Here is a 57,671-nt window from a genome sequence, read left to right on the forward strand (position 1 = left end):
TCCTTGCGCAATTTAGCCTGTTATCTTGTTATTTCCGCCAGAATAAAAGCACGGGCGGCATGTTACGGCGTTGAGGAATCGAAGCAGAGTGATAGAATGTTGCCCACTTTTGTTCTTGAGCTTATGTCGGTCTGTGCCGACAGCCGTTGCGTAATAAGGCTGTAATCCCAAATGAAAATCAAAACCCGTTTCGCCCCGAGTCCTACTGGCTATCTTCACGTCGGCGGCGCTCGTACCGCGCTGTACTCCTGGTTGTTTGCCCGTCATCAGGACGGCGAGTTCGTGCTGCGTATTGAAGATACCGATCTGGAGCGTTCAACTCAGGACGCAATTGATGCCATTATGGATGGCATGAACTGGCTGAGCCTGAACTGGGATGAAGGCCCGTACTACCAGACTAAACGTTTTGACCGTTATAACGCCGTTATCGATCAGATGCTGGAAAACGGTACGGCATATAAATGCTACTGCTCTAAAGAGCGTCTGGAAGCGCTGCGTGAACAGCAGATGGAAAACGGCGAAAAGCCCCGTTATGACGGCCATTGCCGAGGTTCTCACGAGCATCATGCTCATGATGAGCCGCACGTTGTGCGTTTCCTTAACCCGCAGGAAGGCTCGGTTATCTTTAATGACCGCATTCGCGGGCCGATCGAATTCAGCAATCAGGAACTCGACGATCTGATTATCCGCCGCACCGACGGTTCACCAACCTACAATTTCTGTGTCGTAATTGATGACTGGGATATGGAAATCACGCACGTTATTCGTGGTGAAGACCATATCAACAACACGCCGCGTCAGATCAACATTCTGAAAGCGCTGGGCGCACCGGTGCCGGAATATGCGCATGTGTCGATGATTCTGGGCGATGACGGTAAGAAATTGTCCAAACGTCACGGCGCTGTCGGTGTGATGCAATACCGTGATGATGGCTATCTGCCGGAAGCGCTGCTGAACTATCTTGTGCGTTTAGGCTGGTCATCTGGCGATCAGGAAATCTTCTCTATTGATGAGATGAAGTCTTTGTTCTCGCTGGATGCCGTCAGCAAGTCCGCGAGCGCTTTCAATACTGAGAAGCTGCAATGGTTGAACCATCACTATATTAACCATTTACCCGCAGAATACGTGGCAACGCATTTGTCATGGCATATTGAGCAGGCTGGAATTGATACCCGCACCGGACCGCAGTTGAGTGAACTGGTTGGTCTGTTGGGTGAACGTTGCAAGACGCTGAAAGAAATGGCGGACTCGTGCCGTTATTTCTATGAAGATTTTGCTGAGTTTGACGCCGATGCGGCGAAGAAACATCTGCGTCCGGTTGCACGTCAGCCGCTTGAACTGGTGCGTGAGAAGCTGGCGGCGATTACCGATTGGACGGCGGAGAACATCCATCACGCCATTCAGGGCACGGCAGATGAACTGGGTCAAGGCATGGGTAAAGTCGGTATGCCGCTGCGCGTTGCGGTAACGGGCGCAGGCCAGTCTCCGGGCGTTGACGTGACTGTGCATGCGATTGGCCAACAGCGTTCGCTGGCGCGTATTGATAAAGCGCTGGCGTTCATTACCGAGCGTGAAGCGCAGCAGTAATCGCTATCACGTAAATAGCATTGCACAAAATAAGCCCCGGCCTGAAAGCCGGGGTTTTTTATTGTTTTATCTGAGAACGGTGTTGCCTGATAACTATTGACCGGCGATAGCGACCGCTTTGCCGATAGCATCTGGGATCACGTCGCCGTGCCCTTTATCGGGGAAAAGAATAAAGTCAGTTTTTGTGCCTTGCTCATTAAGCTGTGTGGCCAGTGTTTTTGCCCTTTCCACCATTTTTCTTTGGCTGAGTCGTTCCGCCCGTTTTTCATCGACGGGTTTACCCGCCTGCATTTTGACAGGTTCATCCTCATTTGCCCCTGCTGTGACAGTAATTGACAGCGGTGATATGGAAAGCAGTGGCGTTCTGGCGGGAATCACAACGCCATTTCCCCACCAGATAGACGGACTGGCGGCAACATAGCGCTGGAAAGATTTGGTGTGATTAAAAAGCGTATAGAGCGTAAACAAACCACCGAAAGAGTGCCCGGCAAGTGTTTGTTTTTGCTTATTGACGGCGTAGTTCGCTTCAACCCAGGGCTTTACCGTGGATTGCAGGAATTGGTAAAACGCCTCAGCTTCACCGCCTGCGGCAAAATCTGGGTCGGTAATCGTTGTTGGCGGCGTGTAGTCACGCGTGCGGGCGGGAACATCGTAAGGTTTATCGATCGGATAACCGATCGCGACGATCAGCGGTGCCGATCCGTTTTTCGCGTTGTAGCTGTTTACGGCAACAGGAAACTGGGCATTGCCATCCAGCATATACAGCACTGGATAGCCACCTTCAGGTGCGGGCTGGCGTGGAAGTGCGATGAAAAGTCGATAAGCATGTTGCGCATCGCTTTTCATCTCGACTTGCCTGATCTCAAATTGAGTTTTTGCTTGTTCGGTAATATCAGGAATGGTTGGCTGTGCCCGAACAGGCAAAATACCGGACGCAGATACCATCAGAGAAAATACAATCATAGGAAAATAGCGCATGTGATGGGGCTTATATAGGAGGCCGCGAAGCGTAACGTAGAGTGATGATAATAAATCGCGTTATCGTTAGCAGCTTTTTATTGTGCTGGTGATGAGACAAGATCGAAATTGTCGTCTGTTTTTTCTCACCTTTGGCGGCTTTTTCAGCGGTTAATCGGATTACCGGATTTAGCCGTTGACACTGTTAATCGGGTTTCATATTATGCGACGCGTTCGCACAGTACTTGCCTTAATGGTGATGCTGTAAGATACGGGGCTATAGCTCAGCTGGGAGAGCGCTTGCATGGCATGCAAGAGGTCAGCGGTTCGATCCCGCTTAGCTCCACCAAACACTCTCTCTGTTTGGTTTTGATTATCACGAACATTCCACACGTTGTGGGGCTATAGCTCAGCTGGGAGAGCGCTTGCATGGCATGCAAGAGGTCAGCGGTTCGATCCCGCTTAGCTCCACCAAATTCTCTTATCTTTCCTTACTACTCTTTTCTTTCAATTCATTACGTATTTAATCCACGTTGTTAATTTGCTCAATACGTTTATCAGCGATGACTTGTGAGCAATGTTTTGTAATCGTCCTTTATAAAGGGTAGTTGGCCGCCCTCGTGCTTGAAGGGCAACCAAACCGTTATCGCTTAAGCTTCTTCCGGGAGCCTTGGCGTCCAGTCTATTGGCGACAGACCTTGCTGTCCGAGAAGCTGGTTAGCCTGCGAAAAATGTTTGCAGCCCAGAAAACCGCGGTGTGCAGATAGCGGGGAAGGGTGCGGCGATTTCAGAATATGGTGGCGTCGTTGGTCAATGATGTTGCCTTTTTTCTGTGCATGCGAACCCCACAGGAGAAAGACCAGACCTTCCCGCTGTTCGTTCAATGCCGCAATGACGCGATCGGTAAACGTTTCCCAGCCCAGATTAGCATGTGAATGCGCCTGTCCAGCTTCAACGGTTAATACCGTATTGAGCAGTAAAACCCCTTGTTCTGCCCAGCTTTGTAGAAAACCGTGTCGTGGAATTTCAAATCCAGGGATATCGCTCGCCAATTCTTTATAAATATTGGCCAGAGAAGGCGGTGCGGGTACACCAGGGCGGACAGAAAATGACAGGCCGTGAGCTTGATTCGGGCCGTGGTAGGGGTCTTGCCCTAAAATGACAACCTTGACCTGATGCAGTTCGGTAAAGCGGAATGCGTTAAAAACATCTTTCTGCGGGGGGTAGATAGTCTTACCCGCTGCACGCTCTTTCCCTACGAATTCAAGGGTATTGATAAAATAAGGCTGCTGCTTTTCTTGTGCCAGCACGTCATGCCAGGTGAGAGAGGTCGCCATCATGCACTCTTCTTTTACAGGTTTAATGGTGTTGTAGGTAGCTTACCGATCTATCGTGCTGAGGTAAAACCGTAACCGCTATTGTCGGGATGAAAGAGGTTTTTTTGAAAAAAAATTGAAAATTTACAAAAATATTTGCAATTCAGTGCTCTGGTAAAATTGATATAAAACAATAAATTGCCTTCGCGTAGTGGAGTTGCAGGGTTTTAAAATTGATTTAAGTCAAGGATGTCTGGCTATCAGGCTGGTATATAAGAGGCAGAGACAAACGGTTTTATACGATCGTTACGAAATTTGGCATTTTTCTGCCGATAGCGATTTTAACTCAGTTAGTTTTTAACTAAGACAATAACACGCCGTTTTACGGAGGCAATTATGGTTACTGGTATTCAAATCACCAAGGCTAACGACAGCGCGCTGATCAATTCTTTCTGGTTGCTGGACGAAGAAAAATCACAGGCACGTTGCGTATGTGCGAAATCAGTTTATAGCGAAGATCAAATCGTTCCAGTGAGCGATCTGGGTCAGATCGAGTATCGTGAAATTCCGCTGGAAATCAAACCTGAAGTGCGCGTGGAAGGCGGTCAGCACCTGAACGTGAACGTGCTGCGCCGTGAGACGCTGGAAGATGCCGTTAAGCATCCAGAGAAATATCCACAGTTGACCATCCGCGTATCTGGTTACGCTGTGCGTTTCAACTCACTGACGCCAGAGCAGCAACGCGATGTTATCGCCCGTACTTTTACAGAAAGTCTGTAAGCTGCTGTCCAAGCATTAACAGAAAGGGAGCTGAAGCTCCCTTTTTTATGTCTTTGTTTTATAGAATTGTTATTCGCCAGACGGTTCGTCGGTTTTCTGCGTGGGTTGACGACGCTTACCGATATTTTTGCTATCGCGATGACGAACTTTTACCTTAACTTTTTCTTTTTCCTTCTCTTTTTTCTCTTTCCGCATCGCCAGCACTTTTTTCGACGGTTTCCCGGTGGTCTTGGCGCTTGGGGCTTTGGTCGTTGGGCGGAGTTCATCAATGACGCGCGGTTTTAGCGGTTCATTCAGATAGCGGCTGATTTTGCCCAGCAGCAGGTGATCGTGCGCTTCGACGAAAGAGATGGCACAGCCTTTACGACCCGCGCGGCCAGTGCGGCCGATGCGATGAAGGTAAGTGTCCGATGTGCGCGGCAAATCGAAGTTAAATACGTGGCTGACATCGTTAATATCAATACCGCGCGCTGCGATATCTGTTGCTACCAGCACGTTGACGCGCCCGTCGCTCAGGCGTTTGATCGCCTCATTGCGCTTGGCCTGCACCATTTCACCTTCGAGATAGCATGAGTTAATGCCCGCTTCACGCAGCCAGGCAACCAGCTCATGCACGCGCTCACGCTTGCGCACAAAGATGATAGAACGCGTGACGTCCGGCTGCTTTAACTGATGGCAGAGCAAGGCGGTTTTGTGTTTGACGTCGTCGGCGCGGTAATACCACTGCAGAATTTTTTTACGTTCCCGACGTGATGGATCGGATTCGATTTCAACAGGATCGTTGAGCAAACGCTCTGCGAAATCTTTGATCGCGTCCCCTTCCAGCGTCGCAGAAAACAGCAGCGTTTGCTTACGCCAGCGAGTTTCCCCGGCGATGTGTTCAATATCCTGAGCGAAGCCCATATCCAGCATTCTGTCCGCTTCATCCAGAATCAGCGTTTCTACCGCGCGGCAATCGAAGTTTTCTTCTTTGATATATTGCAGCAAACGGCCGGTCGTCGCGACGACGACATCCTGGTTTTCACTGAACACTTCAGCGTGGTTCATGTAGGCCACGCCGCCGGTGATCGTGGCGACATCAAGGTGCGTATGTGCCGCAAACGCGCGTGCCTGATCGGCCACCTGCATGGCGAGCTCACGAGTTGGTGTGAGGATCAGAATACGAGGTGGACCGGATTTTTTACGAGGGAAATCGATGAGATGCTGCAAAACCGGCAGCAGATAAGCCGCAGTTTTACCTGTCCCTGTCGGCGCGGAACCCAGTACATCGCGGCCTTCCATTGCTGGAGGGATCGCCTCAGCCTGAATCGCGGTCGGGCGTTCGTAGCCCATGTCACGCAGGGCGTCTAACAGGCTTTCATCAAGATCGAGCTCGGAAAAATTGGTTACAGTCATGGTCTACCTCTGTTTGGGGCGCCGATTATAGACGTATTGGCCGGGTTCTTCACCTGTTTAAGCAGACAACGGCACTTTTCCTGTACTGGCGTTTCACCTATGCTACTGCGGTTTGCGTTTGGAATCTTATTTTCATGAGTCATCAGGCTGATAATAAACTGACATTGCGTCGGGATGGATTTACCTTCAAGCAATTCTTTGTGGCGCACGATCGCTGTGCCATGAAGGTGGGAACCGATGGTATTTTGCTGGGGGCTTGGGCACCGCTGTCCTCAGTGATGCGGATTCTGGACATCGGCAGTGGTTCCGGCCTTCTTGCGCTGATGCTGGCGCAACGTTCTGACACGCATGTTCGGATCGATGCCGTCGAGCTCGATAGTGCAGCGAGTCAGCAGGCGAAGGAAAATATTTCCGCCTCGCCATGGGCTGACAGAATCGCGGTCTACGCTGAAGATATTATCGATTTTGCTGATACGCGAAGCGCCGACTATTCGTTGATTATCAGTAATCCGCCTTATTTCCCTCCGGGGATCGCGTGCGGCTCGGCTGAGCGTGAGCAGGCGCGTTATACCACCTTGTTAACTCATGAGGCGTTGTTGCGCTGTGCGCATCAACTGCTGATGCCCGATGGGCTTTTTTGCGTGGTGCTGCCCATTCAGGTTGCGGAGAACTTTATTCCGTTGGCACAGCAGCATAACTGGTATGTTCATCAGCAGCTTCGCGTATCAGAACAGGAAGATAAACCCGCGCACCGTGTTTTGCTGGCGCTGTCTCGTCAGGAAAAAGAATGTGTGAATGCTTCGCTGGCAATTCGTGATGAAGAAAGGCGCTATTCGACGGCTTTCCAACAGCTGACAAAAGATTTTTATCTTTTTATGTAGATGGCAGACGCCTCATCGCCGCGTCTGCCTTTTCTGAGCGAATTATTTTTATGAACTACGGCACCAGAATGGTTGGCGTCGGCGCTTCGAACTGTTCTGGATAGTCCAGAGTATAATGCAGCCCGCGGCTTTCTTTTCTTTCCAGCGCGCAGCGGACAATGAGTTCGGCGACCTGCACCAGATTACGTAGTTCCAGCAAATTGTTGGAAATACGGAAGTGGGCGTAGTACTCATTGATTTCCTGCTGAAGCAGATGAATGCGGCGCTGTGCTCGCTCCAACCGCTTCGTCGTCCGCACGATCCCAACGTAATCCCACATAAACAGACGCAGTTCATGCCAGTTATGCTGGATCACTACCTGTTCGTCGGAGTTGTCGACCTGGCTTTCATCCCAATCCGGTAATTTTTTCACCGCTTTGATTTGCGGTAAGCGCTGCAAGATATCCTCGGCGGCTGACCAGCCGTAAACCAGACATTCCAGTAATGAGTTGGATGCCATGCGGTTTGCACCGTGCAACCCGGTGTAGCTGACTTCGCCAATCGCATACAGGCCGTCAAGGTCGGTACGCCCGTGCTGGTCGACCATCACGCCGCCGCAGGTATAGTGCGCTGCGGGTACGATCGGTATTGCTTCACGCGTTAGATCGATACCGAGAGATTGCAGCTTTTCATCAATGGTAGGGAAGTGCTGTTTGATGAACGCTTCGGGCTTGTGGCTGATATCCAGATACATGCAGTCTGCGCCAAGCCGTTTCATCTCATGGTCAATTGCGCGGGCAACCACATCGCGGGGGGCGAGCTCGCCTCTGGCGTCGAAATCGGGCATAAAGCGCGTGCCGTCAGGGCGTTTAAGGTACGCCCCTTCACCGCGCAGCGCTTCCGTCAGCAGGAAGTTTCGCGCCTGCGGATGGAACAGACAGGTTGGATGGAACTGATTGAATTCCAGATTCGCCACGCGGCAGCCTGCGCGCCAGGCCATGGCGATGCCATCGCCAGAGGAAATATCGGGATTGGTGGTGTATTGATAAACTTTGGACGCTCCACCCGTCGCCAGAACCACCGTTTTTGCCCGGCAGGATTCGACGCGTTCCTGTTCACGGTTCCATATATAAGCACCGACAATACGGCGTGTTCCGGGCAGACCCAGTTTATTCGAGGTAATCAAATCGACGGCGTTGCAGCGTTCCATAATCCGAATATTCGGATGGGATAACGCTTTCTGCACCAGCGTGTTCTCTACTTCTTTTCCGGTCGCATCCGCTGCGTGCAGAATTCGACGATGGCTGTGTCCGCCTTCGCGCGTGAGGTGGTAGCGTTCTTCACCGCTGGTGCTGGTTTCGGTATCGAATAGCACGCCTTGTTCGATAAGCCATTGCACGCAGTGTTTGGCATTGCTGGCGATAAACTCAACGGCTTCCCGCTCACACAGGCCATCGCCAGCGATCAGCGTATCATCGATATGGGAATCAATCGTGTCAGTTTCATCGAAAACGGCTGCGATGCCGCCCTGAGCATAAAACGTCGCGCCTTCGTTGAGTGGGCCTTTGCTTAATACCGTCACGTTGGCCTGAGAAGCCAGACGCAGCGCCAGTGAAAGCCCGGCAGCACCGCTGCCAATGATTAAAACATCACAGACGTATTCAGTGGTCGTTTGCATGGTCGTGTCGTGGATGCAAAAAGAAGAGGAAACCCGATGTTAGCACCCAATGGTTGATTGCTGTATTGGTTTTTAGCTCCCTCTCTACGCTATAAATAAGCGAATGGTGGAGCATGGTGAATCGTGCGAATACCCTGGATTTATCGTATCATCCTCGGAAGAGCGTAGATCCTCAGATGAAGAGAATGCGTCATGATACGCATCGCAAAGACGAGTAACGGCGCTAAGCAAAAGAAAAATGATGACCCGGAACTTTATTGGATGTCTTGGTTCTAATTAGGAGCTTGCTCTAAATATGACTTATATAACTGGCAGTACTATTTTACGCGTGGAGAACGGTTTGAGTAGAGATTACCTCGGATGAGCGAGCAACTGGCAGATCAGGTTCTGGTCGAGCGAGTCCAAAAAGGCGATCAAAAATCGTTTAACTTGTTGGTCGTTCGTTATCAGCATAAGGTAGCGAGCCTGGTATCGCGGTATGTTCCTCAGGGTGACGTGCCGGACGTGGTACAGGAATCGTTTATTAAAGCCTATCGCGCGCTAGAGTCATTTCGCGGCGATAGTGCGTTCTATACATGGCTGTATCGTATCGCAGTGAATACGGCCAAGAATTATTTGGTAGCTCAGGGACGCCGTCCGCCTTCCAGCGACATTGATGCGAATGACGCGGAAAACTATGAAAATGCGGGCGCGCTGAAAGAAATATCGAACCCTGAGAATTTAATGTTGTCAGAGGAATTACGAAGCATAGTTTTTCGCACTATCGAGTCTTTGCCGGAAGATTTACGTTTAGCGATTACGCTGCGCGAATTGGACGGTTTAAGCTACGAAGAGATTGCCGTGATTATGGATTGTCCCGTCGGCACTGTTCGTTCTCGTATTTTCCGGGCGCGGGAAGCTATTGATAATAAAGTACAACCGCTTATTCAGCGCTAGCGAGTTTTTTCAGCTATCCGCGTGACTAATGATGGATTTGACAAGGTAAGGGTGTCGGTATGCAGAAAGAGAAACTTTCCGCTTTAATGGATGGCGAAGCAGTTGATTCCGAACTGCTAAACGCATTGTCTCGTGATGATGCGTTGCAGCAAAGTTGGCAAAGTTATCATCTAATCCGCGATGCGATGCGTGGTGATGTCAGTGAAAATGTGATTCACCTGGACATCGCTTCTCGTGTTGCCGCCGCAATCGAAAAAGAACCCGTTCGTCTGGTTCCACAAGCGCAGCCTGAATCTCAGCCACAACCTGTTGAGTGGACGAAGATGCCGTTCTGGCACAAAATCCGCCCGTGGGGCAGTCAGCTGACACAAGTCGGCGTCGCCGCCTGCGTATCTTTAGCAGTGATCGTTGGTGTACAGAATTACCAGCAGGGTGATGCCTCTGAACACGTTGTCGAATCCGGTGTGTTTAGTACTTTACCTGCGATGGGTACTGCCTCTCCTGTCAGTCTGGGCGTGCCGTCAGAAAATGTTGCTCCTCACAGCGGTCAGCAGAAATCTGATATGCAGCGTAACCGCCTTAACGCCATTTTACAGGACTATGAATTACAGCGCCGACTGCATGCTGAACACGCTCTGCCACAGGACGATCAGCAAGCGGCCATTCAGGTTCCCGGCACTCAATCATTAGGAACGCAGCCCCGGTAATGAAGCGTGCTTGGTCCGCCGCCTGTTTTCTGATTGGCAGCCTGTTTTATTCTACTTTCGCCCCGGCTCAGAATGTTGAGCCGGGCGCGTTGCTGCAACAGATGAACAGCGCAGTTCGTTCTCTGAATTACGAAATTTCCTTTATCAACATTACCCTGCAAGGATTTGAGTCCGTACGGTATCGTCATGCCGTGGTCAATAACCGTTCCTTAGCGCAACTGCTATTTATGGACGGGCCGCGACGCGAGATCGTGCTGCGTGGTAATGAGGTTAGCTACTTCGATCCTGGTTTTGAGCCATTTACGCTTACCAGCGATCATATCGTTGACTCTCTCCCTTCTCTGGTCTTTGCCGATTTCCAGAAACTATCGCCTTATTATGACTTTATTCCCGCTGACGGACGGGTGCGCATTGCCGATCGTCTGGCATCCGGAATTCGGGTCATTTCACGCGATGGCACACGTTACAGCTATATGGTGTGGATTGATGCGGAATCGAAACTTCCATTGCGTATCGATTTACAAGATCGCAACGGTGATAAGCGGTTGGAACAATTCTTAACGACATCGCTGATTGTTGATGATGATGTCGTTAGTGTGATGCGTCCGCTGGAAGGGATCAAACTTCCTCCCGTGTTACCTACGCCTGCTGCGGACAAAAGTGATTTTACCTGGGAGCCTGAATGGCTACCTGCTGGGATGAAAGCTCTTTCACACAGCAAAAAAGTATTGCCAGGCTCGTCCATTCCGATCGAAACTCGTCTCTATAGCGATGGTTTATTCAGTTTCTCCATTAACATCAGCCCGTCTTCTGATGTGAGTGAAGAACAGTCGCTGCTTACGGGGCGACGCTCCATTCATACTGTCATGAAAGGCAATCGCGAGATTACCGTCGTCGGTGATATTCCACCTTCTACGGCTAAACGGGTGGCTGACAGCATTATTTTGAAGGGGCAACCGTGATCAAAGAATGGGCGACAGTCGTTTCATGGCAGAATGGCATTGCGGAGCTGCGGTGTGAGCCGAGCTCGGGGTGCGGTAGCTGTAAATCCCGCTCGTCGTGTGGGACCGGCTTATTAAGCCAGCTTGGGCTTTCTGCCGAAAATACGCTGTATGTGCCTTACGAGCGGCCTTTAGAAGTCGGACAAAAAGTTGAATTGGGGATTTCTGAGGGGCGTCTGCTGTTTTCTGCCGCTCTGGTTTATTTCGTTCCGCTGGTCGGGTTGCTGATCGGTGCGGCGATCTGTCAGACGTTATTCGGTACCGATCTGGCTGCCGTCATTGGCGCGTTGTTGGGCGGTGGGCTGGCGTTTATCGGCGTGAAGCGCTGGGCGAAACAGTTGGGTAAGAATAAACGTTATGAGCCCGTTATCCTGCAAATTGCATTGCCTGGCACGCTGTTACAAAATTGACCTGCTTAACTGAGCGTAAACGGCGCGCGGTGCGGAAACATTGTTCACACGTTTGTGATTTTTCGACACGATATTTACCACGTAATGACACTTTACTTCCTGCTTTCCTCTCGTTGTTCTGCTATTCCAAATAAAACCGTCATAATCAAAGGGAATGCACCGGACATGACTAGGTTTTCACGCCTCTCGCATGTAGAATGCTGCGATTCAGGTGGAATAACATCGCTGCTGTTTTCACCTATGCGCATGCCCATCGGCAAGAATTTCAGGAATATCAAGGTAGAAAAATTTTTATAATGAAGCATATACGAAATTTCTCCATTATTGCCCATATCGACCACGGTAAATCAACGTTATCTGACCGTATTATCCAGATTTGCGGCGGTTTGACCGAGCGTGAAATGGCTGCGCAGGTTCTGGATTCTATGGATCTGGAACGTGAACGTGGAATAACGATTAAAGCGCAAAGCGTAACGCTGGATTATAAAGCGCAGGACGGCCAAACCTACCAGTTAAACTTCATCGATACGCCGGGGCACGTTGACTTCTCTTATGAAGTTTCCCGCTCGCTTGCTGCCTGTGAAGGTGCACTGCTCGTTGTTGATGCTGGACAGGGTGTTGAAGCGCAAACGCTGGCTAACTGCTATACCGCGCTGGATATGAATCTGGAAGTGGTGCCGGTTCTGAACAAAATCGACCTGCCTGCCGCTGACCCAGATCGTGTTGCTCAGGAAATTGAAGATATTGTCGGCATTGATGCCACCGACGCCGTGCGCTGTTCCGCTAAAACGGGGATTGGCGTGCCGGATGTTCTGGATCGTCTGGTGCGTGATATTCCACCGCCAGAAGGCAGCCCTGATGAGCCGCTGCAGGCGCTGATTATCGACTCCTGGTTCGATAACTACCTTGGCGTTGTATCGCTGGTACGTATCAAAAACGGCACAATGCGCAAAGGCGACAAAATTAAGGTGATGAGTACGGGCCAGGTTTATAACGCTGACCGTCTCGGTATTTTTACACCGAAGCAGATCGACCGCGATGTACTGAACTGCGGTGAAGTAGGCTGGTTGGTTTGTGCTATCAAAGATATTTTGGGTGCGCCGGTCGGGGATACCCTGACGCTGGCTCGTCAACCGGCTGAAAAAGCGCTGCCGGGCTTCAAGAAAGTCAAACCGCAGGTCTATGCCGGTCTGTTCCCGATTAGCTCCGATGACTATGAGTCATTCCGTGATGCGCTGGGCAAACTGAGTCTTAATGATGCCTCTCTGTTCTATGAGCCAGAAAGTTCTACCGCGCTGGGCTTCGGCTTCCGCTGCGGCTTCCTGGGTCTGCTGCACATGGAGATCATTCAGGAACGTCTGGAACGTGAATACGATCTGGATCTGATCACTACGGCACCGACGGTGGTGTATGAAGTTGAGACGACGGCTAAAGAAACCGTTTATGTCGATAGCCCTTCTAAACTTCCGCCGCTGAATAATATTCAGGAATTGCGTGAGCCGATTGCTGAGTGCCACATGCTGCTGCCCCAGGAGTATCTGGGCAACGTGATTACGCTTTGTATCGAGAAGCGTGGCGTCCAGACCAACATGGTGTACCACGGTAATCAGGTTGCGCTAACCTATGAGATTCCGATGGCCGAGGTGGTGCTCGATTTCTTTGACCGTCTGAAATCAACGTCTCGTGGTTATGCATCGTTGGATTACAGCTTCAAACGCTTCCAGACATCAGACATGGTGCGTGTTGATGTGTTGATCAACAACGAACGTGTGGATGCATTGGCGCTGATCACGCACCGTGATAATTCACAATATCGTGGCCGTGAGCTGGTCGAAAAAATGAAAGATCTGATTCCGCGTCAGCAGTTTGATATTGCGATTCAGGCTGCGATTGGTAACCACATTATTGCGCGCTCTACGGTTAAGCAATTGCGTAAAAACGTACTGGCCAAGTGTTATGGTGGCGACGTCAGCCGTAAGAAGAAACTGTTGCAGAAACAGAAAGACGGTAAGAAACGTATGAAGCAGGTTGGTAACGTCGAGCTGCCGCAAGAAGCGTTTCTGGCAATTTTGCACGTCGGCAAAGACAGTAAATAAATTCTGAGGAGTTGGCATGGCCAATATGTTTGCCGTAATTCTGGCATTGGTGACGCTGGTCACGGGGATTGTCTGGTGTTTAGAGCGCTTTGTCTGGGCGCCTGCTCGCCGGAAAAAGTTTGCTGCCATGAGCGGTGCCGATCTGGCTGATGGCGCGGTTTCATCGAAAGCCATTCCACAACCTGGCTGGATTGAAACTATCGCATCCGTATTCCCGGTTGTGGCTTTGGTATTGGTTGTGCGCTCCTTCATTTATGAGCCGTTTCAAATTCCATCAGGTTCGATGATGCCGACGCTGTTGATCGGTGATTTTATTCTGGTGGAAAAATTTGCCTATGGCATTAAAGAACCCTTCACGCAGAAAACGCTGATCGAAACGGGGCACCCGAAACGTGGCGACGTGGTGGTGTTTAAATACCCGTCCGATCCTAAAGTGGACTTCATCAAACGCGTAGTGGGCGTGCCGGGCGATCGTGTCAGCTATAACCCGATGACCAAGCAGGTAACGATCCGTCCATCCTGTCAGGGGCAGCAGGCGTGTGATACGGCACTGGCAGTTACATATAGCAATGTGCAGCCTAGCGATTTTGTTCAGACCTTCAATCAGCCGGGTATGGAATCGCGTGGCGGTTTCTATCAGGTGCCTGTCAATGACAACAGCGTGGAGGGAGTCCGCATGGGCGCGCGCAAAGAGTCATTGGGCAATGTAACGCATAATATTCTCTTGGTGCCGGGTCAGCAGGATCAGCTCGGTGGTTATTACCAGCAGTCGCAGCAGCAGCTCGCAACATGGGTTGTCCCAGCAGGGCACTACTTCATGATGGGTGATAACCGTGACAACAGTCTGGATAGCCGCTATTGGGGCTTTGTTCCGGAGAGAAATCTGGTCGGTAAAGCCACCGCTATCTGGATGAGCTTTGAGAAGCAGGAAGGTGAATGGCCTACGGGTGTACGTTTGAGTCGCATCGGTGGTATTCATTAAGCGAAGTAAGCATTAACCAAAAATAAGATACAGGCAGCATTCTGATGCTGTCCGTTGTAGAATATTTTTTGAAACGCTCTTTTTGAAAGAACATGCCCTAAATAATGCGAGTTGCAGAACAAAACGTGTTCGTTTGCACAAGGCTAACGCACAGGCAACACGAGGTATGACGGGCAGAAAGGCAGGCTCCCTTGCGGGGGCCAATGCAAACGAAACAGTTTTGACCGAATTGGTAAGCAGGGCTGTTCCGTATGCTGCTGTTTTTGACGCATCGTTGATCTATTGGTAACACATGAATCCCATCCTGATAAATCGTTTACAAAGAAAGCTGGGCTATACTTTTCAGCAGTACGAGCTTTTGTTACAGGCGTTGACGCATCGTAGCGCCAGCAGCAAACACAATGAAAGACTCGAATTCCTGGGTGACTCCATCCTGAGTTTTGTGATCGCCAATGCGCTGTATCATCGTTTTCCCAAGGTTGATGAAGGGGATATGAGTCGGATGCGGGCGACGCTGGTGCGGGGAAATACGCTGGCGGAAATCGCACGTGAATTCGAACTGGGAGAGTGCCTGCGCCTCGGCCCTGGCGAATTAAAGAGCGGCGGTTTCCGTCGCGAATCGATTCTGGCTGATACGGTTGAAGCGCTGATCGGCGGCATTTTCCTCGATAGCGACATTCAGACTATCGAACGTTTGATCCTGAACTGGTATCAAACGCGGCTGGATGAAATCAGTCCCGGCGATAAGCAAAAAGATCCGAAAACGCGGTTGCAGGAGTTTCTGCAAGGGCGTCACCTACCTCTACCAACCTATCTGGTGGTGCAGGTTCGTGGGGAAGCACACGATCAGGAGTTTACTATCCACTGTCAGGTGAGCGGCTTTAGTGAGTCGGTCATTGGTACAGGATCGAGCCGTCGTAAAGCTGAACAGGCTGCGGCTGAACAAGCGTTGAAAAAACTGGAGCTTGAATGAGCGAAGTACAGACACACTGCGGTTTTATCGCGATTGTTGGTCGACCAAACGTCGGTAAATCGACGTTATTGAATCAATTACTGGGGCAGAAGATCTCCATTACGTCACGTAAGCCTCAGACGACGCGGCACCGCATCATGGGCATTCACACTGAAGGGCCTTATCAGGCTATTTATGTGGATACGCCGGGATTGCACATTGAAGAAAAACGGGCGATTAACCGCCTGATGAACCGTGCTGCCAGCAGTTCAATTGGTGATGTTGAACTGATCATTTTCGTTGTTGAAGGTACACACTGGAACGACGATGATGAAATGGTATTGAACAAGCTGCGCGATCAAAAACTCCCCGTGCTGTTAGCGATCAATAAAGTCGATAACGTCACGGATAAAACCAAGCTGCTGCCGCATATCCAGTTCCTCAGCCAGCAGATGGACTTCCTTGACGTTGTTCCGATCTCTGCCGAGAAGGGCACGAATGTCGATACGATTGCCAGCATTGTGCGTAAGCACTTACCGCAGGCAACGCACCATTTCCCGGAAGATTACATTACCGATCGTTCACAGCGCTTTATGGCATCGGAAATTATCCGTGAAAAACTGATGCGCTTCCTGGGTGAAGAATTGCCTTATTCCGTCACGGTCGAAATCGAGCGTTTCGTGACTAACGAGCGCGGCGGTTATGACATCAACGGCCTGATTCTGGTTGAGCGTGAAGGCCAGAAGAAGATGGTCATTGGTAACAAAGGCGCCAAAATTAAAACCATTGGTATCGAGTCTCGTCAGGATATGGAAGAGATGTTTGAGGCCAAAGTTCACCTTGAGCTGTGGGTTAAAGTGAAATCCGGCTGGGCAGATGACGAACGTGCCCTGCGCAGCCTGGGTTATAGCGAAGATCTGTAAGGTTCACGCCGATGGAAGGCTGGCAGCGCGCATTTGTCTTACATGGGCGACCTTATAGTGAAACCAGCTTATTGCTGGATCTGTTTAGCGAAAGCGATGGTCGCGTGCGCGTGCTTGCCAAGGGTGCGCGAGCCCGTCGCTCTAGCCTGAAAGGGTGTTTGCAGCCTTTCACTCCGCTGCTGGTGCGCTGGAGCGGCCGGGGAGAAGTGAAAACATTACGCAGCGCCGAGCCCGTTTCGCTCGCGCTGCCGTTAACGGGATCGATGCTTTATAGCGGTTTATATGTTAACGAGCTGCTGTCTCGCGTGCTGGAACATGAAACCAATTATTCCGCTCTCTTTTTCGATTATCTCCATTGTTTACAACATCTTGCTGCTCAGGATGCGTCTCCTGAACCTGCATTAAGGCGCTTTGAATTAGCGTTGCTGGGTTATCTGGGATACGGCGTTGATTTCCTGCATTGTGCCGGTAGCGGTGAACCTGTGGCCGATACCATGACCTATCAATATCGAGAGGAAAGGGGATTTATTGCCAGTCTGGTGGTCGATAATAAAAGCTTTACCGGGCATGAGTTACGTTCGCTGGCATCGCGTGAATTTCCTGATAACGGTACACTGAAGGCGGCAAAGCGTTTCACTCGCATCGCATTAAAGCCGTATCTGGGGGGGAAACCGTTGAAAAGTCGCGAACTGTTCCGTCAGTTTGTTCCTGCTGCTAATTTGTCCAAACCCACGTCTTCTGATAAATAATCCCGTCTCCTCTGTACCCTGCTGCTGTGACATCGGTGTAAACTGCCACGTAACGTGCATGACTTTACCGAGGATTTATCATGGCTGAACTGCTGCTTGGCGTTAACATCGATCACATTGCAACGCTGCGTAATGCGCGTGGGACGGCGTATCCCGATCCTGTTCAGGCGGCGTTTGTCGCTGAGCAAGCGGGAGCGGACGGCATCACGGTGCACTTACGTGAAGATCGCCGCCATATTACGGATCGTGATGTGCGGATCCTGAGAGATACGCTCCAAACTCGCATGAACCTTGAAATGGCTGTCACCGAAGAAATGCTGAATATTGCCTGTGAGGTGAAGCCGCATTTTTGCTGTCTGGTGCCGGAAAAACGCCAGGAAGTGACAACTGAAGGCGGGCTGGATGTCGCGGGACAGCAGGAAAAAATCAATAACGCGGTTGCCAGACTCAGCCAGGCTAACATATTGGTTTCGCTATTTGTTGATGCGGATAAACGACAAATTGATGCCGCCGTTGCCAGCGGTGCGCCTTATATCGAAATTCATACCGGTGCCTATGCCGATGCGCCAGATGATGAAGCGCGTCAGTATGAATTCGAGCGCATTCGTGATGCGGCAACTTATGCTGCGGCGAAAGGGCTGAAAGTCAATGCTGGCCACGGTTTGACGTACCATAACGTGCAGCCGATTGCTGCGCTGCCGGAAATGCACGAATTAAATATCGGGCATGCGATTATCGGACGTGCGGTGATGAGCGGATTGAAGGATGCCGTTGCTGAAATGAAGAATCTGATGCGGGAAGCACGTCGCTGATGGCGATTCTCGGGCTCGGAACGGATATTGTCGAAATTGCTCGAATTGAAGCGGTGATTGAACGTTCAGGCGAGCGATTAGCTCGCCGCGTTCTGACTGATGCTGAATGGGCGCATTATCAGCAGCATCAGCAGCCTGTCCGTTTCCTCGCCAAGCGCTTTGCTGTGAAAGAGGCGGCAGCGAAAGCTTTCGGTACCGGCATTCGCAACGGGCTCGCGTTCAACCAGTTTGAGGTTTTTAATGACGAACTGGGTAAACCCTGTCTGCGGTTTTTTGCTAAAGCGGCAGAGCTGGCTGAACAGATGGGCGTCAGACACGTCCATGTCACGCTGGCTGACGAAAGACGCTATGCCTGTGCGACGGTGATTGTTGAAAGTTGATCGTCTGTAAACCGATGCTTAAATCCTGTCGGCATGGTGCATGAGCACATATTTTTCCCACAGCTGCTCATTACCTTCCATATGATTTGGATCTTTAACGATCGTGTTGTCGATCGGGCAGACCTTCTGACACGTCGGTGTGTCATAGTGGCCAACGCACTCCGTACAGCGAGTGGTATCAATTTCATAAATGTCCATGCCCATGGAGATGGCCTGATTAGGACACTCGGGCTCACACATGTCACAGTTGATGCATTTATGGGTGATGAGTAACGCCATGATGTTCTTCTACCTTACAAACAGGGCGCAGATTATACCCGTTGGGGCTCGTTTAAACACGCGTAACCGTCATTGATGGGAAATATACTGGTGAATTGATTCCTATTGCCTTTGGTGCGCCCTTTTTCTGGGCGGTTTGCTGAGGGCTCTGCGTGTTTTCGGATGCCCTCAACATGTCGCTTATTGGCTGCATAAATAGTGAGGTTACAGGGTAAAATTACCATCTGTTCGTTAAATTGGTTTCATACGCATGCTTTAGACTGTATGAATCAGCCAGTGCGACTGTGTTTCTTGGGTTTTAATTTATTGATTTACAATTTAAATAAATTAGTTGTGATATTGAACCACTTATTTTTGTAATATCATGGACATTGATTTAATCGGTATTGCCGATGAAGTTTGCATCTGGAGAGTCGATGACGGTGCATGTCCGTATGATATAATTTTATAACTAATAGTGTCAGTTTAATGGCGGAACTCATAGTGCAGCAGGAAGGTCATCTTAATCAGGTTGGGACAGGGTTTTTCCAACAGGGAAGCGAGGAGTCATTAAGCGCTGATTACTGGCATCAATGTCAACGGCGGTATACTTTCCAGCCCATTTACCGAACATCAGGTAAATTAATGGCTATTGAGTTACTGACTTCCGTTTTTTCTCCTACCCTGCCGCAAAAATTTATCTCCCCTGAAAAATACTTCGCGAATATTGATGTTGAAACCCGTCTGTTAATTATTGTAGAACAACTGCAACTTTTATCTCAGTGGAGTTTTCGATTTACTCGCGACGATCTTTTTGCCTCCGTCAATATTGATGGTATGACGCTACTGGCGTTGCAAAATAATCTGGAAGCCAAACGTCTGATCGCGGCGATGCCTTGGATTCGTTTTGAAATGGTCGAAAATCAGGGAGGGCTGCCAAAAGAAATATTAACCAAGCTCCCTGAGGCGCAAACACTGTGGCTGGATGATTTCGGTTGTGGTATGGCGAATTTTTCATCACTGATGCTGGCTCAGTATGATTGCATTAAAGTGGCGCGTGAACTTTTTATTCTTCTCCAACAGAGTGGGGAAGGGAAGACGGTGTTTCCTGCACTGATCGCTTTGCTATCGCGTTTTTGCAATTATGTCGTTATTGAGGGAATCGAAACCAAGGAGGAGTGGGCAATTGTTCAGGCATCGCATGCTTACGCCGCCCAAGGGTACTACCTCTCGCGTCCTCAGCCATTTGAGAATTTTGAGGCGCTGAAGCTCGAACTATAGGTGGTAACCTATTGTTTAGGCTATCACTTCTGTATTAACGCATTGCTGTATATCCCTCCATTTTGCTTCACCATATTCATTCATTATATTTCCTAATATTTCATTGTTGCACACAACATCGTCTCCTTAGCCGCTCAGCATTCTTTTCAGATTCACAATCGCTAATTCTGTGTTTTGTTTTATTTTTGTTATTTAATTCTTGTTTTATTTGTTATGGCAGTGTTTAATTTTGATGGCGTAGTGAGAAGAGATACTGCTGATTTTGCATCAAATTATGACATATATAATCAAACGCTTGCGTTAATGATTTTATTTTTTTCTTTTAATTATTTGATTTTTAATGGTAAAAAAATATAATGTTTACTGTTAACGATCAAAAATCATTTTATGATAGATTTTGTTGATTAAAACAATGATACTTATTGGTATAATTGATTTGCTTACAAAAAATTGATGTTCAGAATATATCGCTATGTACCCCTAGGAATATTTTTTTATTCCATTAGAAAAACTTATAACCCGAACAATTACTACTATTAAATTAAGATACTCTTTTGAATTTGTTGTTTTTATCTGCGCACAGTCATATGCGAGGGCTTTATGCTGACGTTGCCATGTTTCTAAATACTCCTGCTTCATGGAGCATTTTTTCTTTCATCCTTTCTGCTCTCCGGAAATGCGCCAGTCCCGAAAATCGACGGGGTAGGGGTTTGTTACCGGGATTTTTCGTCATCAGCGTTGTGATTTGTACGATCAGGACCACTCGGGCCTGAGGAGAGTGTTATTGTGTATGAAATTATAATAACCCTGCTATTGCTGTTGTTATTGTTTTCTTCTGTGAAAAATAGAAAAATTAAACAAAAGTTTAAAACTGAGCAGAAAAAACAAGATTTTCTCAACATGACTTTCTTTGCGATGGAATATAGTCCTGCTTCAATTATGATCGCAGATGAAAATTGTGAAATTATTTACGTCAATCGTCAGTTTATTACCATGTCAGGCTATATGCCGGATGAGGTTATCGGCAAAAAAACGAATATATTAAATTCAGGTATGACTAACGCCAGCGTCTATGAAGATCTGTGGTCTACCATAAATAAAGGTAATGTTTGGAGTGGTGAGTTCGTTAACCGGCGTAAAGATGGACAGCTGTATTGGGAAAAAGCCAATATCGTTAAAATATATAATAAAGCGAGTAACACAACCCAGTATGTCGGCATTAAGTTAGATATCACGGAAAGAAAATCACAGGAACATCATGATAATTCATACAATCGTGCGCTGGAGCTGTTATCAAGCGGCGCGCCGCTGAAAGATATTCTTGATGCGATCATTTTTAGCGTTGAGGAAAAAAATCCTGGTCGTATCGTTTGTTCTGTTTTACTGGTTGATAAAGACAAAAAATGTCTGACGCTTGGATCGGCGCCTAGCCTGCCAGGTTTTTATAAAAATGCCATTCACAACGTAAAAATTGCCGATGGTGTAGCCTCTTTTGGTACTGCGGCCTATACCGGAAAGCGCGTCATTGCTGACGATATTTCGGTCCATCCGCATTGGTCGTTATATAAAGGGCTCGCGTTATATGCCGGGCTGCGTTCCTGTTGGTCTGAACCTATCATCGGCCAGAACAAAGAAATATTAGGTGTTTTAAGCGTTTACCATCGCAAAGTGTATGTACCGACCGAGGACGAAATTTTCTCTATTGAGAAATCGGCACAGCTGATCGCGATCGCCATCGAGCGGTATCATGCTATTGACATGCTGCGGCGCAGCGAAGAACACTATCGTCAATTGGCGCACTATGACTCATTAACGTCGTTGGCTAATGGCCTGACGTTTGCCGAGCAAATGGAACAGGCGATTTTGTTATCCAAACAAACGGGTAGAAAAATCGCACTGATGTTCTTGGATCTCGATAAATTTAAACAGATAAATGATTCGTTCGGGCATGCTGTTGGCGATTTACTCTTGAAAGAAGCGGCAGCGCGTATGCGCGGTGCCGTTCGCGATTCGGATACGGTATATCGCCGCAGCGGTGATGAATTTATTATTCTGCTTCAGGGTATTAAGGAAATTGACAATACGCTTTATGTTGCAGATAAAATTCATAACGCATTGAACAAGCCATTTGAGATCGATGGAAAAACGCTGGATATATCATGCAGTATCGGTATTGCGCTGTATCCAGAACACGGAACTGATTCTCTGACATTAGCAATTAATGCTGATTCAGCCATGTATCAGGCTAAAGCCATGGGGCGCAGCCAAACTCAGATTTATCACAATATGAACGATCATTGATAAATGGAATATAAAAAAGGCGCTCTGTTGAGCGCCTTTTTTATTATCTTTCCCGTAACGCTTCTGCTTTTGCTCGAATAATCGGCTTTAACAAATAGCTGAGGATCGTTTTCTTGCCCGTGATTATATCAACTGAGGCCACCATGCCTGGAATGATAAGAAGTGGTTTATCGGCTGAGCCTAAATAATTCTTATCAGTCCGTAAACGAATAATATAAAAGCTGTTCCCTTCTTTATCGGTTACGGTGTCCGGGCTGATTTGTTCCAACTGGCCTTTTAGACCGCCATAGATGGTGTAGTCGTAGGCCGTCAATTTTATTACGGCATCCTGACCTGGGTGCAAGAACGCAATATCCTGTGGACGAATTCTGGCTTCAACTAACAGTTTGTCGTCCAGTGGAACAATTTCCACCAGGTCGCTACCCGGTTGAATCACTCCGCCGATAGTATTCACCAAAACCTGCTGCACGATACCACGGACGGGGGAGACAACCAGCGTACGGTTTACTCGGTCTTCGAGTGCTTTGCCCGTGGCTTCAATTTTGTTCAGATTGGTCTGTGCTTCACTGAGCTGAGATAACGCCTCGCTTTTATAACGGCTGCGCGTTTCCTCTATTTTATTCTCGCTCTCTTTAATCGCAGACTCTGCCCGGGGAATCGAGAGCTTGATGGAATCAAGCTGACCACGGGTTTCGACTTCTGCGCGGCGCAGGCGTAAAACTTCTACCTTAGAAATGGCGCCTTCTGCGATCAGCGGTTCTGACATTTTAATTTCTTGTTGCAGCAGGCCCAGGCTATTGCGGAACTGAATTTCTTTTGCGGAGAAATCCCTCAGTTCCTGGCGACGTTGGATCAACTGCTCTTCCAGACCAGACACCTCATTGTGGAGCTGCTGGCGGCGGCTGTTATAAAGTTCTTTTTCTCCGGCCGCGATTTTAGGCGCTTGCGTCGTAATTTCTTCCGAAAGTACGAGTTCCCGATCGTTGATTTCGGCGTTCAGGCGCTCGATACGTGATAGCAGTGCAAGCCGGTCGGCTTCGGTTTCACCGACATTGGAAGCGAAGCGCGTATCATCAAGGCGCAGCAAAGGATCGCCCGCATTAACGACCTGGCCTTCATGAATGAATACCTCTGTGACAATGCCGCCTTCCAAGTTTTGGATTTTTTGCAATCGGGAAGACGGGATGGCTTTACCGTCACCCCGGGTGACTTCATCGATATCCGCCAGCCCAGCCCACAGTATGAAAAACAGGAAAAAAGCGCCGATAGCCCATAGCGTGAAGCGAATAGAACGCGGTGAATCCTCGGCCATTGCCCGGCTTACTTCCGGCATCGTTTGCAGGCCTTCTTCATCTCCGCCGACAAAATATCGTTTGATTCGTTTGATATATTTACCGAGACGCATTGATTTGCCCCTTCTTCAACGCATCCATCACGATCGCTTTTGGCCCATCCGCGATAATTTTACCTTTATCGACAATGACTAAACGATCGACAAGCGCCAGCATGGAAACCCGATGCGTAACCAGCAAAAGCGTTTTCTCTGCAATGACGGGAGCCAGAGCCTGCTTTAACCGATCTTCACTGGTGTTATCCATCGAACTGGTGGGTTCATCCAGCACCAGAATGGGGGGATCGAGCAACAATGCTCTGGCTATCGCGACAGCTTGACGTTGTCCGCCGGAGAGTTGCTGGCCGCGTTCGCCAACCTGAAGGTTATAGCCATCCGGGTGCAGACGAGCAAACTCGTTCACCCCTGAAATTTCTGCAGCTCGCAGCATCGCTTCGTCTTCGACATAGCGTGCGCCGCTAATCAGGTTATTACGCAGTGAACCACTAAATAACTGAATATCTTGAGGAACATAGCCGATATTGTGGCGTAAATCGCTGACATCTAATTGACGAGCGTCAACGCCGTCGATCAGAATATTGCCGGTATTAGGCTGATAGAGATTCACAATCAGTTTTTGCAGCGAGCTTTTTCCCGAACCGCTGCGGCCAATAACGCCCACTTTCTCACCGGGAGCGATGGTCAGACTGATACTTTGCAGCGAGCTGGTTTTTTGTTCCGGGTAATTGAACGTCACATCGCGAAATTCGATACCGCCCCGAATGCTTTCGCGCTTCAGCGGGCGTTCGTTATCGCTACGCTCTTGCGGCAGCTGCATCATCTGTTCGGTGGTCTGCATCGTCAAACGCGCCTGTTGGTAACGACTGACCAGGCCAGACAGTTGACCTAGCGGCATGAGCGCTCTGCCGTTCAGCATGTAACAGGCAATCAACCCACCCATACTGAGCTTACCGTTAATCAGCATATAGACGCCGACGACAATCATGGCAACGCCAGCAAATTGCTGGAACCACTGCGTCAGGTTTACCGCCAGTGAGGACAGCACTTTGGCTCGCATTTCCAGCTTGCTCAAGCTGCCAATGGTCTGTTCCCATTGGTGCTGACGTTCGCTTTCCGCATTATTGACCTTGATGGCATCCAGACAGCTCAAGGTTTCGATCAGCGTTGCCTGCCGTTCGCTGGCAAGATGCATCGTTTTTTCAATGGTGGCAGACAGCGGCTTTTGCATCGCCCAACTCGCCAGCAAGGCGATAGGGTAGGCCAGGATGGAAACCCAGACCAGCGGGCCGCCGATGATGCCGATCACCAACAGCAGCAGCAATGTAAAAGGAAAATCGATCAGCGTCGTCAGCGTTAGTGAGGAAAGGAAGTCTCTGAGCGATTGAAATTCATGAATATTCTGCGCGAAACTACCGACCCGCGGTGGCCGGGCCTTCATCGACATACCGGTGATACGCTCAAATAGCGTGGCGGAAATAATCAGATCGGTTTTTTTGCCCGCCATATCGAGGCAAACGCCGCGCAGTGTTTTGAGTATCAAATCGAAAACAAAAGCACCGGTAACACCAATAGCCAGTACCCACAAGGTTGACATTGCCTGATTTGGCACCACCCGATCATAGACATTCATCACAAACAGCGGTGTAGCAAGCGCGATAATGTTCACCAGCAGCGTCGCGAGCACGGCATCGAGATAGAGTGAACGTGAAAGCTTAAGCGTGTCCTTGAACCAGGATTTGGTGCGGGGGATCAGCGATGGATTTTGCAGATCGAACTGATGGCGAGGCTGGGCGAACATCACCAGACCCAGATAGTTCTGTTGCAGCGTATTGTGCTCAACGGAAATTTCCCCGCCTTCTGTTTCGCTGGGCATCAGGCGTGCACTGCCGTCAGCGTTCCAGCCTAGCAGAATCGCCGCTCTCCCTTCCCGTAACAGCAACATCGCGGGGAGCGACATATCGGAAATTTTATTCAGAGAACGTTTGAGAACGCGCCCTTGCAGCCCCGCGCGTGCAGCGGCTCTTGGAAGCAGTTTTACAGAGAGTCGCTGGTTGGCTAAGGGGAGTCCGGCGGTGAGTGTGGTACGGCTGACCGATTTCCCCTGCAAGGCACAGAGGATCAGTAAACCATCCAATAACGGGTCATCATGACGGCTGCGAGGGTCACTATTTTCATTAGTGACCGTTTCATGAGCGACAGTCGGTTCATGGACGATAGACTCATGGGTAACTGATTTATCAGAACCCTGAGTCTCTTGTACTGAATGCAACTTCATTTAACGGAACGTTCCCTTACGCAACGTAATTCCTCGCATATAAACCATAATTTATCGCCGTCTGACCAATGAAATATATTAATTAAGGCTCGGCAACTCTGCGTGGGTGGTTACGTTTGTCAAGCTGGTACCGGCATCAGGGGCTGGGATAGCCAAACGATTTAATAACTCTCCCATACGTGATGCGATCCGGTATTCGGTATAAAGGGAGGTGAAGCGAACTTCAACCAGACGGCGTTGTGCGGTGAACAGCTCGTTTTCACTGTCCAGCAGGTCCAACAGCGTCCTTTCTCCCAGGCTAAATTGTTTCTGATAGGCAGTACGCACTTTCATACTGCGGTCGGCATATTCGGCGGCGATCGGCAGCTGCTGGCGCGAGTTATTTAACGCTGACCAGGCTAGCTTTAGCTCTTCACCCAGCAGGCGCAGGGCATTATTTCGCACATCCTGCGCTTCTTTTACCTGATAGGCTTTTGATTCCATGTTGGCTTTGCTGCTACCGCCTTCATACAGGTTGTAGCGCATCCTCAGCATCGCTTGCCATTCATTGTTTTGACCGCGCGTCCCATCAACGTTGTTATCCATTGTTCGAGAGAGCTCAACGTTGAGGCGTGGATAAAACGTTGATTTCGAGGCTTCATATTGCTGCTGCGTGGCTTCAATATCTGACTCTGCGGATTTCAGCGCGGGGCTGTTAGCCAACATGATGCGCTGGGCTTCCTCTAACGACGCGGGGAGTTTTATTACAGAAGCATCGGGCATCACCAAATTATCCGGCACTTTACCCACAACGCTCATGTAGTTGATTTTGGCATCGTCCAGATTGGTTTGTTCTGTCAGCACGTTATTACGCGCCTGTGCAAGACGTGCTTCGGCCTGATCCAAATCCGCCAAGCGGCCAACGCCCTGTTCGCTGCGTAGCCTGATTTGATCGTAAATGCGCTCGTGGCTTGCCAGATTGGCTTCCGCCAGGCGGACAAATTCCTGACGTTGCAGAACATTGAGATAGACCTGAACGGTATCTAATGCCGTCGACTCACTGGTATTTAATACTTTATAGGCGCGTGAGTTGACCGTGGCGCGTTGTCTGCCAACCTCGCTTGAGGTGGCGAAACCATCGAACACCGTCTGGCTTAAATTGATACTCGATTCCTGACGGCTGAGTTCAACGCGTTTATTGATGCTGGCGCGTGTTGAGGGGCTATCGGTTTCTTCGCGGCCAACACCAGCACTCAGCGTAATGGAGGGAAGATATCCCCCTTTTGCTGCGCGCAAATCATGCTCGGCAGAAAAACGACTATTAATAGATGCGCTCACTTCGGGGTGGGTATAGAGCGTGCTTTTAATAGCTTCCTGGATCGTCTCTGCATACGTCGCTGTGGAAAAAACGGTAATAAAAGGCAATAAAGCGAAATGGTATCTACGAATCATCAGCAGTTTCCCTTCACAAAAACTTTATTTGTGATTATTCCTATTAAAGTGTTTGAGTGTTATATAAACGCTTAACAAATTGATTTGCTTTTATTCCTTTAATATCAATATGTTAATTTATTTTCCTGACGCACCCAGAGCGAAAAAAATAGAAGTTACTCTAAATGAGTAAAGTTCTGGAAAGAATATTCTGAATTTTTTATTATATCGAGCATTGAGTCAAGCGTTTGACGCATCACGACAACACTATCGTAACGCTTTTTTTAATAAAATGTCAGGACGACACACAGCAAATCAACCCTATCAGGATGATAGCAAAAACCTACAGCCGCAATATCGCTACATTATAAAAATAATTATAGATATCAAGGAGAAAGTATTTTGAACGGTGTGATTGGCGTCATTAAATTCGTTATTGGACAGGTTTTTATCGTCGCGCTTGATGGAAGCCAGAGATTGCTGGTTGCCGGCGATCGGGTTTACAGCGGTGAAGAGGTTGTGACCGGTGCTAACGGCGCGGTTTCAATCACATTACCGGATGGCAAAACATTGGATCTGGGGCGTGATAGCCGCTGGAGCGATGTCAGTAATGCGTCTTCTCAGGGAAGCGCGGATGTTGCCAATGATGTTGCCGCGATACAAGACGCTATCGCTCAAGGGGCTGACCCGACACAGGTGCTGGAGGCCACTGCCGCAGGTAATGACGACACCGGAGAAGCGGGTGACGGCGGCGGCGGGCATTTCAACCCCGCGGTCGTTCTGAACTTGACGGCTGAGGTCGTGACTACCCCGATTGGGTATGATACCGCGGGCATCTCGTTTACTGACCGAGCCTCATCCGTTCTGGATGGCGTAAATTCATCCACGTTGCTGACTGCGGCAACGGATACCACCGATACCACACCGCCTTCCGTCACCATTGTCATAAACAGTGATGGCACAATAAGTTTCGTTTTTACCAAACCGCCCGTTGGTTTTGACCTCACTGATATCAACGTAACAAACGGCTCAGTAACGAATCTGGTGCAGGATCCTAACGATCCCACGCGCTGGACAGCGACATTAACTCCCGCTGCCAATTTTGAGGGCGAAGTTCGGGTCAGCATTCCAGACGGCAGCTACACCGATGCCGCAGGTATTCCTGGGACTGGGGGAAGTGAAGGAATAACGGTTGATACCCTGCCTCCTGTTGCCTCAATTTCAATTGATGATGTGACATCTGATAACGTCATTAATGCCCGTGAATCCGGCCAGACGATTGTGGTCACCGGCAAGGTGGATAACGACGTCAAAGCGGGCGATGCGGTTACCGTTAAAGTCGGTACCGAAACTTACCAGACCACCGTCAATGCGGACGGAAAAACCTGGAGCGTGAACGTACCGGGTTCGGTGCTGGCGGCGAATGGCGATATCTCTGCCAGCGTGACTACGCGTGACACCGCAGGTAACGTCACCACCGCAGACACGAATCATACTTACGGTGTGGATACGGTTGCGCCAGCCGCGTCGATATCTATCGACGATGTGACGTCGGATAACGTCATTAATGCCAGTGAATCCGGCCAGACCATTGCGGTCACCGGTAAAGTGGATAATGACGTCAAAGCGGGCGATGCCGTTACCGTTAAAGTCGGCACCGAGACCTACCAGACCACGGTGAATGCCGACGGCAAAACCTGGAGCGTGAATGTTCCGGGTTCGGTGCTGGCCGCGAATGGCGATATCTCTGCCAGCGTGACTACGCGCGATGCGGCGGGTAACGTAACGACGGTAAACACTAATCACACTTACGGTGTGGATACGGTTGCGCCGACGGCTTCCATCTCTATCGACAATGTCACCAGCGATAACGTGATTAACGCGGCTGAGTCCGGTCAGACGATAGCCGTGACGGGTAAGGTTGATAACGACGTCAAAGCGGGTGATGCGGTTACGGTTAAAGTGGGTACCGAGACCTACCAGACCACCGTCAATGCGGACGGTAAAACCTGGAGCGTCAATGTTCCCGGTTCGGTGCTGGCCGCCAATAGCGATGTGAGCGCGACGGTCACCACTCGCGATGCGGCGGGCAATGTCACCACGGCGAATACCAGTCATGCCTACGGTGTCGATACGGTTGCACCAACGGCGTCGATCTCTATCGACGATGTGACGTCGGATAACGTGATCAATGCGGCTGAATCCGGCCAGACCATTGCGGTCACCGGTAAGGTCGATAACGACGTGAAAGCCGGTGATGCGGTTACGGTAAAAGTCGGCACCGAGACCTACCAGACGACCGTGAATGCGGATGGCAAAACCTGGAGTGTCAATGTTCCCGGTTCTGTACTGGCGGCGAATGGCGATATCTCTGCGACGGTGACCACGCGTGATCCGGCAGGTAACGTCACCACGGCCAATACCAGCCACGCTTACGGTGTCGATACGGTTGCGCCAACCGCGTCCATTACAATCGACGATGTCACGTCCGATAACGTGATTAACGCGGCGGAATCCGGCCAGACCATTGCGGTCACCGGTAAAGTGGATAATGACGTTAAAGCAGGTGACGCGGTTACCGTTAAAGTCGGCACCGAAACCTACCAGACCACCGTCAATGCGGATGGCAAAACCTGGAGCGTCAATGTTCCGGGTTCGGTATTAGCTGCGAATGGCGATGTGAGCGCGACAGTTACAACCCGTGACACCGCAGGCAACGTCACTACCGCAGACACGACTCATGCTTATGGCGTGGATACCGTTGCGCCAACGGCGTCCATCTCTATCGACAACGTCACGTCCGATAACGTGATTAACGCGGCGGAATCCGGGCAGACCATTGCGGTCACCGGTAAAGTCGATAATGACGTCAAGGCCGGCGATGCCGTTACGGTGAAAGTCGGCACCGAGACTTACCAGACCACCGTCAATGCTGACGGCAAAACCTGGAGCGTCAATGTCCCCGGCTCGGTATTAGCAACCAATAGCGATATCTCTGCCACCGTGACCACGCGTGATGCAGCAGGTAATGTCACCACGGCGAATACCACTCATGCCTACGGCGTGGATACCGTTGCGCCGACGGCGTCGATCTCTATTGACGATGTGACGTCGGATAACGTGATCAATGCGGCTGAGTCTGGCCAGACGATTGCCGTCACCGGTAAAGTGGATAATGACGTCAAAGCGGGTGACGCGGTTACCGTTAAAGTCGGCACCGAGACCTACCAGACTACCGTCAATGCGGATGGTAAAACCTGGAGCGTCAATGTTCCCGGTTCCGTATTAGCTGCCAACAGTGATGTGAGCGCTACCGTGACCACGCGCGATGCGGCAGGCAACGTCACCACGGCCAATACCAGCCACGCTTACGGTGTGGATACGGTTGCACCAACGGCGTCCATTACTATCGACGATGTGACGTCGGATAACGTGATTAACGCCAGCGAGTCCGGCCAGACGATTGCGGTCACCGGTAAAGTGGATAACGACGTCAAAGCGGGCGATGCGGTTACGGTGAAAGTGGGTACCGAAACGTACCAGACCACCGTCAATGCCGATGGCAAAACCTGGAGCGTCAATGTTCCCGGTTCGGTGCTGGCCGCCAATGGCGATATCTCCGCGACGGTCACCGCGCGTGATACCGCAGGTAATGTCACCACGGCTAATACGACTCATGCTTATGGCGTGGATACGGTTGCGCCAACCGCGTCGATTACTATCGACAACGTCACGTCCGATAACGTGATTAATGCCGCTGAATCCGGCCAGACCATTGCGGTCACTGGTAAAGTCGATAATGACGTCAAAGCCGGTGATGCGATTACTGTCAAAGTGGGTACCGAAACCTACCAGACCACGGTGAATGCCGATGGCAAAACCTGGAGCGTGAACGTACCGGGTTCGGTGCTGGCGGCGAATGGCGATATCTCTGCCAGCGTGACCACTCGCGATCCGGCAGGTAACGTCACCACCGCAGACACGACTCATACTTACGGCGTGGATACCGTTGCACCAACGGCTTCCATCTCTATCGACAACGTCACGTCCGATAACGTGATTAACGCCGCTGAGTCCGGTCAGACGATAGCCGTCACCGGTAAAGTGGATCACGACGTCAAAGCGGGCGATGCCGTTACCGTTAAAGTCGGCACCGAAACGTACCAGACCACCGTCAATGCCGATGGCAAAACCTGGAGCGTGAATGTTCCTGGTTCTGTATTGGCCGCCAACAGTGATGTGAGCGCGACAGTTACAACCCGTGACACCGCAGGCAATGTCACCACGGCCAATACGACTCATGCTTACGGTGTCGATACCGTTGCACCAACCGCATCCATCTCTATTGATAACGTCACCGCCGACAATGTGATCAATGCGACCGAGTCCGGCCAGACGATAGCCGTGACCGGTAAAGTGGACCACGACGTGAAAGCGGGTGACGCGGTTACCGTTAAAGTGGGTACCGAAACCTACCAGACCACCGTGAATGCGGATGGCAAAACCTGGAGCGTCAATGTTCCGGGATCTGTATTAGCTGCGAATGACGATGTCAGCGCCAGCGTGACCACACGCGATCCAGCAGGCAACGTCACCACCGCCAATACGACTCATGCTTATGGCGTGGATACGGTTGCGCCAACCGCCTCGATTTCTATTGATGATGTCACGTCCGATAACGTGATCAATGCGGCCGAATCCGGCCAGACGATAGCCGTGACCGGTAAAGTGGACCACGACGTGAAAGCGGGTGACGCGGTTACCGTTAAAGTGGGTACCGAAACCTACCAGACCACCGTGAATGTGGACGGTAAAACCTGGAGCGTGAACGTTCCGGGCTCGGTACTGGCGGCGAATAGCGATGTGAGCGCCACGGTCACCACGCGTGACACCGCAGGAAACGTCACCACCGCCAATACGACTCATGCTTACGGCGTGGATACCGTTGCACCAACGGCCTCGATTACAATCGACGATGTCACGTCGGATAACGTCATCAATGCCAGTGAATCCGGCCAGACGATAGCCGTGACGGGTAAGGTCGATAACGACGTCAAAGCCGGCGATGCAGTCACCGTTAAAGTCGGTACCGAGACCTACCAGACCACCGTCAATGCGGATGGTAAAACCTGGAGCGTCAACGTTCCCGGTTCCGTGCTGGCGGCAAATAATGATGTGAGCGCGACGGTCACCACACGTGACACGGCGGGTAACGTCACGACGGCAAACACAAATCACACTTACGGTGTCGATACCGTTGCGCCAACCGCGTCCATTACAATCGATGATGTCACGTCCGATAACGTGATTAACGCGGCCGAGTCCGGCCAGACAATAGCTGTGACGGGTAAAGTCGATCACGACGTCAAAGCCGGTGATGCGGTTACCGTTAAAGTGGGTACGGAAACGTATCAGACTACTGTCAATGCCGATGGCAAAACCTGGAGCGTCAATGTTCCGGGTTCGGTGCTGGCGGCGAATGGCGATGTGAGTGCCAGTGTTACCACGCGCGATACGGCAGGTAATGTGACCACCGCCAACACGACTCACGCTTACGGTGTCGATACGGTGGCACCAACCGCGTCCATTTCTATCGACAATGTCACGTCCGATAACGTGATCAATGCTGCCGAATCCGGCCAGACGATAGCTGTGACGGGTAAAGTGGATAACGATGTCAAAGCGGGCGATGCGGTCACCATCAAGGTCGGCACGGAAACGTATCAGACGACTGTCAATGCCGATGGTAAAACCTGGAGCGTCAATGTTCCCGGTTCCGTACTGGCCGCCAACAGTGATGTGAGCGCCACCGTCACCACGCGTGACACCGCAGGTAATGTTACAACCGCCAATACCAGCCATGCTTACGGTGTGGATACCGTTGCACCAACCGCGTCCATTACTATCGATAACGTCACCAGCGATAACGTGATTAACGCGGCCGAGTCCGGCCAGACGATAGCCGTCACCGGTAAAGTCGATAACGACGTCAAAGCGGGCGATGCAGTCACGGTTAAAGTGGGTACCGAGACCTACCAGACCACGGTGAATGCCGATGGCAAAACCTGGAGCGTCAATGTTCCGGGTTCCGTGCTGGCTGCGAATAGTGACGTGAGCGCGACGGTCACCACGCGTGACACGGCAGGCAACGTCACCACGGCCAATACCAGCCATGCCTACGGTGTCGATACCGTTGCACCGACCGCGTCGATTACTATCGACAACGTCACGTCCGATAACGTGATTAACGTGGCGGAATCCGGCCAGACGATAGCCGTGACCGGTAAAGTCGATCACGACGTCAAAGCGGGCGACGCGGTTACCGTCAAAGTGGGTACCGAAACCTACCAGACCACTGTCAATGCGGATGGCAAAACCTGGAGCGTGAACGTTCCCGGTTCCGTGCTGGCCGCCAATGGCGATATCTCTGCCACGGTCACCACGCGTGACACCGCAGGTAACGTGACCACCGCCAATACGACTCACGCTTACGGCGTGGATACCGTTGCGCCGACTGCTTCCATCTCTATCGATAACGTCACCAGCGATAACGTGATCAATGCGGCCGAGTCCGGCCAGACGATAGCGGTCACCGGCAAGGTGGATAATGACGTCAAAGCGGGCGATGCGGTTACCGTCAAAGTGGGTACCGAGACCTACCAGACCACCGTGAATGCCGACGGTAAAACCTGGAGCGTCAATGTTCCGGGATCGGTGCTGGCGGCCAATGGCGATATCTCTGCCAGCGTGACTACGCGCGATGCGGCAGGCAACGTGACCACCGCAGACACAAATCACACTTACGGTGTCGATACGGTTGCGCCGACGGCTTCCATCTCTATCGACAATGTCACCAGCGATAACGTGATTAACGCGGCTGAATCCGGCCAGACGATAGCGGTGACCGGTAAAGTGGATAACGACGTCAAAGCGGGCGATGCGGTCACCGTTAAAGTGGGTACCGAGACCTACCAGACGACGGTGAATGCCGATGGCAAAACCTGGAGCGTGAATGTACCGGGATCTGTATTAGCTGCGAATGGCGATGTCAGCGCCAGCGTGACCACACGCGATCCAGCAGGCAACGTCACCACCGCAGACACGACTCATGCTTACGGCGTGGATACCGTTGCGCCGACGGCTTCCATCTCTATCGATAACGTCACCAGCGATAACGTGATCAATGCGGCCGAGTCCGGCCAGACGATTGCGGTCACCGGTAAAGTGGATAACGACGTCAAAGCCGGCGATGCGGTTACCGTTAAAGTGGGTACCGAGACCTACCAGACCACCGTCAATGCCGACGGTAAAACCTGGAGCGTCAATGTTCCGGGTTCGGTGCTGGCCGCCAACAGTGATGTGAGCGCCACGGTCACCACGCGTGATACCGCAGGTAACGTCACCACCGCAAACACAAATCACGCTTATGGCGTGGATACCGTTGCGCCAACCGCCTCGATTACTATCGACAACGTCACGTCCGATAACGTGATCAATGCGGCTGAATCCGGCCAGACGATTATGGTCACCGGTAAAGTCGATAATGACGTCAAAGCGGGTGATGCGGTTACCGTTAAAGTGGGTACCGAGACCTACCAGACCACCGTCAATGCCGATGGCAAAACCTGGAGCGTCAACGTTCCGGGATCGGTGCTGGCTGCCAATGGTGATATCTCTGCCAGCGTGACCACGCGCGATGCGGCAGGCAATGTCACCACGGCGAATACCACTCATGCCTACGGTGTCGATACGGTTGCGCCAACCGCCTCGATTACTATCGACAACGTCACGTCCGATAACGTGATTAACGCGGCTGAGTCCGGCCAGACGATTGCGGTCACCGGTAAGGTCGATAACGATGTCAAAGCGGGTGACGCGGTTACCGTTAAAGTCGGCACCGAAACCTACCAGACGATCGTGAATGCCGATGGCAAAACCTGGAGCGTGAATGTTCCGGGCTCTGTATTAGCCGTCAACAGTGATGTGAGCGCCACGGTCACCACGCGTGATACGGCGGGCAACGTCACCACCGCCAATACGACCCATGCTTACAGCGTGGATACGGTTGCGCCAACCGCCTCGATTTCTATTGATGATGTCACGTCGGATAACGTGATTAACGCCGCTGAGTCCGGCCAGACCATTGCGGTCACCGGTAAAGTCGATCACGACGTCAAAGCCGGTGACGCGGTTACCGTTAAAGTCGGCACCGAAACGTACCAGACCACCGTCAATGCGGATGGCAAAACCTGGAGCGTGAATGTTCCCGGTTCCGTGCTGGCCGCCAATGGCGATATCTCCGCCAGCGTGACTACGCGCGATGCGGCGGGTAACGTCACGACGGTAAACGCTAATCACACTTACGGTGTGGATACGGTGGCGCCAACCGCCTCGATTTCTATCGATAATGTCACGTCCGATAACGTGATTAATGTAGATGAGTCCGGCCAGACCATTGCCGTCACCGGTAAGGTCGATAACGACGTCAAAGCCGGTGATGCAGTTACCGTTAAAATCGGCACGGAAACCTACCAGACCACTGTCAATGCCGACGGCAAAACCTGGAGCGTGAATGTTCCGGGTTCGGTGCTGGCCGCCAATGGCGATATCTCCGCCACCGTGACCACGCGTGATCCAGCAGGTAACGTCACCACCGCAGATACGACTCATGCTTACGGTGTGGATACGGTTGCGCCAACCGCGTCGATTACTATCGACAACGTCACGTCAGATAACGTGATTAATGCCAGCGAGTCCGGGCAGACGATAGCGGTCACCGGTAAAGTGGATAACGACGTCAAAGCGGGCGATGCGGTTACGGTGAAAGTGGGTACGGAGACCTACCAGACCACCGTCAATGCCGATGGTAAAACCTGGAGCGTCAACGTTCCGGGCTCGGTGCTGGCGGCGAATGGTGATGTGAGCGCGACGGTCACCACGCGTGACACCGCAGGTAACGTCACCACCGCCAACACGACTCACGCCTACGGTGTCGATACGGTTGCGCCGACGGCTTCTATTACCATTGACGATGTGACGTCGGATAACGTGATTAACGCGGCTGAATCCGGCCAGACGATAGCCGTCACCGGTAAGGTCGATAACGACGTCAAAGCGGGTGACGCGGTTACCGTTAAAGTCGGCACCGAGACCTACCAGACCACCGTCAATGCGGACGGTAAAACCTGGAGCGTCAATGTTCCCGGTTCCGTACTGGCCGCCAACAGTGATGTGAGCGCCACCGTCACCACGCGTGACACCGCAGGTAATGTTACAACCGCCAATACCAGCCATGCTTACGGTGTGGATACCGTTGCACCAACCGCGTCCATTACTATCGATAACGTCACCAGCGATAACGTGATTAACGCGGCCGAGTCCGGGCAGACGATTGCGGTCACCGGTAAAGTGGATAATGACGTCAAAGCGGGTGACGCGGTTACCGTTAAGGTCGGTACCGAAACCTACCAGACCACGGTGAATGCGGATGGAAAAACCTGGAGCGTCAACGTTCCGGGATCGGTGCTGGCTGCGAATAGTGATGTGAACGCCAGCGTGACCACCCGTGATGCAGCAGGTAACGTCACCACCGCGAATACCAGCCATGCTTACGGTGTCGATACCGTTGCACCAACCGCGTCCATTACTATCGATAACGTCACCAGTGATAACGTGATTAACGCGGCCGAGTCCGGCCAGACGATAGCCGTGACCGGTAAAGTGGATAATGACGTCAAAGCCGGTGACGCGGTTACGGTTAAAGTCGGGACCGAGACCTACCAGACCACCGTCAATGCCGATGGTAAAACCTGGAGCGTTAACGTACCGGGATCGGTGCTGGCCGCGAATAGTGATGTGAGCGCCACGGTCACCACGCGCGATGCGGCAGGCAACGTCACCACCGCCAACACGAATCACACTTACGGTGTCGATACGGTTGCGCCAACCGCCTCGATTACTATCGATAACGTCACGTCGGATAACGTGATTAACGCGGCCGAGTCCGGTCAGACCATTGCGGTCACCGGTAAGGTTGATAACGACGTCAAAGCGGGTGATGCGGTTACCGTCAAAGTGGGTACCGAAACCTACCAGACCACCGTCAATGCCGATGGTAAAACCTGGAGCGTCAATGTTCCGGGTTCGGTATTAGCCGCCAATGGCGATGTGAGCGCGACAGTTACAACCCGTGACACCGCAGGTAATGTCACCACCGCGAATACCAGCCATGCTTACGGCGTGGATACGGTTGCACCAACCGCGTCGATATCTATCGACGATGTGACGTCGGATAACGTCATTAATGCCAGTGAGTCCGGTCAGACGATAGCGGTCACCGGCAAGGTCGATAATGACGTTAAAGCCGGCGACGCGGTTACGGTTAAAGTCGGCACCGAGACCTACCAGACCACCGTGAATGCCGATGGTAAAACCTGGGGCGTGAACGTTCCCGGTTCCGTGCTGGCCGCCAATGGCGATATCTCTGCCAGCGTGACTACGCGTGATGCGGCGGGCAACGTCACCACCGCCAATACCAGTCATGCTTATGGTGTCGATACGGTCGCGCCAACCGCTTCCATTACAATCGACAACGTCACGTCCGATAACGTGATTAACGCGACTGAATCCGGGCAGACGATAGCCGTCACCGGTAAAGTGGATCTCGATGTCAAAGCGGGCGATGCGGTTACCGTTAAAGTGGGTACCGAGACCTACCAGACCACCGTCAATGCCGACGGTAAAACCTGGAGCGTCAACGTTCCCGGTTCCGTGCTGGCCGCCAACAGTGATGTGAGCGCTACCGTCACCACGCGTGACACCGCAGGTAACGTCACTACTGCCAATACGACTCATGCTTACGGTGTCGATACCGTTGCGCCAACCGCCTCGATTACTATCGACAACGTCACGTCCGATAACGTGATCAATGCGGCCGAGTCCGGCCAGACGATAGCCGTCACCGGTAAAGTGGATAATGACGTCAAAGCCGGTGATGCGGTTACCGTCAAAGTGGGTACCGAAACCTACCAGACCACGGTGAATGCGGACGGCAAAACCTGGAGCGTCAACGTTCCGGGTTCTGTATTAGCCGCGAATGGCGATGTGAGTGCCAGTGTGACCACGCGCGATCCTGCAGGCAACGTCACCACGGCCAATACGACTCATGCTTACGGTGTCGATACCGTGGCGCCGACGGCTTCCATTACTATCGATAACGTCACCAGCGATAACGTGATTAACGCGGCCGAGTCCGGCCAGACGATAGCCGTGACCGGTAAAGTCGATAACGACGTCAAAGCGGGCGACGCGGTTACGGTAAAAGTCGGCACCGAGACCTACCAGACGACCGTCAATGCCGATGGCAAAACCTGGAGCGTGAACGTTCCGGGATCGGTGCTGGCTGCCAACAGTGATGTGAGCGCTACCGTCACTACGCGCGATCCGGCAGGCAACGTCACCACTGCCAATACCAGCCATGCCTACGGTGTCGATACGGTTGCACCGATCGCGTCGATTACTATCGATAACGTCACGTCGGATAACGTGATTAATGCCAGTGAATCCGGCCAGACGATAGCCGTGACGGGTAAAGTGGATCACGACGTTAAAGCGGGTGATGCAGTCACCGTTAAAGTCGGTACCGAAACCTACCAGACCACGGTGAATGCCGATGGCAAGACCTGGAGCGTCAACGTTCCGGGTTCTGTATTAGCCGCCAATGGCGATGTGAGTGCTACCGTGACCACACGCGATACGGCGGGCAACGTCACTACCGCCGATACGACTCATGCTTACGGTGTGGATACGACTGCACCAGAAATTGATATTACAAATTTTGCTGGCAACGATGGATATGTCAGCCAGAGCGAATCGAAAAACACGCTAGTCAGCGGCACCAGTAACGAGAAAAAAGTCGATCTGGTCTTTACCGATGTGAATGGTAAGTCGGTTACGGTGCATGACGTGCCTGTGACGAATGGTAAATGGCAGACAAATGTCGATCTGAGCACGCTAGCAGAAGGCAAGATTACCGCTGGAGCGACGGCGACCGATGCGGCAGGTAATCAGGCGCATGATAGCAGTCAGGCGATCATGGATATTACGCCGCCAGTTGCGCACGACAATGCGGTGTCTGGTACCGAAGACACGCCGCTTCATATTGGCTGGAGCGATCTGGGCGTATCGAGCGATACCACAAGTATCGTGATTTCGTCTTTACCGCCAGTCAGTGCGGGTACGCTCTATTTTAACGACAGCGGGAGTTGGAAAGCGGTCACGGTTGGGCAAACCTTTACCGCAGGTAACACCGATCTGCGCTTTACGCCTGTGGGCAATATCTCTGGTGCGTCGCTGGGTGATATTGGTTATCGTCCTGTTGATGTCGCAGGTAACACTGGTGATAAAGCCGCGCTGCACATTGGCATAACACCTGTAGCTGATGCGCCGGTAGTGAGCCTGAGCATCACCAGTGGCGCGACAACGCCGACCTCTTCGGAGATTATTAAGGTCAATGGCGGTAGCGCCAACGGTGGCTTTGACGTACAGAATGGGAAAATTGTCGCCGTCGGCAACGGTGTCCGCGTTTGGCTGACCGAAGGGGATCCGGTACCGACGGTGGTCGGTAATGGCAAGGTCGCGTACTACAGTCAGGGCAATACCAGCGGAGACGGCAGCTACAGCGATATTTTCGTTGTGCATTCCAATAGCGGGTATTTCTATCGACAGAGTGACTGGCCAGCCGATCGTAAGGATCATCGCGATCTGGATTCGTTTAACGGTAACCGAACGAATAACGGTAGCAGTGCGCATTCTGACTATGTGTTCGTCATGAAAGAAACGGGTTACACCTATAACGCAACCTATAGCACGAACAACAATCAGGATACGTCGGTTAACACGCTGGATGGACTGAAAGTCAACTATACCGATGGCAGCGGTAAGTCTGGTTCGTTTACCACGCAGGTCAGCAACAATATTGAAGGCGTGATCTACAGCGACGGCACGACATACACGCCGGGTACTAACAGCGCGAAAGTGGAAACGGTGCCCGGACAGGCAGGTACGCAGACACATACCATTGATGTCTCGGCAGCTCTGACCGATCGCGACGGGAGTGAAACCCTGTCAGGGATTACGCTCACGGGGATCCCGAAAGGGACGGTGCTGACTGACCACATTAACAATGTGAAATACACCGTTGGCGATGATGGATCGTACCTCATCAAGAACGCCAATAATGCTCAGACGCTGGCTGGAAAGATTACGCTTGAAGTACCTGTTGATGCCGGTAAGTTCAACGTGGTTGCACAGGCAACATCGACAGAAATCGCCAACCACGACACGGCGACCGGGTATTCTGCCGGAGGCGTTGAACAGTACGGGATGAGTATCGGTACGATCGGTGACGACAAGATGTCTGGCACGCATAGCCATGATGTGATGGTCGCGGATGTCTCCGGTTTGCAGATCATTGAAGGCCAGAATTACAACATTGCCTTTATGGTCGATTCATCCGGCAGTATGTCGTCAACGGATATCGAGAATACGCGTACGTCGTTGAGCAACGTGTTTAAAAGCTTGATCAACAGTGCCAGCGGCGTGAATTCCGGTACGGTAAACGTTTTTCTGGCTGATTTTGATACCCAGGTGGGGAAAACTATCTCCGTGAACCTGAACGACGCCAGCGCTCTGAATAAGCTGACTGCCGTATTGAATTCAATGGTTGGGGGATCGGAGAAAGGCGGCGGAACCAACTATGAAGATGTGTTCAAGACGACGGCTAACTGGTTCCAAAGCGATGTGGTGAAAAATAATGTGGGGAATAACCTGACGTATTTCATCACAGATGGTGAGCCGACTTACTATCAGACCAATGAATCCAATGAAGTGCGCGTGAGTGACTGGTGGCAGTCGCTGAATATCGATAACATCGCCTACAAGCCAGGACAGTCCTACTCTATGGATGTACGCGGTGCTGTACGCGAAGTCATTGATAGCAAAGGTAATGTCTACCAATATGCATGGAGTGATAAGAGCAATCAAGTCACGGGTAAGGTGATTGGTCAGGTACACGCACAGGGGGATGGAACGTATGAAATCTCCTCTCTGGGCGGCGTCGGTAACAACAGCAGTTACTGGGCGCAAGACTATCGCGGCAACTGGTACTGGGTTGATAATTCAGGCAACCGCGATGTCAGCAATACCAATGCGGCTGAGGCTTTCAATTTGTTGAAGAAGCAGTCGACCATTGAAGCGATCGGTATTGGTGCTGATCTAAATGGCGATACGCTGAAACGCTATGACACTGACGGTGTGGTTCAGGATCACATTGATCCTGCTAACCTTAATAAAGCGATCCTGGGCAGCAGCGAATCAATACATGCGGGTAATGACCAACTGAACGGTGGGTTGGGGAATGACATTCTGTTCGGCGATGTGGTGTCGTTTCCTAATATCGACGGCAACGGTATCACTGCCTTGCAGAACTACATCGGCAAGCAGCTAGGTATGCAAACCGGCGTGCCGACTGCCAAAGAGATGCATAGTTATATTGCCACGCACAGCGCGGAGTTTGATTTGTCGTCGGCGAAAGATGGCAATGACATACTCAACGGTGGGGCAGGGAATGATATTCTTTTCGGTCAGGGTGGAAATGACACGCTGATTGGCGGAGAAGGTAATGACCTGCTCTACGGCGGCGCGGGGGATGATATCCTGATCGGTGGCCCCGGAGGCGATACGCTCATCGGCGGTGCGGGCGCGGATATCTTTAAGTGGCAGGCTGGCGATATCGGCAACGATGTGATCAAAGACTTTAATGCCAAAGAGGGCGACCGGATTGATTTAAGCGATTTGGTTGGCGAACTGGAAGAGGGAACCGATATCAGCCGCTATATCCGTATCACCGATAATCACGGTTCACCGACGATTGAGGTTAGCACCGCAGGGAACTTTACGGCGGATAAAGGCGGAACGGTTGCAGTGTCGATTACGTTGGAACACTATAATGGTGCATTGCCGTCGCTTGAAAGTCTGATCAGCAAACCAGAACAGTCTAGCTGACGAAAAGGGGGAGCCTGCCCGGCTCCTTTCTTTATCAAAAACTTAAAAGGTCTCCGAGAATGTTTTATATCCAGCGTGACAGTGATGGCCACCTGATGAAGGTAGAAAAGAGTCCTTTTCCTGAAATGAATGGCGAGTTGCCTGATGATTCGCGCGAGGCACTGGCTTGGTTCCGTAGCCATCAGGCGGCGATGTCCAGCTTGCAGCAACTGCGGCAAAGCGATCTGGAAATGGTGCGCGTGCTGGAGGATTTAATTCAGGTTTTGATCCAGAAAGGGGTGGTGAGCATTACCGATTTCCCTCAGGCCGCGCAGCTGAAGCTGATCAACCGCGCGCAGGCGCGTGAAGCGCTGAATGGCGGGTTGAACAAGCTGATTGGTGACGATGAAGAGACGATGTTTTAAGGAAAGCGTGTTTTAAGAAAAAATGTTTGAAGAAAGAATGCCTCAACGTCCCATCCCGCTGTTTCCTGCTTTTCAACACGTACCTTGTCAGTCAACACACCCCAGCTTCTCAAGATAGTCGAGAGACGCTGGGGGCGTTATAACGCTGCTTACCCAAACGATGTAGCGTTAGGATCTGGCTGCTGGCGCGGGTTCACCCAGTAGCCGTCCCATGGCTCCCTGTAACCCCATGTCCTGTAGCACTTTCAGCTCACCTGCGGTTTCAACGCGTTCAGCGATAAGCGGCAGGGCAATACTATTGGTGGCACGATACAGTGCTTCGATAAACATTTGCTTATCGCTTTCCTGATCGATATTACGGATGTAGCTGCCATCAACTTTCAGGTAAGCCAGCCCCCATTGGGACAGGTTGCCGATCATATTAAAGCGTCCACCAAAATGCTGGAGCCCCAGCGCACAGCCATGCTCATTCAATAATTTGATTAAAGCTTCCAGTTGGGCGCTGTCTGGCAATTGATTCTCATCCAGTTCCAGAATCAGTCGACTGGCAACATCGGGCTGATGTTTTAGCGGAGCAAGCAAATCGGCGAGCAGGTGGCGATTCAGGACGGTGGCGCCGGACAGGCTCAGCGCGAGGTTGCCGTCGTGCTGGCGCAAATAATCCAACACTTCGCGCAGCATTGTCTGATCCAGACGCGTATCCCAGCCAAAGCGTTGGATCCACGGCAGGAAACGGCCCGCGGCGATACTGTTTCCTTGCTCATCCTGAATACGCGCTAGTACCTTGTGATGCAGCACCTGACTGGGATCGTCACACGCGACGACGGGTTGCAGGAAAAGCTGCAAGCGTTCCTGTTCAAGGATCGGATCGAGCAGGTTAAACCATCTATGGCGATCGGTTTCGATCTGTTCGGCACTGACGGATGGGATCTCGCGAGGGGCGGTGGTATCGGTATTGCTTTCGGCTTGTGTGAGCGCCTGATCGCCCTGAATAAACAGGGATTGTGCGGTGTCGCCGGGACGGAAAGGCACCATACCGAATTGGGCGACAGGGGAGACGTCGGTTTCGCCCGTCAGATGCAACGTTTCGATATTGCGCGCCAGTTCGCCAATCAGTGCATAGGCTTCTTTATCGACCAGCCCTGGACAGAACAGCGCAAATTCTCCCCCGCGGATACGTGCCAGAAGACTTTCTGTATTCGTATGCTGCTTTTGTGTTTTACGCAGAATATGCCCAACAGAGGCTAACAGCGCATCGGTACGCTGGCCGCCCAGTCGCTGATTCATCCCCGCCAGATCCTGAACGCGAAGCATAATAAGGAAGCCGGGTGCCGTCTCTTCATCAGCCAGCTTATCGTTGAACTGCATGTCAAACGCACGACGGTTATTTAATCCGGTTTGTGGATCCTGATAGGCATCCTGACGTAAGCGCTCGCTCCGTTCGGCTTCTTCTTCAAACAGTGTTTTGAGCTTGCTGACCATCAGATTCATCGCCTGTGCGACACGGCGGAATTCCGGCGTATTGGGTAAATCCGGCTGGCTAAGGAACTCTCGACGGGTAATCGCCAGCGACTGATCGACAATATAATCGAGGGGGCGTAACTGGCGGCGCAGGAACAGCGCGCCAATAAACACGCCCAGCGTGCCGCAGCCGAGCAGCCACAGGAAGGTTGCGGTACTGCTGCGCCACAGTCGGGTCACCGCGAACATCGGGTGGCTGATAACTTCGACTTTTGCTGCCTGTTCCCAGCCGCGCATCACGATGGCTTCGCCCGCGCCGGGTTGCAGGTTCACTAACCGGACAAACCAGCCCGGTACGTCAGGGATATCCGGCGATGCAGTACGCTCCAGCGTGACGTTGCCGGTTTTTAAATCCCGCACGCGAATACTGGAAAAATAGCCGCTGTCGAAAATCGAGCTGACCATCAGTTCGACCATGGCTGGATCATCGATATTCGGCGTCAGGGAAAGCCCAAGCGCGGTGGCGGCATCCTGAGCGTGAGAGTGAAGCTGGTTGTTGTACTGTTCACGCGAATTTTCCAGACTGACGAAAAAGCTCCCGCTGAAAATGATTAGCACAAACAGGCAGATGGCTATCAGTAGTTGTTTGTATAGAGACATAGCCTACCCTTACTCCTCAATTGAAAACCCTTCGGCACGCATTTTGGTTAATACATCCTGCCAGCGTGAAAGTCGTTTACTGTCACCGACGCGTTTGTTGCTGCCGCTGGCTCCGGGCAGCCAGAGGCCACCGCCATTAAAGGCGTACACCGGAACTAAATCAGTGCGCTCTGTCGCGGGTTGGATCTTGTCGGTCAGATTATCCAGCACCAGCGGAATCGAGGTGGGCGTTGGATAATAGGTGACCACCATATGCGCCTTATTCAGACGCAGGGCTTTAACATAGGTAATACGTAATTTATCCGCCGGGACGCCTAAATGGCGCAGCGTAAAATACTTGGCGAGCGCGTAATCTTCGCAGTCCCCGGCACCTTTACGTAGCGCCTCAATCGGGGTTGCCCAATAATCTTCCTGATTCCAAACGACAATATCATCACGGAACAGCATGCGGTCATTAAAAAATTGGTTCACGCTACTGAGTAGAACCTTTTCCTCTTTATTGCGGGAAGTGGCCAACAGCGTCTGCCACTCGTCTATTCGGCGGCGAGCATCGGGCGTTGCCGGGCCATAAAGCTGCTCGGTACGCTGATTGATGGTAATAAAATCCCAGTCCGCGCGCAGAGAACCCGCCAGCAGAAACAGCAGACAGCTAATAAAGAAGAGCTTGTAACTGGAGAGTCTGAACCTGGGGAGTCGCACTGAGGTTTCTCTGTTTACCTTGCGAGGTGCATGTGGCGAGTGAATTCGATGCAGAATAGCGTACTTTCACAGGCCCCAAAAGCATATATACCCTAAATAATTCGAGTTTCAGGCAGGCGGCAAGAGAAGGACAAATTCGTCGGGAACGAATTTGACCAGCCAACGGCTGGCCTCCGGTGAGAGACAGGATGTCTCTCATTTCATCCCGATGAGCTTACTGAGGTAAGTGATTCGGGTGACTGACAAATTTGCCAGAGGCAGATTTGAACGCTGCTTGCAGCGGCCCCAACGGGGCGAGGTCCACGTGAGTGGGCCGAGTAGTGCAGCCAACGCACATGCAACTTGAAGTATGACGGGTATAGTGGTGAAAATGGTGGTTTGTCATAAACATGTAGAAGCATGAGGTAGTGGAATGCATTCAGATGTGACGAATGGCGATAACCTTAATTTAGGTAAACTGGTTTCCGAAACGAGAAATCCGGCAACGATGGCGTTGGATCAGCTCTCTACACTGGAGATGATGCACGCGTTTAATCAGGAAGATCGGAAAGTGCCTGAAGCTATTGCGCAGGTTTTACCTGCGATTGCCGAAGCGGTCGATCTGGCGACGGCTTCGCTACAGGCGGGTGGGCGGCTGATCTATCTGGGCGCGGGCACCAGCGGTCGTTTAGGCGTACTGGATGCTTCAGAATGTCCGCCAACATTTGGTGTACCACACGGGCTGGTTATCGGCCTGATTGCCGGTGGGCCGGGCGCGCTGCTGAAGGCGGTGGAAGGTGCGGAAGACGATCCCGCACTCGGTGAAGCGGATTTAAAAGCGCTGGATTTAACCGCTGTGGATATGGTGATCGGTCTTGCGGCATCAGGACGAACGCCTTATGTGATTGGCGCACTGCGCTATGCGCGTGATGTAGGCTGCCGGACGGCGGCGATCTCCTGCAATCCGCAATCGCCTATCGCACAGGAGGCGCAGGTGGCGATTTCTCCCGTCGTTGGCCCAGAAGCGTTAACGGGCTCCACGCGGCTTAAGTCTGGAACGGCACAAAAATTAGTCCTGAATATGATTTCTACCGGCGTAATGGTTAAGCTGGGGAAGGTGTACCAGAATTTGATGGTTGATGTGAAGGCAACCAACGTGAAACTGTTGGACAGGGCTTGCCGCATTGTCGTTGAAGCGACGGGTGCCGAGCGGGAAAAGGCGCGGCAGGCGCTGGTGCTGGCGGATAATGAAGTGAAGCCTGCCATTCTGATGCTTCTGGCGAATATTGATGTGGCAGCGGCGCGTGAGCGCCTGAAACAACACAACGGTTATCTGCGTGAGGCGCTGATTGGCGGATAACATTACCTTGGTGTAAGTCGGGAGAAACGTTTTGAGTGATAAGCGAGAGCAACGCATTGTTTTTTTTGATCTGGATGGCACGTTGCATCAGCAGGACATGTTTGGCAGCTTTTTGCGTTTTTTACTTCGTCGGCTGCCGCTAAATCTGGTTCTGGTTATCCCGCTATTGCCCGTTATCGGACTGGGTTTATTGATTCGCGGCCGTGCCGCGCGGTGGCCGATGAGCTGGCTGCTGTGGGCGATTACGTTTGGGCGCGATGAAGAGGAACTGGTTCAACTGGAAAAGCAGTTCGTCGGCGCGTTTCGTCATGATGTTATCCCGTTTCCGCAGGTTCAGCAGCGGCTGAAAACCTATCTTGAAGATAGTGACGCGCAGGTGTGGCTGGTGACCGGATCGCCGCAGCGGCTGGTCGAACAGGTCTATCACGATTCCCCTTTTCTGCCCGGTGTTCGCCTGATGGGGAGCCAGATTACACGCCGCTACGGCGGCTGGGTATTGACGTTGCGCTGTCTGGGGCATGAAAAAGTCGTTCAGATGGAGCAGCGTCTGGGCGCGCCGCTCAAACTCTACAGTGGCTACAGCGACAGTAAACAAGACAACCCGCTGCTCTATTTCTGCGAACACCGCTGGCGGGTGACCCCCGACGGTAGCCTGCAACAGCTGGAATGATTTTTTCATCCTTTCATCTGATTTTTCATCTCTCCATATAGATATAATGCGCCGCCAAAATGTGAATTGTTGAATGAGGAAATGTGAGTCGCGTGAGTAATGATGAATACTGGATGCGCTATGCATTGACGCTGGCTCAGCGTGCACAGGATGAAGGCGAAGTGCCAGTTGGTGCGGTGTTGGTGTTGGATAATGAAGCCATTGGCGAAGGGTGGAACCGACCCATCGGACATCACGATCCTACCGCGCACGCTGAGATTATGGCGCTGCGGCAGGGAGGGCAGGTGTTGCAGAATTATCGCCTGTTGGATACCACGCTGTATGTCACGTTGGAGCCCTGCATCATGTGCGCAGGCGCGATGATACACAGCCGTATTGGCCGTTTGGTTTACGGTGCATCAGATGAGAAAACCGGGGCGGCAGGGTCGCTGGTGGACATTCTGCGTCACCCTGGCATGAACCATCAGATCGTGATTGAATCCGGCATTCTGGCTGAGGAATGTTCTGCAACGCTCAGTACGTTCTTTCGCCTGCGCCGTGAGCAGCATAAAGCCCGTCGGGCGGCAGAGAAAAACGCCGCGCAGGAATAGCATATTGCCGCGCGTTTAAGAACCGAGATACATACGGCGCGACCACGGGCGAGGCACCCCTGCGGGAACCTCATCCCCGTGTTTCTTCTAACATGGGGATGAAGTGACTAGCACTCACGCAGGCGTTGCGGCGTTTTTCTTCCTTTATGTCGACTTATTCCGGCACCTTGTTGAGAGGAACGACCGGGTAGCCTTGTGCTATCTGAGTCTGTTGTTGCGCTTTCGTTTCTTTCTCTATCAGGTAACCTTCCAGACTCACCATATAACGTCGAATGTTTTCCACGTAGTTATAGGCTTCATGTCCGCGTGCATAGCCGTAGGTGGTTTGCGTGTAGTAGCGCTTTTGGCTCAACATCGGCAGGCGCATCTTCACATCAACCCAACTATCGGGGTTACCCTTCTGTTTTTCAGTCAATTTACGCGCGTCAAGCAGATGGGCGTACCCCATGTTGTAGGACGCCAGCGCAAACCAGATTTTTTCATCTTCCGGGATGGTGTCCGGCATTTTCTGCATCATATGCGACATGTACTGCGCGCCGCCGCGAATGCTTTGTTCCGGGTCGACGCGATCGGTCACGTTCAGGCTTTCTGCGGTGTTGCGTGTGAGCATCATCAGCCCACGCACGCCGGTCGGTGATGTCGCCTGTGGGTTCCAGTGTGACTCCTGATAGGAGATGGCGGCCAGCAGCTTCCAGTCGATTTCGGTAGCATATTTTTCAAATAGAGGGCGTAAATCCGGCAACGTTTCATCAATCGCACTCAAGAACGTGGTGGTATCGACATAGTCAAACTCGCCAACGTGGCCGAGATATTTCTCCTCCAGACGCGCGAGCGTGCCGTCTTCGACAATCTGGCTGAAGAAGTCCAGCAGCGCGGCAGATAGGCTGTCATCGTGCGAACGGCGCATATACCAGGTGACGGGCTCTTCGTCACTGAGATCGAAGGCGACGGCGAGCTGCGGATGAATTCGCTGCATCAAGCCAATGGTGACGGAATCCCCCAGCGTGTAGTCCAGCTTGCCGTCAGCAACCTGCTTGAGTAATTCTTGCGTGCTCTGGTCGGAGGCCGATTCCCAACTGAGCTGCGGGTATTTCTCTGCCTTGAGATCGCGCAGGGTCGCCGCGTGCGCTGAACCGGATGTAACGACGAGTCGGCCTTGCAGCTTATCCAGCGTTTTTGGACGAGGCGAGCCGAGGCGGTAGACCATCTGTTGTGAAATGGAATAGTAGGTTGGGCCAGCACGGAAGCGTTCCAGACGCTCATGATTGTAAATTAGCCCTGAGGCCAGCAGATCGGCATCGTCACCGTCCAGATCGTCAAACAGTTCGTCAAGGTTCTTGCGTGACGAGACCACCAGCTTGACGCCGAGGTAGTCGGCGAAACGTTTTGCCAGTTCATAATCCAGACCTGTCGGGGATCCGTTGCTCATTGCATAAGTCAGCGGTGAATTGACCGTACTGATACGCAACTCACCGCGTGAGAGGATCTGCCTGAGCTGAGCATCCTGGCTACTGCGCCAGGGAATACTAGGCCATAGCGCTAACGCCAGCAGTAACGTGATAATCCCGATGAAAAAATAATTTAATTTTAAAGGCTTCAAATAGTTATCTCTCGGCGGCCGTATGGCCTGTCTGTCTGTAACGGCAGTTTTTTTATACGTCATTTCCCAGAGTGGGGGCATTTTGCTTAACAAACCGCCAGTGTGCAACTTTTATTGATTTGGTCACCGATTAATCATTCTCCTCATGCGAAGTGAAATTATCGCCACGCAAACGGTTTCGTCCGGGGGAAGGATTCTCTATAATGTGCGCGTTTCCCCCCTGTTGTGCCCAATGGCTGTATCGCAGCCAGTGCATCGAAGACGAGAGAACTTTAGATTATGGAAATACTGCGTGGTTCACCTGCTTTATCGGCTTTTCGTATTAATAAATTGCTGGTCCGCTGCAAAGAGCACGTTTTGCCGGTCAGCGATATCTATGCTGAATACGTACATTTCGCCGATGTCAGCGCCCCGCTGAACAACGATGAACAGGCCAAACTGACACGTTTGCTGAAGTATGGTCCTTCTCTCGCGGAGCACGAGCCGCAAGGCCATCTGTTACTGGTCACGCCGCGTCCCGGCACGATTTCCCCGTGGTCTTCTAAAGCAACGGATATCGCCCATAACTGTGGATTAAGCAAGGTACTGCGTCTGGAACGCGGTCTGGCTTTCTATATTCATGCGCCTACGCTGAGCGATGAACAGTGGCAGCAACTGGGGGCATTGCTGCATGACCGGATGATGGAAAGCGTATTCAGCGACCTGAAACAGGCCGAAGCGCTGTTCTCTCATCATCAGCCTGCACCTTTCAAACGCGTCGAAATTCTGCTGCAAGGGCGTCAGGCGTTGGAAGACGCGAACGTCCGTCTGGGACTGGCACTGGCGGAAGATGAAATTGATTATCTGCTGGAAGCCTTCACCAAACTGGGCCGCAATCCTAACGATATCGAATTGTATATGTTCGCACAGGCGAACTCTGAACACTGCCGCCACAAGATTTTTAACGCTGATTGGGTGATCGACGGCGTTGCTCAGCCGAAGTCACTGTTCAAAATGATCAAAAACACCTTTGAACACACGCCCGATCACGTTCTCTCTGCCTATAAAGATAACGCTGCTGTCATGGAAGGTTCCGCCGTCGGCCGTTTCTACACTGATACCAAAGGGCAATATGCTTACCATCAGGAAGATGCACATATCCTGATGAAGGTTGAAACGCATAACCACCCAACCGCGATTTCTCCGTGGCCGGGCGCAGCAACAGGGTCTGGTGGTGAAATTCGTGATGAAGGCGCAACAGGTCGTGGCTCCAAGCCGAAAGCGGGTCTGGTGGGCTTTTCTGTATCGAACCTGCGTATTCCTGGCTTTATTCAGCCGTGGGAAGAAGAAGAGTTCGGCAAGCCAGAGCGTATTGTCAGCGCGCTGGATATCATGACCGAAGGCCCACTGGGCGGCGCGGCATTCAACAATGAATTTGGCCGTCCTGCACTGACGGGTTATTTCCGTACTTATGAAGAACGTGTCGATAGCCACAATGGCACAGAACTGCGTGGCTACCACAAACCGATCATGCTGGCGGGCGGTATTGGCAACATCCGCGCCGATCACGTTAAGAAAGGTGAAATCAGCGTCGGCGCCAAGCTGATTGTGCTGGGCGGGCCGTCCATGAATATCGGTCTGGGCGGTGGTGCCGCTTCCTCTATGGCATCGGGCCAGTCTGATGCGGATCTGGATTTTGCTTCTGTACAGCGCGATAACCCGGAAATGGAGCGCCGCTGTCAGGAAGTGATCGATCGCTGCTGGCAATTAGGTGAAGCCAACCCGATCCTGTTCATTCACGATGTCGGTGCGGGTGGCTTGTCCAACGCGATGCCGGAGCTGGTGAGCGACGGTGGCCGCGGTGGTCGTTTTGAACTGCGCGATATTCTGAATGACGAGCCGGGCATGAGCCCGCTGGAAGTCTGGTGTAATGAATCGCAGGAGCGCTACGTTCTGGCCGTTGCGCCAGAGCAGTTGGCACAGTTTGATGAGATTTGCCGCCGTGAACGCGCACCTTATGCGGTGATTGGCGAGGCGACGGAAGAACTGCATCTGACGATGAACGATCGTCACTTTAACAACAAGCCTATCGATTTGCCGCTGGACGTGCTGCTGGGCAAAACGCCGAAAATGCTGCGTGATGTTGAACGCAAGCAGGTTGAAGGTACACCGCTACAGCGTGATGAAATCTATCTGGCCGAAGCGGTCGAGCGCGTGCTGCATTTGCCTGTGGTGGCAGAAAAAACCTTCCTGATCACCATTGGCGACCGCTCTGTTACTGGCATGGTCGCGCGCGATCAGATGGTTGGCCCGTGGCAGGTTCCGGTGGCTGACTGTGCGGTGACGACCGCCAGCCTTGACAGCTATTACGGCGAGGCGATGTCTATTGGCGAACGTGCGCCAGTTGCGCTGCGTAACTTCGCGGCCTCTGCGCGTTTGGCCGTCGGTGAAGCGCTGACCAACATTGCTGCTACGCACATTGGCCCGCTGACTCGCGTTAAGCTGTCTGCGAACTGGATGGCGGCAGCGGGGCATCCGGGTGAAGATGCCGGTCTGTATGAAGCGGTGAAAGCCGTGGGTGAGGAGCTGTGTCCGGCGCTGGGTCTGACGATCCCGGTGGGTAAAGATTCCATGTCGATGAAAACCCGCTGGCAGGAAGAGGGTGAAGATCGCGCGGTCACCTCGCCGATGTCGCTGGTGATCTCTGCGTTTGCTCGTGTAGAAGACGTGCGTAACACGGTCACACCACAGCTGCGTACCGGACAGGATAATGCACTGCTGCTGATCGATTTGGGCGCAGGCAATAAAGCGCTGGGCGCGACGGCGCTGGCGCAGGTTTATCGTCAGTTGGGTCGTAAGACGGCAGATGTGCATAGTCCAGAACAACTGGCGGGCTTCTTTAATGCTATGCAGCAGCTGGTTGCGGATAAGGCGCTTCTGGCTTACCACGACCGTTCAGACGGCGGCCTGCTGGTTACGCTGGCTGAGATGGCGTTTGCTGGCCACTGTGGCATTACTGTCGATATCGCTTCTCAGGGCGAGGATACGCTGGCGACGCTGTTTAACGAAGAGCTTGGTGCTGTCATTCAGATCCCGGTTGCACGCCGTGCTGAAGTGAATGCGGTTCTGGCACTGCATGGTCTGGCGGACTGCGTGCATTATCTCGGTCAGGCTGAAGAAGGAACACGTTTCACCATCAATAAGGGTGCAGAAGCGATTTATCAGGAAAGCCGTTCAACGCTGCGTCGCTGGTGGGCAGAAACCAGCTGGCAGATGCAGCGCCTGCGCGATAACCCGCAGTGTGCCGATCAGGAACATATCGCCAGACAGGATGATAACGATCCCGGCCTTAACGCGGCGCTGACCTTCAATCCACAGGAAGATATCGCAGCACCTTATATTGCGAAGAATGTCCGGCCTAAAGTGGCTGTCCTGCGTGAGCAGGGGGTTAACTCTCACGTAGAAATGGCGGCGGCATTCCACCGCGCTGGCTTTGATGCCATTGACATCCATATGAGTGACCTGCTGGCGAATCGCCGTAACTTGCAGGATTTCCAGGCTTTGGTTGCCTGCGGTGGCTTCTCTTATGGTGACGTGCTGGGAGCTGGCGAAGGTTGGGCGAAGTCCATTCTGTTCAACTCTCGCGTTCGCGATGAATTCGCGGAATTTTTCCTGCGTCCGCAGACGTTGGCGCTGGGTGTATGTAACGGTTGCCAGATGATGTCTAACCTGCGTGAACTGATTCCAGGTGCCGATCTCTGGCCGCGTTTTGTCCGCAATAAATCCGATCGCTTTGAAGCTCGCTTCAGCCTGGTCGAAGTGCAGAAAAGCCCGTCGCTGTTCATGAATGATATGGCTGGATCGCGCATGCCGATTGCCGTTTCACACGGAGAAGGTCAGGTTGAAGTCCGCGACGATGCCCATCTGGCGGCGATTGAAGAACACGGTCTGGTGGCGCTGCGTTACATCAACCACTACGGTCAGGTCACTGAGAACTATCCGGCTAACCCGAATGGCTCGCCAAACGGTATTACGGCGGTTACCAGCACCAGCGGTCGGGCAACGGTCATGATGCCGCACCCTGAGCGTGTGTTCCGTACTGTCAGTAACTCCTGGCACCCGGAAGAGTGGGGCGAGGATGGCCCGTGGATGCGTATGTTCCGCAATGCGCGCAGACAGCTGGGCTAAGCGAATATTAGTCAGATAAAGGGGCTTTGGCCCCTTTTTTACGTCCGTTCTTTCCGATTGTCGTTTTTTTGCGACGGACTGGTTTTTTGTTGTCTCTAATTGGTGACATTTAACATGTTGATTTATATGAGCGGCGTGACAGCGTTATAAAGCTGTCTGTTTTTAGCGACATAAATCGGCTTTTTTGCGCGTGTTACTATTATTGGCATTGCGGATAATGAGTTTTTCGGTAAAAGTTAAGATAAAAATTATTTATAATCAGTGTGTTAATTTTATTTATTGATAGTTGGCATGATAAGTGCAATATAACTCGTGTTGCTCATTCAACTGGTTATGATTGCGTTGCTGACTGGCAAATATTTTCGCTCATAACATCTGGAATGATGCCAAAAGAAAGGGTGCCTATCGTCCACCAGACCGATAACAGGGCGTGAAAACGAACGTTATCAAGCATCGGGCGACACGTTGAGTGAGGCACCGCCTATTCAGTCACGCGGCCAGAGGGAGCGATTCTTCTGGCCGCGTGACGTTTTACTCCCCTTCACCCCTCCTCCAGAGAATTCAATCCCCCTTTGATTGCTTGTTACGGCGCGACTGTTTACGGCGCAGACTTTCTGCGACGTTACATTGGTATTCATGCCGTATTGCGAAGCGTTGCGCATGTCGTAAGGGAAAACGTTGAACTTTTATAAGACTCGGTTAGCATCAATGCGGATTCGATAGGTAACGAGATGATTTCTTTGAAACGATGGCGTTTATTCCCGCGTTCCCTGCGGCAATTAGTAATTATGGCGTTCTTGTTGGTGCTGCTGCCGCTGCTGGTACTGGCCTATCAGGCTTACCAAAGTCTGAACATGCTGAGCGAACAGGCTGCCGATATCAACCGGACAACGCTGGCGGATGCCCGCCGCAGTGAGTCGATGACCAGCGTGGCGCTGGCGATGGAGCGTAGCTACCGGCAATACTGCGTATTGGACGATCAGACGCTGGCAACGCTCTACCAGAACCAGCGTAAACAGTATTCGCAAATGCTGGACTCCCACGCGCAGGTGTTGCCCGATCCCCGCTATTACCAAACACTGCGGCAGCTGCTTACTCAGCTCGGTGAGATACGCTGCCATAACAGCGGCCCGGAACAAACCGCCTCAAGCCTGCTGGAGGGGTTCTCTCGCGCGAACGGACAGATGGTGCAGGTGACACGCGACGTTGTTTTCTCTCGCGGGCAACAGCTTCAGCAGGCTATTTCCGAACGCGGCCAGTTCTTCGGCTGGCAGGCGTTGCTCTTATTTCTGGTCAGCGTGATGCTGGTGGTCCTCTTTACGCGGATGATTATCGGCCCGGTTAATGGCGTAGAGCGGATGATCAACCGCCTTGGTGAAGGCCGTTCGCTGGGGAACACCAGCACGTTCAAAGGCCCGCGTGAGATTCGGACGCTGGCGCAGCGCATTATCTGGCTGAGTGAGCGTCTGTCCTGGCTGGAATCGCAGCGGCATGAATTCTTACGCCATATCTCCCATGAACTCAAGACGCCGCTGGCGAGCTTGCGGGAAGGCACTGAGCTGCTTGCCGACGAGGTGGTTGGCCCACTGACTGCCGACCAGAAGGAGGTCGTCGCTATTCTTGATAGCAGCAGTCGCCACCTGCTACAGCTGATCGATCAACTGCTGGACTATAACCGCAAACTGGCGGATACACCGACCGAGCTGGAACGTGTTGAAATCGAAGAAATCGTCGATATCGTCGTATCGTCCCACAGTCTCCCCGCTCGTGCCAAAATGATTCATACCGATGTGACATTGGACATTGGGCACTGCTGGGCGGAGACGACGTTGTTGATGCGAGTGATTGATAATCTCTATTCCAATGCGGTGCACTACGGTAAGGAATCCGGTAACATTTGGATTTATAGCCGTCAGATTGGCAATCGCGTTCAGATTGATGTCGCCAACAGTGGTACGCCCATTCCCGACGCAGAGCGGGGTATGATTTTTGAGCCCTTTTATCAGGGAAGTCACCAGCGTCGTGGTGCGGTTAAAGGAAGTGGGTTGGGGCTGAGCATTGCGCGTGATTGCATTCGTCGTATGCGTGGTGAGCTTAGCCTGATTACCGTGGACTATGCTGATGTGTGTTTCCGTATCGAGCTGCCCTTATTGTCCGATAACGAATAGTCCGATAACGAATAAAGTCTGAGAATGAATAAATAATGAATGCATGGTTTATGAAGGGATGGTTTACGAATAGCGTATTTTCCCGCCTTTTGAAGGCGACGCTTATGTCGTCGCCACTCGTTTTAGCGGCGTGTAATAGCCATGTGAACCATGGCTCGGCCTTGCTGGAAGCAGAAACTGCCCCACCGAAAGAGCAGGTTGCGGATTTCCGTATCGCACAATGTGAACACCTGTGGCAGATAGACGATCGTGAATCCATGAATAATGCGCTTTACTGGTTGCGTGCGATGGACTGTGCCGGACGTTTGACACAATTCCAGGCTCGTGAGGAAGCCGGGCAGGTTGCGGGGGATAGCTGGGATAGCGCGTTTAAGCAGGGCATTCTGTTGGATAATGCCGGTATTACTCAGGTTGAGCGGCGTCAGGTGCTGGAACAGATCAATTTATACCGTTTGGCTTTCCCTGCGGCGCTGCGTCCGCTGATGCAAACCTGGCGTGACAGACAAACGCTGTTTCTGGCGCTGTCGGATGAACGCCTGCGCTATAAGCGTTTACAGGAATCCAGCGACAAACAGCTGGACGCCCTGCGTGTCCAGCAAAATCATCTGCAATACCAATTAGAAACGACCACGCAGAAACTGGAAAACTTGACGGATATTGAACGTCAACTGTCGTCGCGTAAGCAACTGTCGGGAGAAATGCCGGATAACGATACCGATCGTCGTAGCGGTACAGGTGTTAGAGACGGTTCGCGCAATTCGACAACGAAATCCAGAAGTGAGCCAGTGGATGCGGATGATACCTATACACCGCCGATGGAATCGCATACGGACAAACCGACGAAGAAGGAGTCAACAAGACAATGACAGCCCGAAAAACGGCGAGTTTATTGCTCGTGGATGATGACCCCAGTCTGCTGAAGCTATTGGGTATGCGCCTGACCAGCGAAGGATTTAGTGTGATGACAGCGGAGAGCGGCCAGGAAGCGCTGCGGTTGTTAACGCGTGAAACGTTCGATTTGGTGATCAGCGATCTTCGTATGGACGAGATGGATGGCATGGCGCTGTTTTCCGAAATTCAGCGCTATCAGCCGGGGATGCCGGTAATCATTTTAACCGCTCACGGTTCTATTCCCGATGCCGTTGCCGCCACGCAGCAGGGAGTATTTAGTTTCCTGACGAAGCCTGTTGACCGTGATGCGCTTTACAAAGCGATAGATGAAGCACTGGCGCTGTCCGCGCCAGCAGGTGATGAAAGCTGGCGTGAAACCATCGTGACGCGCAGCCCGATTATGTTACGCCTGCTGGAACAGGCCAGAATGGTTGCACAGTCGGATGTCAGCGTGTTGATTAATGGGCAGAGCGGAACCGGGAAAGAGGTGCTGGCTCAGGCCATTCATGCGGCAAGCCCGCGTGCGAAGAAAGCGTTTATTGCCATTAACTGCGGCGCGCTG

General features: G+C 51.9%; 36 protein-coding genes and 2 tRNA genes (1 of these 38 cut by a window edge). 27 read left to right on the forward strand and 11 right to left on the reverse strand.

What is annotated here, in order from left to right:
- Positions 1-171: 171 nt before the first annotated feature.
- Positions 172-1,587, forward strand: coding sequence for a glutamate--tRNA ligase (gltX, locus tag I2D83_RS06235; protein ID WP_181830585.1), 1,416 nt, complete (start codon positions 172-174; stop codon positions 1,585-1,587).
- Positions 1,588-1,680: 93 nt separating this feature from the next.
- Here the strand turns inward: gltX and I2D83_RS06240 are convergent, their stop codons facing one another.
- Positions 1,681-2,550, reverse strand: a complete 870-nt coding sequence (locus tag I2D83_RS06240) for an alpha/beta hydrolase (protein ID WP_241007280.1) — start codon at positions 2,548-2,550, stop codon at positions 1,681-1,683.
- A gap of 267 nt (positions 2,551-2,817) precedes the next feature.
- Between I2D83_RS06240 and I2D83_RS06245 the strand changes: the two genes are divergently transcribed.
- Positions 2,818-2,893 (forward strand) — tRNA-Ala (locus tag I2D83_RS06245).
- Positions 2,894-2,942: 49 nt separating this feature from the next.
- A tRNA-Ala gene (locus I2D83_RS06250) sits at positions 2,943-3,018 on the forward strand.
- Positions 3,019-3,194: 176 nt separating this feature from the next.
- Here the strand turns inward: I2D83_RS06250 and ung are convergent.
- Positions 3,195-3,881, reverse strand: coding sequence for a uracil-DNA glycosylase (gene ung, locus I2D83_RS06255; RefSeq protein WP_205948145.1), 687 nt, complete (start codon positions 3,879-3,881; stop codon positions 3,195-3,197).
- Positions 3,882-4,256: 375 nt separating this feature from the next.
- Here ung and grcA point away from each other — a divergent pair, with 375 nt between their 5' ends.
- Positions 4,257-4,640: an autonomous glycyl radical cofactor GrcA gene (gene grcA, locus I2D83_RS06260; protein WP_015841252.1), complete on the forward strand. Its 384-nt coding sequence runs from the start codon at positions 4,257-4,259 to the stop codon at positions 4,638-4,640.
- Between the two features lie 69 nt (positions 4,641-4,709).
- Here the strand turns inward: grcA and srmB are convergent, their stop codons facing one another.
- Positions 4,710-6,035 carry an ATP-dependent RNA helicase SrmB gene (gene srmB / locus I2D83_RS06265; protein ID WP_015841251.1) on the reverse strand — a complete coding sequence of 442 codons (1,326 nt, stop codon included), beginning with the start codon at positions 6,033-6,035 and terminating at the stop codon, positions 4,710-4,712.
- 134 nt (positions 6,036-6,169) lie between these two features.
- Between srmB and trmN the strand changes: the two genes are divergently transcribed.
- Complete coding sequence (trmN, locus tag I2D83_RS06270) at positions 6,170-6,916, forward strand: tRNA(1)(Val) (adenine(37)-N(6))-methyltransferase TrmN (protein WP_205947730.1); 747 nt, start codon at positions 6,170-6,172, stop codon at positions 6,914-6,916.
- Positions 6,917-6,971: 55 nt separating this feature from the next.
- Here the strand turns inward: trmN and nadB are convergent, their stop codons facing one another.
- A complete protein-coding gene (nadB, locus tag I2D83_RS06275) occupies positions 6,972-8,573 on the reverse strand; it encodes an L-aspartate oxidase (RefSeq protein ID WP_015841249.1) in 1,602 nt (533 codons plus the stop codon).
- Positions 8,574-8,933: 360 nt separating this feature from the next.
- Here nadB and rpoE point away from each other — a divergent pair, with 360 nt between their 5' ends.
- The 11 genes from rpoE (at position 8,934) to acpS (ending at position 18,521) form a co-directional block, all read left to right on the forward strand.
- A complete protein-coding gene (gene rpoE / locus I2D83_RS06280) occupies positions 8,934-9,509 on the forward strand; it encodes an RNA polymerase sigma factor RpoE (protein WP_005973561.1) in 576 nt (191 codons plus the stop codon).
- A 59-nt stretch (positions 9,510-9,568) separates the two neighbouring features.
- The gene (gene rseA, locus I2D83_RS06285; RefSeq protein WP_015841248.1) at positions 9,569-10,216 is read left to right on the forward strand and encodes an anti-sigma-E factor RseA; all 648 of its coding nucleotides are present in this window, start codon (positions 9,569-9,571) and stop codon (positions 10,214-10,216) included.
- On the forward strand, positions 10,216-11,178 hold the full coding sequence (gene rseB, locus I2D83_RS06290) for a sigma-E factor regulatory protein RseB (RefSeq protein ID WP_180779604.1): 963 nt from the start codon (positions 10,216-10,218) through the stop codon (positions 11,176-11,178). The genes rseA and rseB overlap by 1 nt, the downstream gene beginning before the upstream one ends.
- Entirely contained in the window at positions 11,175-11,627 is a 453-nt protein-coding gene (rseC, locus tag I2D83_RS06295) for a SoxR-reducing system protein RseC (RefSeq protein ID WP_181830579.1), read from the forward strand. The genes rseB and rseC overlap by 4 nt, the downstream gene beginning before the upstream one ends.
- Before the next feature lie 296 nt (positions 11,628-11,923).
- The gene (gene lepA, locus I2D83_RS06300; RefSeq protein WP_015841245.1) at positions 11,924-13,723 is read left to right on the forward strand and encodes a translation elongation factor 4; all 1,800 of its coding nucleotides are present in this window, start codon (positions 11,924-11,926) and stop codon (positions 13,721-13,723) included.
- Between the two features lie 16 nt (positions 13,724-13,739).
- Complete coding sequence (lepB, locus tag I2D83_RS06305) at positions 13,740-14,705, forward strand: signal peptidase I (RefSeq protein ID WP_181830578.1); 966 nt, start codon at positions 13,740-13,742, stop codon at positions 14,703-14,705.
- A 292-nt stretch (positions 14,706-14,997) separates the two neighbouring features.
- Positions 14,998-15,678, forward strand: coding sequence for a ribonuclease III (rnc, locus tag I2D83_RS06310; RefSeq protein WP_010280465.1), 681 nt, complete (start codon positions 14,998-15,000; stop codon positions 15,676-15,678).
- Positions 15,675-16,580, forward strand: coding sequence for a GTPase Era (era, locus tag I2D83_RS06315; RefSeq protein ID WP_015841243.1), 906 nt, complete (start codon positions 15,675-15,677; stop codon positions 16,578-16,580). The genes rnc and era overlap by 4 nt, the downstream gene beginning before the upstream one ends.
- An 11-nt stretch (positions 16,581-16,591) precedes the next feature.
- Positions 16,592-17,329: a DNA repair protein RecO gene (gene recO / locus I2D83_RS06320; protein ID WP_015841242.1), complete on the forward strand. Its 738-nt coding sequence runs from the start codon at positions 16,592-16,594 to the stop codon at positions 17,327-17,329.
- Positions 17,330-17,409: 80 nt separating this feature from the next.
- Positions 17,410-18,141: a pyridoxine 5'-phosphate synthase gene (gene pdxJ, locus I2D83_RS06325; protein ID WP_205947731.1), complete on the forward strand. Its 732-nt coding sequence runs from the start codon at positions 17,410-17,412 to the stop codon at positions 18,139-18,141.
- Positions 18,141-18,521 (forward strand): holo-ACP synthase, encoded by a 381-nt coding sequence (acpS, locus tag I2D83_RS06330; protein ID WP_015841240.1) that lies wholly within the window; start codon positions 18,141-18,143, stop codon positions 18,519-18,521. Before pdxJ ends, acpS begins: the two co-directional genes overlap by 1 nt.
- Positions 18,522-18,539: 18 nt before the next feature.
- Here the strand turns inward: acpS and I2D83_RS06335 are convergent, their stop codons facing one another.
- Positions 18,540-18,800 carry a YfhL family 4Fe-4S dicluster ferredoxin gene (locus I2D83_RS06335; protein WP_015841239.1) on the reverse strand — a complete coding sequence of 87 codons (261 nt, stop codon included), beginning with the start codon at positions 18,798-18,800 and terminating at the stop codon, positions 18,540-18,542.
- 468 nt (positions 18,801-19,268) lie between these two features.
- Here I2D83_RS06335 and pdeH point away from each other — a divergent pair, with 468 nt between their 5' ends.
- Positions 19,269-20,060, forward strand: coding sequence for a cyclic-guanylate-specific phosphodiesterase (pdeH, locus tag I2D83_RS06340; protein ID WP_015841238.1), 792 nt, complete (start codon positions 19,269-19,271; stop codon positions 20,058-20,060).
- Between the two features lie 786 nt (positions 20,061-20,846).
- Positions 20,847-22,361, forward strand: coding sequence for a sensor domain-containing protein (locus I2D83_RS06345; RefSeq protein WP_015841237.1), 1,515 nt, complete (start codon positions 20,847-20,849; stop codon positions 22,359-22,361).
- Between the two features lie 43 nt (positions 22,362-22,404).
- Here I2D83_RS06345 and I2D83_RS06350 read toward each other — a convergent pair whose 3' ends face one another.
- The 3 genes from I2D83_RS06350 to I2D83_RS06360 form a co-directional block, all read right to left on the reverse strand.
- Positions 22,405-23,766 carry an HlyD family type I secretion periplasmic adaptor subunit gene (locus I2D83_RS06350; protein ID WP_015841236.1) on the reverse strand — a complete coding sequence of 454 codons (1,362 nt, stop codon included), beginning with the start codon at positions 23,764-23,766 and terminating at the stop codon, positions 22,405-22,407.
- A complete protein-coding gene (locus I2D83_RS06355) occupies positions 23,753-25,987 on the reverse strand; it encodes a type I secretion system permease/ATPase (protein ID WP_205947732.1) in 2,235 nt (744 codons plus the stop codon). Before I2D83_RS06355 ends, I2D83_RS06350 begins: the two co-directional genes overlap by 14 nt.
- Before the next feature lie 78 nt (positions 25,988-26,065).
- Positions 26,066-27,418, reverse strand: coding sequence for a TolC family outer membrane protein (locus I2D83_RS06360; protein WP_015841234.1), 1,353 nt, complete (start codon positions 27,416-27,418; stop codon positions 26,066-26,068).
- A 381-nt stretch (positions 27,419-27,799) separates the two neighbouring features.
- On the opposite strand from I2D83_RS06360, the gene I2D83_RS06365 reads away from it, so the two are divergent.
- Entirely contained in the window at positions 27,800-42,460 is a 14,661-nt protein-coding gene (locus I2D83_RS06365) for an Ig-like domain-containing protein (protein WP_205947733.1), read from the forward strand.
- Between the two features lie 59 nt (positions 42,461-42,519).
- Positions 42,520-42,864 (forward strand): tryptophan synthase subunit beta, encoded by a 345-nt coding sequence (locus I2D83_RS06370; protein WP_181829132.1) that lies wholly within the window; start codon positions 42,520-42,522, stop codon positions 42,862-42,864.
- 168 nt (positions 42,865-43,032) lie between these two features.
- Here I2D83_RS06370 and lapD read toward each other — a convergent pair whose 3' ends face one another.
- Complete coding sequence (gene lapD, locus I2D83_RS06375) at positions 43,033-44,985, reverse strand: cyclic di-GMP receptor LapD (protein ID WP_181829131.1); 1,953 nt, start codon at positions 44,983-44,985, stop codon at positions 43,033-43,035.
- Positions 44,986-44,994: 9 nt separating this feature from the next.
- Positions 44,995-45,684 carry a cysteine protease LapG gene (gene lapG / locus I2D83_RS06380; protein WP_205947734.1) on the reverse strand — a complete coding sequence of 230 codons (690 nt, stop codon included), beginning with the start codon at positions 45,682-45,684 and terminating at the stop codon, positions 44,995-44,997.
- 412 nt (positions 45,685-46,096) lie between these two features.
- On the opposite strand from lapG, the gene murQ reads away from it, so the two are divergent.
- The 3 genes from murQ to tadA all read left to right on the forward strand — a co-directional run bounded on the left by murQ (position 46,097) and on the right by tadA (position 48,283).
- On the forward strand, positions 46,097-47,023 hold the full coding sequence (gene murQ / locus I2D83_RS06385) for an N-acetylmuramic acid 6-phosphate etherase (protein ID WP_181848822.1): 927 nt from the start codon (positions 46,097-46,099) through the stop codon (positions 47,021-47,023).
- Between the two features lie 31 nt (positions 47,024-47,054).
- Complete coding sequence (gene yfhb / locus I2D83_RS06390; protein ID WP_015841228.1) at positions 47,055-47,693, forward strand: phosphatidylglycerophosphatase C; 639 nt, start codon at positions 47,055-47,057, stop codon at positions 47,691-47,693.
- Between the two features lie 113 nt (positions 47,694-47,806).
- On the forward strand, positions 47,807-48,283 hold the full coding sequence (gene tadA / locus I2D83_RS06395) for a tRNA adenosine(34) deaminase TadA (RefSeq protein ID WP_220273805.1): 477 nt from the start codon (positions 47,807-47,809) through the stop codon (positions 48,281-48,283).
- Positions 48,284-48,437: 154 nt separating this feature from the next.
- Here tadA and mltF read toward each other — a convergent pair whose 3' ends face one another.
- Complete coding sequence (gene mltF, locus I2D83_RS06400) at positions 48,438-49,964, reverse strand: membrane-bound lytic murein transglycosylase MltF (RefSeq protein WP_374190923.1); 1,527 nt, start codon at positions 49,962-49,964, stop codon at positions 48,438-48,440.
- 198 nt (positions 49,965-50,162) lie between these two features.
- On the opposite strand from mltF, the gene purL reads away from it, so the two are divergent.
- From purL to glrR, 4 genes are all read left to right on the forward strand, one after another.
- Complete coding sequence (gene purL / locus I2D83_RS06405; RefSeq protein WP_205947735.1) at positions 50,163-54,050, forward strand: phosphoribosylformylglycinamidine synthase; 3,888 nt, start codon at positions 50,163-50,165, stop codon at positions 54,048-54,050.
- Between the two features lie 731 nt (positions 54,051-54,781).
- Complete coding sequence (locus I2D83_RS06410; protein ID WP_180779488.1) at positions 54,782-56,218, forward strand: sensor histidine kinase; 1,437 nt, start codon at positions 54,782-54,784, stop codon at positions 56,216-56,218.
- Positions 56,219-56,253: 35 nt separating this feature from the next.
- The gene (gene qseG, locus I2D83_RS06415) at positions 56,254-57,084 is read left to right on the forward strand and encodes a two-component system QseEF-associated lipoprotein QseG (RefSeq protein WP_015841223.1); all 831 of its coding nucleotides are present in this window, start codon (positions 56,254-56,256) and stop codon (positions 57,082-57,084) included.
- A protein-coding gene (glrR, locus tag I2D83_RS06420) for a two-component system response regulator GlrR (protein ID WP_015841222.1) crosses the window boundary here: on the forward strand, positions 57,081-57,671 show its 5' portion. The gene runs 747 nt beyond the window's last position; 591 of the gene's 1,338 nt are visible here — the first part of the coding sequence; its start codon is at positions 57,081-57,083; its stop codon lies beyond the right edge, outside the window. Before qseG ends, glrR begins: the two co-directional genes overlap by 4 nt.

The organism is Pectobacterium aroidearum, from assembly GCF_015689195.1.
Taxonomy (GTDB): Bacteria; Pseudomonadota; Gammaproteobacteria; order Enterobacterales; family Enterobacteriaceae; genus Pectobacterium; species Pectobacterium aroidearum.

Excerpts from the sequence above, each read along its gene's own strand:
- gltX (WP_181830585.1), top strand. The coding sequence starts at position 172 with ATGAAAATCAAAACCCGTTTCGCCCCGAGTCCTACTGGCTATCTTCAC.
- I2D83_RS06240 (WP_241007280.1), bottom strand. The coding sequence starts at position 2,550 with ATGATTGTATTTTCTCTGATGGTATCTGCGTCCGGTATTTTGCCTGTT.
- ung (WP_205948145.1), bottom strand. The coding sequence starts at position 3,881 with ATGGCGACCTCTCTCACCTGGCATGACGTGCTGGCACAAGAAAAGCAG.
- grcA (WP_015841252.1), top strand. The coding sequence starts at position 4,257 with ATGGTTACTGGTATTCAAATCACCAAGGCTAACGACAGCGCGCTGATC.
- srmB (WP_015841251.1), bottom strand. The coding sequence starts at position 6,035 with ATGACTGTAACCAATTTTTCCGAGCTCGATCTTGATGAAAGCCTGTTA.
- trmN (WP_205947730.1), top strand. The coding sequence starts at position 6,170 with ATGAGTCATCAGGCTGATAATAAACTGACATTGCGTCGGGATGGATTT.
- nadB (WP_015841249.1), bottom strand. The coding sequence starts at position 8,573 with ATGCAAACGACCACTGAATACGTCTGTGATGTTTTAATCATTGGCAGC.
- rpoE (WP_005973561.1), top strand. The coding sequence starts at position 8,934 with ATGAGCGAGCAACTGGCAGATCAGGTTCTGGTCGAGCGAGTCCAAAAA.
- rseA (WP_015841248.1), top strand. The coding sequence starts at position 9,569 with ATGCAGAAAGAGAAACTTTCCGCTTTAATGGATGGCGAAGCAGTTGAT.
- rseB (WP_180779604.1), top strand. The coding sequence starts at position 10,216 with ATGAAGCGTGCTTGGTCCGCCGCCTGTTTTCTGATTGGCAGCCTGTTT.
- lepA (WP_015841245.1), top strand. The coding sequence starts at position 11,924 with ATGAAGCATATACGAAATTTCTCCATTATTGCCCATATCGACCACGGT.
- lepB (WP_181830578.1), top strand. The coding sequence starts at position 13,740 with ATGGCCAATATGTTTGCCGTAATTCTGGCATTGGTGACGCTGGTCACG.
- rnc (WP_010280465.1), top strand. The coding sequence starts at position 14,998 with ATGAATCCCATCCTGATAAATCGTTTACAAAGAAAGCTGGGCTATACT.
- era (WP_015841243.1), top strand. The coding sequence starts at position 15,675 with ATGAGCGAAGTACAGACACACTGCGGTTTTATCGCGATTGTTGGTCGA.
- recO (WP_015841242.1), top strand. The coding sequence starts at position 16,592 with ATGGAAGGCTGGCAGCGCGCATTTGTCTTACATGGGCGACCTTATAGT.
- pdxJ (WP_205947731.1), top strand. The coding sequence starts at position 17,410 with ATGGCTGAACTGCTGCTTGGCGTTAACATCGATCACATTGCAACGCTG.
- acpS (WP_015841240.1), top strand. The coding sequence starts at position 18,141 with ATGGCGATTCTCGGGCTCGGAACGGATATTGTCGAAATTGCTCGAATT.
- I2D83_RS06335 (WP_015841239.1), bottom strand. The coding sequence starts at position 18,800 with ATGGCGTTACTCATCACCCATAAATGCATCAACTGTGACATGTGTGAG.
- pdeH (WP_015841238.1), top strand. The coding sequence starts at position 19,269 with ATGGCGGAACTCATAGTGCAGCAGGAAGGTCATCTTAATCAGGTTGGG.
- I2D83_RS06350 (WP_015841236.1), bottom strand. The coding sequence starts at position 23,766 with ATGCGTCTCGGTAAATATATCAAACGAATCAAACGATATTTTGTCGGC.
- I2D83_RS06355 (WP_205947732.1), bottom strand. The coding sequence starts at position 25,987 with ATGAAGTTGCATTCAGTACAAGAGACTCAGGGTTCTGATAAATCAGTT.
- I2D83_RS06360 (WP_015841234.1), bottom strand. The coding sequence starts at position 27,418 with ATGATTCGTAGATACCATTTCGCTTTATTGCCTTTTATTACCGTTTTT.
- I2D83_RS06370 (WP_181829132.1), top strand. The coding sequence starts at position 42,520 with ATGTTTTATATCCAGCGTGACAGTGATGGCCACCTGATGAAGGTAGAA.
- lapD (WP_181829131.1), bottom strand. The coding sequence starts at position 44,985 with ATGTCTCTATACAAACAACTACTGATAGCCATCTGCCTGTTTGTGCTA.
- murQ (WP_181848822.1), top strand. The coding sequence starts at position 46,097 with ATGCATTCAGATGTGACGAATGGCGATAACCTTAATTTAGGTAAACTG.
- tadA (WP_220273805.1), top strand. The coding sequence starts at position 47,807 with ATGCGCTATGCATTGACGCTGGCTCAGCGTGCACAGGATGAAGGCGAA.
- mltF (WP_374190923.1), bottom strand. The coding sequence starts at position 49,964 with ATGCCCCCACTCTGGGAAATGACGTATAAAAAAACTGCCGTTACAGAC.
- purL (WP_205947735.1), top strand. The coding sequence starts at position 50,163 with ATGGAAATACTGCGTGGTTCACCTGCTTTATCGGCTTTTCGTATTAAT.
- I2D83_RS06410 (WP_180779488.1), top strand. The coding sequence starts at position 54,782 with ATGATTTCTTTGAAACGATGGCGTTTATTCCCGCGTTCCCTGCGGCAA.
- qseG (WP_015841223.1), top strand. The coding sequence starts at position 56,254 with ATGAATGCATGGTTTATGAAGGGATGGTTTACGAATAGCGTATTTTCC.